Genomic DNA, 57,671 nt, shown 5'->3' on the forward strand with positions numbered 1-57,671 from the left:
CAACAAGAAGTGACGCTTCAGCAGTGGAATCGGTAGTCGATCATGTTTGGTAAAAGAGGCAGCGACGACGGCAACCGGTTCACGCCGGAATTTCGCCAGCCAGCACCGGCGCCTGTTGCGCCGCCGGCTGCAGGTTCCGTGGACACGGCGGTTCTGACACGGCCCGCGGCGCCAAGCGCGCCTGTCGCGCCGCCGGCGCGCCGTGCGGTCGAGGCACCGCCATTGGCGCCTGAGCCGAAGCGGGCACAGCGCGAAAAAAGCGAAACCTATTACGATACCAAGAGCCAGGTCTTCTCCGCACTCATCGACACCATAGATCTGTCGCAGCTTTCCAAGCTTGATCCTGAAAGTGCGCGCGAGGAAATCCGCGATATCGTCAACGACATCATCGCGATCAAGAACTTCGCAATGACGATCGCCGAGCAGGAAGAGCTGCTCGAGGACATCTGCAACGACGTGCTCGGCTATGGGCCGCTCGAGCCGCTGCTCGCCCGCGACGACATCGCCGACATCATGGTCAACGGCTCCAGGAACGTCTACATCGAGGTCAACGGCAAGGTCGAACAGACCGGCATCCGCTTTCGTGACAACCAGCAGCTCCTCAACATCTGCCAGCGCATCGTCAGCCAGGTTGGCCGCCGCGTCGACGAATCCAGCCCGATCTGCGACGCGCGCCTCCCCGATGGCTCCCGCGTCAACGTCATCGCGCCGCCGCTCTCCATCGATGGCGCCACGCTCACCATCCGCAAATTCAAGAAGGACAAGCTGACGCTCGACCAACTGGTCAAGTTCGGCGCCATCTCGCCGCAGGGCGCCGAAGTTCTCAAGATCATCAGCCGTGTTCGCTGCAACATCGTGATCTCGGGCGGTACCGGTTCGGGCAAGACCACGCTGCTCAATTGCCTGACCAACTATATCGACCGCGAGGAGCGCGTCATCACCTGCGAAGACTCGGCCGAGCTGCAATTGCAGCAGCCGCATGTGGTGCGCCTCGAAACCCGCCCGCCCAATCTGGAGGGCGAGGGTGAGGTGACGATGCGCGACCTGGTCAAGAACTGCCTGCGCATGCGGCCCGAGCGCATCATCGTCGGCGAAGTGCGCGGACCCGAAGTGTTCGATCTTCTGCAGGCGATGAACACCGGCCATGACGGCTCGATGGGCACGATCCACTCGAACAGCCCGCGCGAATGCCTGAACCGCATCGAATCCATGATTGCCATGGGCGGTTATTCGCTGCCGCAGAAGACAGTGCGCGAAATCGTCGTCGGTTCCATCGACGTGATCATCCAGGCAGCGCGCCTGCGCGACGGATCGCGCCGCATCACCCACATCACCGAGGTGATCGGGATGGAAGGCGACGTCATCATCACGCAGGATATCGTCCTCTACAACATCAAGGGTGAGGACGCCAACGGCCGGCTGTTGGGTGAGCACGTATCGACCGGCATCGGCCGTCCGCATTTCTGGGAGCGTGCACGCTATTACGGCGAGGAGCAGCGTCTCGCCATTGCGCTCGAGGCGATGGAGAAACGCGCTGACTGACGTCTGCTGGGGTGTAAGGGTTCGGGCCAATGTTTGGAATTGACGGCACAGTACTGGCGTTTGTCGTGCTCGCCGGCTTCAGCGCCGGCGCCGTCGCTTATGCATTTCTGTTCACCCGGATCAGCAACGAGAAACAGGTCGGCAAGCGGCTCGAAACAATCAGGACCGCCGAGACGGATCGCTCCGTCGTCAAGGCCTCGCGCGACCGCGTGGCGGAAGCCGCCAAGCGGCGCAAATCGGTTCAGGATTCTCTCAACGAACTCGACGCCAAGCAGAAAACCAAGGACAGCCGCGTCAAGAAGCCGCCGCTGAAAGCCCAGCTTCGTCAGGCCGGCCTCAAGACCACCATCGAGCGTTTCTATATATATTCCGCAATATGCGGTATCGTTTTGACGATGGCCGCTTTCGTGGCCGGAGCCCCGCTGATCGCCTTGCCGGGCGTGCTGCTGGCCGGGGGGCTGGGCCTGCCGCGCTGGTTCGTCACGTTTCGCCGCGCCCGCCGGGTCAAGGCATTCCTCAACGAATTTCCAAACGCGCTCGACATCATCGTGCGCGCGGTCAAATCCGGCCTGCCGCTGAACGATGCCGTGCGCCTGATCGCCAACGAATCGCCCGAACCCGTGAAGACCGAGTTTCGCCGCATCGTCGATTCACAGCAGATGGGCCTCTCTATCCCCGACGCGACCTTGCGCATGCCCGAAACCATGCCTTGCACCGAGGCAAGCTTCTTCGGCATCGTTATCCAGATTCAATCGCAAGCCGGCGGCAATCTCTCCGAGGCGCTGGGCAATCTTTCGCGCGTGCTTCGCGATCGCAAGAAGATGAAAGCCAAGGTCGCGGCGCTGTCGATGGAAGCGAAGGCATCCGCCGCGATCATCGGGGCGCTGCCCTTCATCGTCGCCTTTCTCGTCTACCTGTCGAGCCCGGCCTACCTGATGCCGCTGTTCAACACCAGCGTCGGAAACCTGATCCTTGGTTGCTCTGCGGTCTGGATGTCGATCGGCATCCTGGTGATGCGCAAGATGATGAACTTCGAAGTCTAGGATGCTGGCATGACCGAGCAAGTCATCAAGACCCTGACGGATCCGAGCTTCCTGATCGCGATGCTGGTCGCGATAGCGGTGTTTGCGACCGTCTTCACCTTGCTGCCGGCGTTTGGCGGAAACCAGCTCAAGTCACGCATGAAATCCGTTGCGCTGGAGCGCGACGAACTGCGTGCGCAACAGCGCGCCCGGCTTGCGGTCGAGGCCGACCGCCGTCGCAAGGGCTTGCGTGAGGAACAGTCGATCGGCATGCGCAACATCGTCGACCGGCTGGATCTGAGACGCGCGCTCGCCGATGAAGGCACCTTGCAGAAACTCAAGGTGGCCGGTTTTCGTGGACAGAATCCGCTGACGCGGTTTCTTTTCTTCCGTCTCGTGCTTCCTTTTGTCGGTTTCGCGCTGGCCGCAATCTACATTTTCGTGCTCGGAGGACTGCCCGACAAGCCATTGGTCATCAGGCTGTTCGTCTGCATCCTCGTTGCTTACGGCGGCTTTTACGCGCCGGTCATCTACGTCAACAACCGCGCCACCAAGCGCAAGCAGTCGATCCAGATGGCATGGCCGGATGGGCTCGATCTGATGCTGATCTGCGTCGAATCGGGCATGTCGGTGGAAGCAGCATTGCGCAAGGTCGCCGACGAGATCGGCGCGCAATCGGTGGCGCTGGCGGAAGAGTTCATCCTCACCAATGCCGAGCTTTCCTATCTGCCGGAGCGCAAGCAGGCCTACGAGAACCTGGCAAGCCGCACCGGCCTGGATTCGGTCAAGTCGGTGTCGCAGGCGCTCGTCCAGGCCGAGCGTTACGGCACGCCGGTGGCGCATGCACTGCGCGTGCTTGCCGCCGAAAGCCGCGACATGCGCATGAATGCGGCCGAGAAGAAGGCGGCCGCCCTGCCGCCAAAACTTACCGTGCCGATGATCCTGTTTTTCCTGCCCGTGCTTTTCGCCATCATCCTGGGTCCCGCCGGCATTCAGGTCAGCCAACGCGGTATCTTCGGCGATCATGCGGCGCCGGCAACAAACGCCCAGTAGCGGCAAGGCAAATTCCTGCAGTACACTTCAAACGAAGAGGCCGCGCTGCATGCAGCGCGGCCTCTTCGTTGGGGCATCGGAATTGTGGTCTCAGTTGGTTGCGGATTTCGGCTTGTCCTGGTCCTTGAGCTGGCTCCAGGCGTTCTGTTGGGCCAGCATCTGCCTGAGATAGGCGACATTTGCCTGCGCCTGTTCGGGCGACAGTTCCTGTGAGGCGATCTTCTCGGCCTCGTCGAACCGGCCTTGCAGGCCGACGACCAGCGCCAGGTTCTGGCGGACCCGGCTGTCCGCATTCGGCTGTTGCGCGGCCGAGCGCATATAGGTTTCGGCGGTGCGCAGATCACCTTCCAGCACATACGACATGCCAAGATTGGAGAGCACGGAAGGCTCGTTCGGCTTGAGGTCGAGCGCCTTGCGGTAAAGCTGGCGCGCATCGTCCTTCTGGCCGGTCTGGTCGAGAATGGCCGCTTCCGCCGACACCAGCCTCCAGTCGGGATATTCCGGTGTCTGAGCGCGGCGCACGGCGTCGAGCGCCGCCTCGAACTGGCCATTGGCGGCCAGCGCCTTGCCGTAGGAGGCAAGCACGTCACGATCCTTGGGCAAAGCGATGGCGAGTTTGCGCATCACGGCCAGCGACTGGTCGGCGTCGCCATCCATCTGCAACGCCGCCGCATAGTTCGTCGCTATCCGCTTGTCGTTGGGGTTCTTCGCGTAGGATTGGCCAAGTGCGCCGGTGGCATTGTGCAGTTCGCCGGCCGACATGCTTTCAAGCGGTTTGCCGCTGGTGCGTGCGATAGAGCCGGTGGAGAGCTTGTCGGTTCCGCAACCGGCGACGCCCGCCGTCAGCGCCAGCACAAGAGCCATGGTGATGAGCCGTTTTCCCCTGATATTGATCCTGCGGTTGGTCGGCATGGCACCCTAAGCCTCCATTCATGCGCGGCCATTGCGTGGCCGTCTTCCCTCTCGCAGAAATATTCTGTTAACCCTAACGGACGGTTAAGAACGGCGACTCACACGGAGAACATCGCATGCCTGTCGAACTCGTCGGGAAGACATTGCCGGGCGCGTTGCCGGTCCATCTGGTCGCCAGGGACGGTCTGGACGCGGCCGGTCTTGCGCCGGCCGCCATCGCCTGGGCCAGGGCCAACGGCTTTTCCGGCGAGGCAGGCAGGACACTGGTCGTGCCCGGCGAAAACGGGGCGCTCGGCGGCGCCTTGTTCGGTATCGGCGATGGCGAAGGCGCGCTTGCCCTCGGCGCATTGTCGAAAGCCTTGCCGGAAGGCGACTGGCATTTCGCCTTGGCGCCGGCCGAGGCCGAACTCGCGGCGATCGCGCTGCTGCTCGGCGGTTATGTCTTTACTCGCTACGGCAAGAAGCCAGGCAGGGCGCTGCGCTTCGGCCTGCCGGCCGACGTCGATGCCGGGCGCGTTCGCCGCATTGTCGATGGCGTCTTCCTGACACGCGATCTGGTCAACACGCCGACCAGCGATATGGGTCCGGAAGATTTGGAGCAGGCGGTGCGGACCCTGGCCGCCAGGCACAAGGCCGAAGTCTCGGTGATCAAGGGTGACGATCTCCTCGACCGGAACTTCCCGATGATCCATGCGGTCGGCCGTGCGTCGACCAGCGCACCGCGCTTGATCGACATGCGATGGGGGCAGCAAGACGCACCGAAGGTGACGCTGGTCGGCAAGGGCGTCTGCTTCGACACAGGCGGTCTCGACATCAAGCCATCGTCCGGCATGCTGCTGATGAAGAAGGACATGGGCGGTGCCGCCAATGTGCTTGGCCTCGCCTCGATGATCATGGCTGCCGGGCTGAATGTGCGGCTGCGCGTGCTCATTCCCGCGGTCGAGAATTCGATTGCCGGCAACGCCTTCCGGCCTGGCGACGTGCTGGTGAGCCGCAAGGGCATCACTGTCGAGATCGGCAACACGGATGCCGAGGGACGGCTGGTGCTGGCCGACGCGCTGGCGCTGGCCGACGAGGAGGAGCCGCAGCTTCTGGTCGACATGGCGACGCTGACCGGGGCTGCCCGTGTGGCGCTCGGCCCCGATCTGCCACCGTTCTACACCGGCGACGAAACGCTGGCATCCGATCTGGCGGAGGCTTCCGTCGCGACGGAGGATCCGCTGTGGCGCATGCCACTGTGGCGGCCCTACGATGCAAAACTGTCGTCGAAGATCGCCGACATCAACAATGTCACCACGGACGGTTTCGCAGGCTCGATCACAGCGGCGTTGTTCCTGAAGCGCTTCGTCGAAAAAACCGCGGGCTGGGCGCATTTCGACATCTTCGCCTGGAATCCGGCTGATCGTCCGCATGGCCCCGCCGGCGGCGAGGCACAGGGCATCCGCGCGCTGGAGCGGATCATCGCGAAACGCTATGGCTGACAGTCGCAGGCGAAAGACGGCAATCGCTTTGACTGAAACGGAACCGAAACAATTTGCCGTCATGCTGGCGCGATGTCGATTGCGATGCGCCCGAGCCAGGCCTTGCGACTGTGGCAGCAGGTGATGCTGTCGCAGGTGCGCGACGACGCGCCCGATCTGACCATGCGCCAGACGGCAATCCTGTTCACCATCTATCTCGATCCGCCGCCGCACACCGTGCGCGGGCTCGCCGCCCGGCTCAATGTCACCAAGCCGGTGATCACCCGCGCCCTTGACACGATGGGCGCTTTGAAACTCGTCTCGCGCCATCGCGACGAGCTCGACAAGCGCAATGTTCTGATCAGGCGCACGGTCGAGGGCGCGCTCTTTGTCGAGCGCTTCGGCGATGGTATCATCGCCAAGGCGCTCGAACTGCCGATGTGAGCGACCTTTTCAACAGAGTGCTCGATTTGACTGCCAGGGATGCCCGCCTTCACGCTTTTCGCTCCGACCTTGCCGATGCACGGCTGAAGGGTGAGGTCGCCGCTGACCGCTTCGTCGCCGGCCGGCCGGCGCGGGTCATCGCGTCAGTGGCCGATATGCGCAAGGCGCCGCGGGCGGATGCCGGCGTCAACACGCAAGCCCTGTTCGGCGACGATGTCCTGGTCTTCGATGTCGCCGAAGGCTGGGCCTGGGTCCAGGCCGAACGCGACGGCTATGTCGGCTATGTCGCCGACACGATGCTGGGCAAACGGGACCATACGCCGACGCACATCGTCTGCGTGCCGCGCACCTTCCTCTATCCCGCGCCGGATCTGCGCTTTCCGATCGCCGGACAATTGTCGATGGGATCGACGGTGACGGTGACGGAGGCGGCCGAGACGCGCGGTACGCACTATGCGGTCCTGCCGTCCGGCGAGGCGCTGATCGCAGGTCACCTGCGGCCGCTCAGTGAAGCTGCCTCCGACTATGTCGCGGTTGCCGAGGCGTTTCTAGGAACACCCTATCTCTGGGGTGGCACTTCCGGTTTCGGCATCGACTGTTCGGGGCTGGTGCAACTGGCGATGCGCATGGCCGGCAGAGACGTGCTGCGCGATTCCGACATGCAGGCTGCGGCCCTTGGCGAGCCGCTGGAACCGGGACCTGATTTCTCCGGCTTGCGACGCGGCGATCTGGTGTTCTGGAAGGGCCATGTCGCCGTGATGACCGATGCCGACACGATGATCCACGCCAACGGCCACACCATGCTGGTGTCGCGCGAAGGCCTGAAGGATGCGGTTGATCGCATCGGTTATCTCTATGGTGGCCCGACAGGGTTCAGGAGGCCGTAGCCTTTCTTCCTTCGCCCCGTTCACGGGGAGAAGGTGCCCGAAGGGCGGATGAGGGACAGCGCCAGCATTGAGAGGTTCGCGCCGCCCCCCACCTGCCTGCCGGCATCCTCTCCCCGTACTGGGGCGAGGAAAGCTCACCTCGATCACCTTTTGTTCCGATTTTCCTTGGCGTTCGCGCGCCGTCGCGCTACCTCTGGCGGGTGACAGTTGAGCCGCGCCTTGCCGAACAGAATGCCGCCGTGGCCCTGCCCGAACCATTCCTCAGATGGTTTGGCGAGAAAGGCTGGTCGCCGCGCGCCCATCAGATCGAACTTCTGGCGAAGGCCCAGGCCGGTCAGTCGGTACTGCTGATCGCGCCGACCGGCGCCGGCAAGACGCTGGCCGGCTTCCTGCCTTCGCTGACCGAACTGGCCAACCGGCCAAAGAGAAAGCCGGGCCAGGCGCAGCGCGGTATCCACACGCTCTACATCTCGCCGTTGAAGGCGCTTGCCGTCGATATCGAGCGTAATCTCGGCAAGCCGGTGGAAGAGATCGGGCTGCCCGTCACCATCGAGACGCGCACCGGCGACACGCCGGCGCACAAGCGCCAGCGCCAGAAACTGGTGCCGCCCGATATCCTGCTGACCACACCCGAACAACTGGCGCTGCTGATTGCGGCCGGCGATGCCAGACGCTTCTTCGAAGATCTGCGCTACGTCGTGCTCGACGAGCTGCATTCGCTGGTGACATCGAAACGCGGGCATCTGCTGGCGCTCGGCCTGGCACGGTTGCGCAGCTTTGTCCCTGGTCTGCAAACCATCGGGCTATCGGCGACGGTGGCCGAACCGGACGAGTTGCGGCGCTGGCTGGTCAGCCAGAATCCACCCAAGGGTTCGACAGGCCATGACATGGCCGAACTGATCGTCGTCACCGGGGGTGCGAAACCGGAGATTTCCATCCTCGACTCCGAAGAGCGCGTGCCATGGGCGGGACATTCGGCGCGCTACGCCACGCCGGAAATCTATCGCGAGATCAAACGCCACAAGACGACACTGCTGTTCGTCAACACCCGCAGCCAGGCGGAGCTGCTTTTCCAGGAATTGTGGCGGGTCAACGAGGACACCCTGCCGATCGCGCTGCATCACGGCTCGCTCGACGTCGCCCAGCGCCGGCGGGTCGAGAAGGCGATGGGCGAAAACGCGCTGCGCGCCATCGTCGCCACCTCGACGCTCGATCTCGGCATCGACTGGGGCGATGTCGATCTGGTCGTGCATGTCGGCGCGCCAAAGGGGGCGAGCCGGCTGGCACAGCGCATCGGCCGTGCCAATCACCGCATGGACGAGCCGTCCAAGGCGATCCTCATCCCCGCCAACCGCTTTGAGGTGCTGGAATGCCGGGCCGCCCTCGACGCCAACTATTTAGGCGCGCAGGACACGCCTCCGTTGATCAATGGCGGGCTCGATGTGCTGGCCCAGCATGTGCTCGGCTGCGCCTGCGGCGCGCCGTTCCGTGCCGATGACCTGTACGAGGAGGTGCGAACGGCAGCACCCTATGTCAGCCTCGACCGGCCGACATTCGACCGCGTCATCGATTTCGTTGCCACCGGCGGCTATGCGCTCAAGAATTACGAACGCTACGCCCGCATCCGTTTGAACAAGGACGGGTTGTGGCGGGTGTCCAATCCGCGCGTCGCCCAGCAATACAGGCTGAATGTCGGCACCATCATCGAGGTGCCGGCGCTGAATGTTCGATATGTGCAGGCCGGCAGCAAAGGCGCGGCTTCGCGTGGCGGCCGGGTCCTCGGCAAGATCGAGGAGGCCTTCCTCGAAACGTTGACGCATGGCGACACGTTCATGTTCGCCGGCAAGGTGCTGCGCTTCGAGGGCATCCGCGAGAATGAATGCTTCGTGTCGAACGCGCCGGGCAGCGATGCCAAGGTGCCCTATTATGGAGGCGGCAAGTTTCCGCTTTCGACCTATCTCGCCGAACAGGTCCGCATCATGCTCGATGACCCGCAGCGATGGAAAAAGCTGCCCGAGCAGGTCGCCGACTGGCTGCGCTTCCAGGCCGACAAATCGGTGCTGCCCAAGCGCGACGACCTGCTGATCGAGACCTTTCCACGAGGCAACCGCCACTATCTGGTGGCTTACCCGTTCGAGGGCAGGCTGGCGCACCAGACGCTCGGCATGCTGCTCACCCGCCGCCTCGACAGGGCAGGAGCCAGGCCGCTCGGCTTCGTCGCCACCGATTATGCGCTGGCTATATGGTCACTGGGCGACATGGGCGCGATGTTCAAAGCCAGGAAGCCTTCGCTGAGCGCACTTTTCGACCAGGACATGCTGGGCGACGACCTCGAAGCCTGGCTTGCCGACAGCTGGCTTCTCAAGCGCACCTTCCGCAACTGCGCTCTGATTTCCGGATTGATCGAGAAACGCCACCCTGGCCAGGAGAAGAGCGGCCGCCAGGTCACGGTCTCGACCGACCTGATCTATGACGTGCTGCGCAGCCATGAACCGGACCACATCCTGCTGCAGGCGACGCGTGCCGATGCGGCGGCCGGCCTGCTCGATGTCAGCAGACTTGCCGACATGCTCTCGCGCATCCAGGGTCGAATCGTGCATAAGGCACTCGAACAGATATCGCCGCTCGCCGTGCCGATCATGCTCGAGATCGGCAAGATGCCGGTGAACGGCGAAGCCGATGAGACATTGCTGATGGATGCGGCGTCGCTGGTCGCAGAGGCCATGGGGCCGGAGATGGTCGAGGAATGAATTTTTCGCTGGCGCGCACATCGCTGATCGCCGAGGCCGATCTTGTCGGCATATCAGGCGAACGCGCCGTCTGCGACCCGCGCGGCGTGCTTTATTTTCCGGATCTGCGGCTTCTGGCCGTGTCCGACCTGCATCTGGAAAAGGGCTCGTCGCTGGCACGCCGCGGCACGCTGATTCCGCCCTATGACACCGGCGCGACCTTGCTGCGATTGCAGGCCGTCATCGCTGACTACCAGCCGTCGATCGTCATCAGCCTGGGCGACAGCTTTCACGATGGCGGCGGCGCCCAACGCATGCATGCAAGTTTCCGAGAGCGGCTGGAAGGGCTGATATCAGGCCGGCAATGGTTCTGGGTCGCCGGCAATCATGACCCGGAAGCGCCAGCCGACCTGCCTGGCGAGACGGTGCGTGAACTTGCTATAGGCTCGCTGCTGTTCCGGCATGAGCCATCGAAGCAGCGTGTCGAAGGCGAAATAGCGGGCCATCTGCATCCCTGCGCCCGCATCGTCCAGCAGGGCCGCTCGGTGCGGCGCCGCTGCTTTGCCGGCGACGGCGGCCGCATGATCATGCCGGCCTTCGGTGCCTATACAGGCTCGCTCAACGTGCTCGATCGCGCCTATGCCGGGCTGTTCCGGCTGGATACGCTGATGGCCTATATGCTGGGCGCCCAACGCATCTTTGCCATTTCCGGCTCGATGCTGCGGCCGGGCTAAACAGCCCTACCTGCCGTAGTAGAGCGTAACCGTGTGCTTCGCCTCTGCAAAGAACAGCCAGCGCTCGACCAGCATGCCGGCGAACTGGATTGCAGCAGCGAGTACCGACAGCAACGCTGCCGGCGGCCAGGGCAGGGCGAACACAATGGCGAGCAGCCCCAAGGGCAACGCGAAGGCCAGAAGCTGCGTGATCTGGCGCAGCCGCGCGCCATGCTTGCGCGCGATGCGGAAACCCATTTCCTTGAGCAGGTAATTCTCTTCGGTATGCGGCCATTCCAGCGACCGCACCGTACCTCCCGCCAGCCCGGTCGCGGTGTTGGCGGTGGTCGGAATCTCCAGCCGGTCATTGTAGCGCCAGGTCGCGAGCTTCCAGCCCCAGCCGGTCAAGGTCAGCAGCAGGCAAGCCGCCAGCTGCACCTTCGAACCAAGCGCAAAGCCCTGCAGCAGTGCGTTCAACAGCACGCTGCCGGTCATCGCCGAAAAGATGAGATAGCCGGGCAGGGTGAAGCGGCTGTGCCACTGGGCGATCGGTTTCAGCGACGCATAGATCATGCCGGTGGTGCAGATGGTGATGATTGCGCCGATGGCGGCCAGAGATCCGGCGATGCCGACCCAGCCATCGGTCTTGCCGAAGAATATCCAACCGATGCCGAACAGTCCCGCCGGAATGAAGGTGATGACCGAGGCAACACCTTCGCGCGACAGCCATGAACTGCGCCATTGTGAGAACGCCCGCCAGGCGCGTTCGGGGCGGCCGAGATGACCCGTCGAGGACAACAGGCCGGCCACGATCAGGCCGAGCGCCAGCCCCATGCCGATAAAGCCCAGCCAGAAATCGGGTGGGATGATCTGGAAGCCTCCGAGCGTGCCCAGCAGCGCGAGCAGGCCGTAGCCCGCGCCGGTGGCAGTGGTGAAGAAGACGACGGAGAAGGCTGGATGCATGGGTCAGTTCGAAAGCATGCGGTCGACCCAGCCGAGGAAACCGCCTTCGGCCCGCACCGGTTCCAATGCCGGCGCGGCCACCGATGCGGCGCGCGCGGTGTGGGCGCGTGGCGGCAAATATTTGTTGGTCGGGCGATAGCCGAGCTCAGGCATCAGGTCGACACCACCGCGCTCCGCCACCAGTTGCGAGACAGCCGACAGGGGATCGCCGAGATCGCCGAAATGCCGGGCGCTGGTCGGGCAGGCGGCGACGCAGGCCGGCACGCGGTCTTCTTCGGCCAGATTGTCATTGTAGATGCGGTCGACACACAGTGTGCATTTCTTCATCACCCCGACATCGGTGTCGAATTCGCGTGCTCCATAAGGACAGGCCCAACTGCACAATTTGCAGCCGATGCACTTGTCCTCGTCGATCAGCACGATGCCGTCCGAAGCCCGCTTGTAGGAGGCGCCGGTCGGGCAGACGGTGACGCAGGCCGGCGTCTCGCAATGCAGGCAGGAGCGCGGGAAGTTCACCGTCCGTCCGCCCATCTCGGTGGTGTGCTCATAAGCGTGCACGCGGTTGAACCAGACGCCGTCGACATGGCCGCCATAGGGATCGATGTCGGTCAGCGGCGCCATGTGGCCGCCGGTGTTCCATTCCTTGCAGGCGGTGACACAGGCCTGGCAGCCGACGCAGGTATCGAGGTCGATCACGAGGCCGAGTTTCTTGTCGCTTTGACTTGGCAGACAGGTCATTTGGTCGCCTCTCTCGCCCTGCGGAATTCGGCGCCGAAAATCAGTCTGTCGGGCGAGGGTTCGAAATGCGGCGGCTGCAGGAAACGCTGGAACTGCGGCTCGGTGAACCCGGCTTCTTCGGCTGCGCATTTGACGATGCGCACGCGCAGGTCGAACCACGCAGCCTGGCCCGTCACCGGATCGGAATTCGAATAGCGTTTGCCCTGAGCGTCGGCCGAGGTCTGGTCGCCGATGATATGGTTGAGCAGGAAGCCGCGGTTGCTCTCGGCCGCGTCGTCCTTCAGCCCCCAACTGCCGCGCCTTTTGCCGATGGCGTTCCAGGTCCAGACCGTGCTTTCGTTCACCCCGTCGATCAGCTTGATCTGCCCCTTCACTCTGCCGTTGATGCTTTCGATCCACACCCAGTCGTCATCGACAAGGCCGAGACCGGCTGCCGTCCGGTGATGCACGAACAGCCGGTTCTGGCTGGTGATCTGCCGCAGCCACGCATTCTGCGAACCCCAGGAATGGTACATGTGCATCGGCCGCTGCGTCAGCGCATGCAGCGGATATTTTTCGAGGTCGACGACCGCTTCCTCGAAGGGCATGTGCCAGAACGGCAGCGGGTCCATGTAGGTCTCGATGCGCTGGCGATCGCCTTTCGGCGGCACCACACGGCCATGGCCACGCGCGGCAAGCCTGAAGCGCTGCATCGGCTCCGAGTAGAGCTGGAAAACGATCGGTTCGGCTTTCGGGATAAAACCCATCTGCACTGCGAAGTCGAGATAGGAGCGGTTGGCCATCTTGTAATAGCGCTGGTCGTCCGCGAAATCATGATGCCAGAAGCCGCCATTGTCGATGTAGCGCTGCAACTGGTCCGGGTTGGCCTCACCCCTGCCGGTCGAGGTCCCATCCTTGCCGCGCCAGCCGGCGAGCGGGCCGATGCCGGGCGTGCGCTCATGGTTGACGATGTAGTCGGCATAGTCGCGGTATCTGGCCGAGCCGTCCTCATCGACGAAACCAGGCAGGCCGAGCCGGGCGCCGAGTTCGATCAGCACCGACTGGAACGGCCGGACGTCGCGGTCGGGCTCGATGACGGGATGGCGGATGGCGTCGCCCGGTCCGTCGGCATGACTGATCGGCCGGTCGAGCAGGCTGATGCAGTCGTGGCGCTCGAGATAGGTCGTGTCCGGCAGCACCAGATCGGCGAACGGCACGGTCTCGGAATAATAGGCGTCGGAATAGATGATGAAAGGGATCTTGTAGTTGCCCGCTTCGTCGCTGTCGGTCAGCATCGCCATGGTCTCGACGGTGTTCATCGAGGAATTCCACGCCATGTTCGACATGTACATCATCAGCGTGTCGATCTTGTAGGGATCGCCTGCCCAGGCGTTGCGGATGACGGTGTGCATCAGGCCGTGCGCGGCCAGCGGCGCGTCCCACGAATAGGCCTTGTCGATGCGAAGCGGCGTGCCGGCCTCGTCGACCAGCAAATCGTCCGGCCCGCAGACGAAGCCGAGCGGCATGCCGTCGAGCGGCGTCATCGGCTTGACGGTCTTGCCCGCCGGCTTCGGTCCGGGCGGCGCGGATCGAGGGTAGGGCGGCTTGAAGCGGAAGCCGCCGGGGACATCCACCGTGCCCAACAGCACCTGAAGGAGATGGATGGCGCGGCAGGTGTGAAAACCGTTCGAATGGGCCGAGATGCCGCGCATGGCGTGCATCGAGACAGGCCGCCCCTTGATCGTCTCGTGGCGGCGCCCGGCCCAGTCGGTCCAGGCGATCGGCAATTCGATCGTCTGTTCGAAGGCGACATGGGCGAGTTCGGCGGCGATCCTGCGGATCGTGTCGGCGGCAATGCCGCAGCGCTCGGCGACCGAGTCCGGTGCGTAACTCTCATCGAGGTAGCGGTCGGCGATCAGCTGGAACACCGGGACGCAGCGGCGCCCGCCGATCGTGAAGCTGCCGGTCAGCGCCGGTTTCGCACCGGCATCGGCGGCGCTGACCGGTGTCTTCGCCATCCTGTCCCAAGCCAGCGGATTGCCGTCGGCATCGCGCACGAACAGCCCGTCATCGGCAGCACCCGGCTCCTGGATGACGAGCGAATGGGCATTGGTGTAGCGCAGCAGATACTCGAGATCGACGCGGCCCGCCTTGAGCAATTCGTGGATTAGGGCGAACACGAACAGGCCGTCTGTTCCGGGCCGGATGCCGATCCAGTCATCGGCAATGGCATTGTAGCCGGTGCGGCACGGATTGATCGAGACGACCTTGGCGCCGCGCGCCTTGAGCTTGCCGAGACCGATCTTGATCGGGTTGGAATCGTGATCCTCGGCGACACCGAACAGCATGAAATACCGGGTGTTGTCCCAGTCGGGCTCGCCGAACTCCCAGAACGAACCGCCGACCGTATAGAGGCCGCCGGCCGCCATGTTGACCGAACAGAAGCCGCCATGGGCGGCGAAGTTCGGCGTACCGAACTGGCTCGCCCACCAGCCGGTCAGCGACTGCGACTGGTCGCGGCCGGTGAAGAAGGCGAGTTTCCTGGGGTCGGTCCGGCGGATGTTCGACAGCCGTTCCGTAGCGATCGAGAGCGCCTCTTCCCACTCGATCTCGCGGAACTCGCCGGAGCCGCGCGGGCCGGCGCGCAGCAATGGCTTCTTCAGCCTTGCCGGGCTGTAATGCTGCATGATGCCGGAGCTGCCCTTGCCGCAGATCACGCCGCGATTGACCGGGTGGTCCTTGTTGCCGTTGATGTAGCGGACCTTGCCATCCTTGATGTGTACATCGATTCCGCAGCGGCAGGCGCACATGTAGCAGGTCGTCTTGGCGATGCTGTCGGAAACGGCAGGCGAGGTGTCGACGCCGTCGCCTTCATCGGGCGCTCGCGTGTCGGCAAGCGGGCGTTGCGATGGTGCCGAATTCGCGCCGCGCGGCGGTCCCTGCATCATGATCCGGTGGCGCCTGTACGGCGCATGGATTTGGCCCGCGTCTTCGGTCCGGGGCCGCGCACGTAATGCTCTTCCGGGTGGTAACGATCACCGGCAAGCCGCCGTCTTATGCCGCGGATCCAATGCGCAAGCAGGGATCTGAAACGCCCGATCATTCTGCTCTCTGCGATCTTTCGGCGAATTTTTTCTAACTTCGCTGGAAAACTTAGAATAAAGCTATCGATCTGTCTAATCAGTTGTTCTTGTAAATTCGATCGATATTGGTTCTTAATACGGACATGACCCTGGATCAGTTGCGGATTTTCGTCGCCGTCGCCGAGCGCGGCCATATGACCAAGGCGGCGGAACTGCTGGGCATTTCGCAGTCGGCGGCATCGGCGGCCATCCGGGCGCTTGAAGAACAGCACGGCGTCCACCTGTTCAACCGCGTCGGCCGCAACATCGAGCTTGCCCAGACCGGCCATCGGTTCCTGCCCGAGGCCAAGGCCGTGCTCGAACGGGCCGCCGCTGCCCGCAATGTGCTGGAGCATGTCTCGCAGACCGTCACCGGCAGCCTCTCGATCGCCGCCAGCCAGACCATCGCCAGCTACTGGCTGCCGCGCCGGCTGGCTTCCTTCCACGAAGCCTATCCGGCCGTCAGGCTGAGCGTCTCCATCGGCAACACCAGGCAGGTCGAGGCCAATGTCCTCGATGGCGCGGCGGATCTGGGCCTGGTCGAAGGCCGCACCGAGTCCGATATCCTGCGCCGCACCAAGGTCGACGTCGACAAGCTGATGCTGGTGGTTGCCAGCGCGCATCCGGAGATCCCCGAAGTCGCGCCCGGCCGCCCTGACATCAAGTGCCTGCGCTGGATCATCCGCGAGGGTGGTTCGGGTACGCGCGAGGTGCTGGAGGATCTGGCGCGCCACGAAGGGATTTCGCTCGCCGACCTCCAGATATTCCTGGTGCTGCCGAGCAATGAAGCTATTCGCCAGGCGGTCGAGGCGGGGGCCGGCGCCACCATCATCTCCGAGCTTGTCGCGGCTCGCGCCGTGGCCGAAGGCAGTCTGAGATCGGTGCCGCTCGAACTGCCGAAACGCGACTTCGCCATGATCACCCATCGCGATCGCCAGGCAAGCCTGGCCCAGATGGCGCTTAAGGCGCATCTCGACGGCAAGGCGGATGCCCCGTCGGCGGGCTAGAGTATCAGAGTTTGCGGGTTTGCCGTTGGCTCGGAGGTCTTGGTACTTTGTATCGAGTGGCTGATTGAAACGCCTCACCACGACCTTCCTCCCCAGATGGGCTCGCTAGCGCTGTCCGCCTCGACGCTCAGCCGTCACTCTGGCAATCCGGCGTCCCGCAGCGCGCTTCCCAGAGTCTCCGCGAGCGCTGGCGCACAGCGCACGCCAGCAAATTGGCGCCTGTAGCGGAAGCCCGGCTGAAGCTCGCGCACGCGCGCGGCGGCGGCCCTCGCTTCGTCCAGCCGGCCGAGTTTGGCGAGCGCAGCGGTCAGTTGCACGTAGGTGATGCTGTGTGCCGGATTGGCTTGAACGGACTTGTAGGCTGCGCGACAAGCTTCTTCGTAACGCCCGCGCAGCAAATGGCTCATTGCTTGGGCGTCAAACGCGGCCCAAGCCCACGAATCGAACGGGCTTAGCCGGATACCCTTCTCGCTCCATTCTATCGCGCGCTCTGCTTCGCCGGCCCATCCGAGAACGACGCTGCCAAGAATGTAAGTCAGCGCCGATGACGGGCTAATGGCGAGGGCTGCGTCTAATGCCGTGAATGCAGCGGCGCGATCATGCGCGTCCATGCCGATCGAAAACCCTGCCCATGTCAGAGCGAGTGCATCGTCTTGTCCATGGACAATGGCCAATCGGGCGTGCCGGATCGAAGCCGCACGGTTGAATTCCTGCAGCCCGGCACGAAGGAACAAACAATGATGACACATTGCTGCATTGCCATGCGCAAGGGCATAGGCAGGCTCGAGTGCGATGGCACGCTCAAGAAGCGCCAGTGCTCTCGTAACTTGTTCCGGCATACCTGTATCGACATCAGGCTGGGCTTGAAGCACGAGATCGTATGCGTCGAGACTCTCTGGGCGCTTCCGCCTGACACGTTCAATTTCCGCTTTTCGCAAGCTTGGAGCAATCGCGCCCACCGCTGATAGCGCGATTTCGTCCTGAAGCGCGAAAATGTCCTCCGAACTGCGGTCGTAGCGCTCGGCCCACACGTGCGCGCCGGTCGATGCATCGATCATCTGAGCGGTTACGCGCACACTACCGCCAGCTTTGCGCACGCTGCCTTCGAGGACATATCGTACGCCAAGCTCGCTGCCGACCTGCTTCACGTCCACGGCGCGGCCTTTGTAAGCGAAGGTCGAGTTTCGCGCGATAACGAAAAGCCATTTTATGCGTGCCAGGCCGGTGATGATGTCATCGACCATTCCATCGGCGAAGTACTCCTGTTGCGGATCTCCGCTCAAGTTCGAGAACGGCAGGACCGCCACGGAAGGCTTCTCAGGCAAGGTCGGCGCCGACGCGGTGCGGGCGGCTGCAAAACGATCAGGGACACTCGTCGCAACAGCCGGTCCTACATAGCGATAGCCTCGGCGCGGCAGTGTTTCGATCCAGCTCTCAGCATCCGCTGCGTCGGCCAATACCCGGCGCAAGGCCGCGATCTGGACCGTCAGGTTGTTGTCGGCAACCGCCAATTTGCCCCAGCCGGCTTCGACCAGCGCGTCTTTGGATACCGGTACGCCCGCGTTTTGGAGCAGCAAACGCAGAAGCGAAACGGCGCGTTGCCCAAGCATGGTCGGCTCGGTGCCGTGATACAAAATGCCCGCCACCTGATCGAGACGGAACGGGCCAAACTGATAAAGGTCGCCTCCGATTGTCATCCAACGCTTTTAGCAAATTTTTGGGAACGAATTCACGACTTTCCCGGCATCGACGGCCAATGTCGCACAGGTGCTTGCCGGAAGTAAGCACCCAGTCAAAGGAGGATCCTATGAGCGCCAATGCCATTATTCGCATGCCCGACGAGAAGAAGGGGATCATGCTGCGTGGTCAACCTATGGTCTTCCTCGTCACCGGCGAAAACACCAAGCACACGAGCATGTTTGACTGGACGATCCCAGCGGGATTCGCCACCGGACGGCATGTTCACCGTGTGCAGGAAGAGACGTTCTACCTGCTCGAAGGCGAGTGTGCGTGGCATGTCGGCGACAAGACGGTTCGCGCAACGCCCGGAACCTATCTGTTCATTCCACCGGGAGTGCCGCACGACATCACGAATGTCAGTGAGAGACCCGCCCGCGTGCTGATGACCGTCTCTCCGCCTGGCCACGAACGCTACTTCGAAGAACTTGCCAAACTCGCGGCGCAGGGTGCGCCGGACCCAAAAGCCCTCGCTGAGCTGCGGAACCGCTACGATACTGACCAGCTCTCGACTTTGACGACACGCGGGTAGGCATCTGTCACGGCGGCCCCACGACAGCTTCTGGCCCATTGCGACATATCGCGCTGGCGCACGAGCTTGGTCGCTATCGGCGCAAAGCGGACGTGATCTTCATCGCATCACGCCGAAGGTTATGGGTACACGACCTGGCCTAAAGCGGATCAGTAATCTCTGAAAAGCTGGACCGCTCGAAGAAAGCCTCAGCCGAACTTGCGTTGCGCATCCAGCGCCAGGCCAAGTCCGACCGAGCCGAACATGTCGCCTTCGATGACGGATGCCTGCGGCACCATCGACAGGATCTCTCGTTTGGCCAGCGGGATCGCGGTCGATCCGCCGGTCAGGAACACCGCGGTGATGTCGGACGGCTTCACCTCAGCGTCCCTGATAGTCTGCCCGACCGTTGCGGTGACCCGCTCGATGTCCCTGGCAATCGTCGCGTCGAGCCCGCTGCGCGTGATTTCGGCGGTGAACTCCGCACCCGGCAGCTTCACAGCGACCTCTGCGGATGACCTGTCGGTCAGCTCTATCTTGGCCTTCTCAACACGTGCGGCCAGCGCGTGTCCGTAGCGGTGTTCGACGACGTGGATGAAACGGTCGACCAGGTCGGCGCGCTCGGCCTCGTAGCGGATCTGGCGCAGATGCGTCATCGCCTTGGCGGTGTAGACCAGGTTGATGCGCTGCCATGTGGCGAGGTCTATGAAATAGCTTGCCGGCAGGTTGCGCTTGCCGTCCTTGGTCGGCGTCAAATAGCCGAGCTGCGGCATGACATGGGCGATGCTCAGCAGCCGGTCGAAATCCGTACCGCCGATATGGACGCCCCGGCTGGCCAGGATGTCGTCCTTGCGGTCGAGCAAACGGGAGCGCTGCGGCGAGACCCGCACGATCGAGAAGTCCGACGTGCCGCCGCCCATATCGATGATCAGCGCCAGTTCCTCGCGTGTCACCTTCTGCTCGTAGTCGAGCGCCGCCGCGATCGGCTCGAACTGGAAAGCGATGTGCTTGAAGCCCTGGGCACGTGCGGCGTTCTCGAGTTCGCTTTGCGCCTTCGCGTCGGCCTCGGCATCGTCATCGACGAATTGCACCGGCCGGCCAAGAACGACGGTCTCGACCGTATCGCCGGCATCGGCTTCCAGCCTCTTCTTGAGGTGGCCAAGGAACATGCCGACGATCTCCATGAAGCCGATCGACCGCGATTTGATGCGGGTCTTTTCATGGGCCAGCGAACTGCCGAGCACGCTCTTCAGCGAACGCATCAGCCGGCCTTCGATGCTGTCGGTGTAATTGGCGATGGCCTGGCGGCCAAAGCAGGTGCGGTTGTCCTCGAAGTTGAAGAACACGGCACTGGGCAGCGTGACCTGGCCGTTCTCCAGCGCGACGAGGCGCGGCTGCCCGTTGCGGACCACGCCCACGGTGGAGTTCGAAGTGCCGAAGTCGATGCCGCCGAAGGCTGGTCGCATGACAAGTTCCTGCATCTGTCGTCGGCGAGCCGACAGGCGCCATGAGAAATCGCGCGCTGTCCGGGGACGGGCTGCTCTGCCGAACCGAATTGTTTGTGTCTGCCATTTGGCTGGGGAGCGCGGTCTACCGCATGCCTCGGCAAAGGGAAACCACTTTTCGGGGAAAATCCTAATCTCGCCGGAAGATCAGCCTTCCGAGCCAGCCGGTCAGCATGGCCAGCGATATCGCGAAGACGCCGTAGAGGAAGGAATAATTGTGCGCGACACGGAAGATCGACTGCTCGAAACCGGATTTGCGGATTTCGAGCTGGGCCGAGCTTTCCTTGATGAACAGACCGCTCTTGAACAGGAACGCGCGGGCTTTGTGGGTTCCAACCGGCACATTCGGCGCCAGCCTCACTGTGGCGCGGAAAAGGTTCTGCGACAGGAATTGCACGCCGCCGACATTCTCGCTGTAGAGCCCGGTCGCCGACTTGCGCTCCCGCAGTGCCGCCGTGAACTCCTCGATCGTCGCCGGGCTGTCGCCGGCATCGGCGGGCTGCATGTAGAGGTTGGAGGCGCCGAGCGACAGCTGCTTGTAGCTGTTGGGTTCGGTGATGTCCTGCAGCGGCCGCGTCGTCGCCACCGAATAGGAGACGGGCACGTTTTCGAAGGTCTCAGAGTCCAGATTGACCCAGACGCCGAGCACCCTGTCCTTGCGGCGCACCACCACCGGTTTGGGCGGACCTTCGAGCACGACGATGACGTCGTAGCGGCCCTGGCGCGCGACGAGTGGATCCGGGTTCTCCAGCGAACCGAAGATGGTCAGATCGGCCCCGGAAAAACCGGCGGTGATCGAGACGTTGTCGGTGGAGAGACCGATCTGGATGCCTTCGGTCAGCGGGACCTGTGCCTTCGCCGGCACGGCGGCCGCAAGCAGCGACAGGACAATGGCGGTTGCGAATGTGCTGCGAGCCTTCATCAGTTGAGGCCCGCGGCGGACAGCGAATAGAGGTTGGGCGGGGTGACGAAAAGATCGATCGCCAATCGTATCGCCACCGCCAGCACCAGCAGTGCCAGCAAGGCCCTGAGCTGCTCGCCGCGCAGCCTCTGGCCGGCCTTCGCGCCGTACTGCGCGCCGGCGACGCCGCCCGCCATCAGCAGGAAGGCCAGCACGACATCGACTGTCTGGTTGGTGGTGGCGTGGACCAGCGTCGTATAGGCGGAGGTGAAGATGATCTGGAACAGCGAGGTGCCGATGACGACATTGGTCGGCACTTTCAGCAGATAGATCAGTGCCGGCACCATGATGAAGCCGCCGCCGACGCCCATGATCGACGACAGGAAGCCGATGCCGGCGCCAAGCCCAAGGACGGGGATGACGCTGACGAACAGTTTTGACGCCCTGAAGCGCATCTTCAGCGGCAAGCGGTGGATCCAGTTGTGCTGGCCGGATTTCTTCAGCACCGGCGCCGCACCGCTGCGCGTCGCGCGCAGCGCATTGACGCTTTCGACCAGCATCAGCCCGCCGACGGTGCCGAGCAGCACGACGTAGAGCAGCGAGATGAACAGGTCGAGCTGGCCGAGCCTGCGCAGGAAGGCGAAGACGTAGATGCCGCCGGTGGAACCGACAATGCCGCCGGCCAGCAACACCCCGCCGAGCTTGAGGTCGAGCGTACCGCGCTTCATGTGCGAAAGGACGCCGGAGACGGAGGAGGCGATGACCTGGTTGGCGCCAGTGGCGACAGCGATCGCCGGAGGGATGTTGTAGAAGATCAAGAGCGGCGTGATGAGGAAGCCGCCGCCGACGCCGAACATGCCCGACAGGAAACCCACCGCCGCGCCCATGGCCAGCAGGACGAAGATATTGACGGAAATTTCCGCGATCGGGAGATAGATGCCCACCCGTCAGTCTCGATCAGTTCTGCCTGTCGGCGAATGCAACCGTTGCGGGCATCTTGGACCGACAAGCCAATTCGTTCTTGCGCCGGAGGTGCTGCGAAGTCAAACCGCGCTACGCCGCCGAAACAAAAAACATCTCAATCAGTTAACAGGCGAATGTGTGGCAAGGGCGTCGTGGAAGCGACGCCTCTGCCGTTATTTGCGCGCCAGCAGTGCCTTCACCAGGTTTTCGTCGACTTCGCCGGTCGCCGCCATCTTGTTGTCGGTCTGGAAAGCCATGATCGCGGTCTTCGTTTTCTGGCCCATCTTGCCGTCGGCGCCGCCGGCGTCGTAGCCGTTCTTGTTGAGAATGCGCTGGATGTTCTGGACGGCCTTCTTCATGTCGATGCTGGCGGTCGTCTGCGGCGCGCCGTCCTGCCAGGACTCGGGAATGTCGGCCGAGTTGGCTGCCGCATCCAGCGGCTTGGCCTTCCACAGCTCGGTCGCGGCGCGGGCGCGCTCGAGCTGCTCGGGCCGCAGCGCATTGGCGATCTCGTCACGCTTGGCCGCCGCATCCTTGTCGCCTGTCTTGGCGACGAGCGCGAACCATTTGTAGGACTCCTCGAGGTTCTGCTTCATGCCGACGCCCTTGGCGGCGAGGATGCCGAGATTGAACTGGCTGTCCTTGACGCCGACGTCGGCCGCCGCCTGGAACCAGTGCGCGGCCGATTCATTGTCGGTCACGCCGTCAGCCGCCATGGCAAACAGCACGGCCAGATTGTGCATGCCGCTGGCGTTGCCCTGTGCCGCGGAAAGCTGGTACCAGGTCTTCGCCTTCTTGATGTCGCGCGCGACGCCGATGCCCTTTTCGTAGAAATTTCCGATACGGTATTCGGCCGGCGCGAAGCCGAGTTCCGCCGATTTCTCGTACCATTTGGCCGCTGCCGCCATGTCTTCCTTGACGCCGCGCGACTCGGCATAGCGCGAGCCGATTTCGAACAGCGCCTTGGCGTCGCCGCTGGCAGCGGCATCACGCAAGGCGGCCGGGCCGGCGTCAGCGGGAATGTCGAATTTTGCCGTCGTCGCCGGCGAAGCGTCCACCGGCGGAACCGCGCCCGTGGTGTCCTTGGCGGTGGTCGGCTCTGTCGCCATAGGCTGGATGCCGGTGGCGGTATCGGTATCGGCAGGTTCGGCGGCGACCGGAACGGTCGAGGCCGGCGCAGCCGAAGCTATCGTCGTCTCGGACGCCGCTGGGTTTGCATCGGCCGATGTAGCCAAGGCGACGGGGGCGGGAACCGGTTCTGCGATCGGCGCGGCACCCATCGACGGCTCGGCGCCTGGCGGCGTGGCAATCATGCTTTGCGCGGCCATGTCGTCCTTGGTTGCCGGTGCGGATGGCTCGGCCTGTCTGACGGCATGGTCCGGCGCGCTTTCCACTGCCGCGGGCTGCGCGTCCGTCTTTGGCTGGCTCGCGGCATCGAGCGAGGCGGTTTGCATCGGCTGCGAGGCGACGATCGGCACGACATCGTTGCTCGCCACCTGGGCCGGATCGGCGAAGAAGGCCTTGCCCAGTTGCAGGGCGCCCAGCGCCAGCAGGATCGCGGTTGTCCCCATCAGGATCGGCTTGCGCCGTGCCTTGAGCAGGTCGCCGATCCGCAGTGCCTTCACCGGTCCGGTCACCGTCGACTGGCGCTTCAGCGCATCGGCCTCGGCGGCCGCGGCCTGCGCCGCGCGCCGGGCAGCGGCGATGAAATCCGATTTCGCGGCATCGGTGTCGCTGGGCTTGGCCGGCTGGCCGCGCTCGTCACGCACGCGCTTCATGATGGCATTGAGGTCAGGTGCGCCGGAGCCGGGCTCCAGCGGCCGGTTGGCCATTTTCGGATCGAGCGGCTCGTCGAGATCGACGCTCGGTATTGGGGCACTCGGCGCTGAGCCGGCCAGTGGCGGGATATCCGCCTCCTTCTTGCCCTTGAAGGCGCGGGCCAGCCCGCCGAACAACGATTTGCGGCCGCCGGCCTGTCCGCCTTTCTCGGCGATCGTGTCCGAACCGAGCGCGGCCATGGCCGCCGCCGCGGCAGCCTCGGCCGGCGTGCGCGTGCCAATACCAATACCGAGGTCGCTACGCATACCCAGGTCGCCGCGTGCACCCGGCTCATTGCGCAGGATGGCGGCGGCACGGCCATCGAGATCTGCCATGTCCCCAGTCAATGGCAGGGGCTGATCGATATCCATCGACGGCGCGTCGACGGCCATTTTGGGTCGGCGCACGCCGCGCCAGTTGCTCGGCTCGGCCGGTGCCGCATCCAGCAATTCGCTCATCGCCTCGACCGGCTCGCCGGGTTCGAGCGAACCCAGCCGGTCGACGATCTTGAGCAACGTATCGTGGATGGCCTCGAACGTTCTCGAATTGCGTTCGTCGGAGCGCCGCGTCAGCGTTTCAAGCGTCTTCAAATCCTGGGCGAGGCCGGAAACCGCGGTCGTATTGGCGCTCGAACCGGCCAGCGATTGCACTGCGTTCTCGGCCGCTTCGCGCGCCGCGCCAAGGATGGAATCGCGGGTTCCTGCGAGCGACTTTTCAATTTCGTTGAGACGCGGGCTGATGTCCTCGAATTCCGGCAGCGGGGTGCTGGGCTTGGAAAGATGAGCCGACAGGCCGGCAACCTGTGCTTCCAGGCTGCGGATCAGCGCCGGATCGATGCCGGCGACCTGTGCGGCCGACGCGTCCAGCCGGCTTGAAATGTCTTCGAGCCGGCTCTCCAGTCCGCGGATCGCCGCTTCGCCCGCGGGATCGGGCACACGCGTTTCAAGGCGCCTGGCGAGCGCCGTAAAGCGGGCATCGATGGCTTCCATGATGCCGACGCTGTCGACCTGCGGCATGCGCTGGTCGAGCCTGTCAGCAACCTCGTCCAGCCTGCGCTCGAGATCGCGGAACAGCATGTTGCCCTGCTCGATGGCGTCACCCTGGCGGCGTTCCATCATGCTCGACAGGACGTCGAAGCGTTGCTCCAGCCCATGGAAGATGTAGTCGGCGTCAGGCATGGCGGGTGCCTGGTCGATCTTGTCGGCGATGAATGCGATCTGCTTGGCCAGGCGCTCCATCGCCTGCTCCGGCAGATTGGCGCGGCCGGCGAGTTCGTCGACCCGGCCCGACAGCGTGCTCAACCGGTCCATGACAGCGTTGCCGGGACGATCCTGCGCCACTTCCTGGATCTGGCCGGCAAGCGAGTCGATCCGTCTCTCTATGCGCTCGAAAGCCTCGTGGTCGAATGAATTGGCTTGCGCGGCGACCGTCGATGCCACGATGGCGCGGGAAATCTCGTCCAGCCGCTCGTCGATCATGCCAAGCGTGTCGCTGCCGCGATTGTCTTGCTGGCTGGCGAAATGGTCGACAGCGCCGGCAAGCGTGCGCACCTTCTCCTCCAGCGAGCGCAGCGACAACGATTCCGGCAAATTGTTGACGGCATTGCTGATCTGCTCGAGCCGGGCGGTGAGAGCAGACAGGCCCGGGTCGTCCGAGCGCTTGCGCTGGTCGGCGTCGACGCGGTCTTCGAACGCCGTCCAGCGGCGATCGAAATCGTCCCAGCGGCGGTCGACCTTCTGCACGCTCTCTTCGCGTGCCAGCGTTTCGAGTGCGGCTTTGACCTGTTCGAGCTCGAGCCGCAGCATGTTGACGCTTCTGTCGTCGCTCTTCTCGGCCAGGGTCTGGATGGCGCCCGAAAGACGCTCGAACTCAAGGCCGAGTTCAGCACTGCCCTTGGCCGAAGCACCGGGCCTTGCGCCTGACTGGAAGGCCCGCTCGATGTCCTTGCGCAGCGCTTCGAATTCCCGCTGCAGGCCTGCGGTCATCTGGTGGCGCAATTCCTCGCGCATGCCGCGCAATTCGCCGGCGATCTTGCCGACCATGGCAACGCCATCCTCCTGGCCGCGCACGCGATCGATATCGCGGGCAATGGCCTGGTAATTCTGCTCGAAAGCGGCGGCTCCCTGCATCGGGCTCTTCGGACGCGACGCGGGCTGCGGGTCCTCATACCAGCGCTGCTGGCCAGAGGGCCGGGCGGCGGGGTAGCGCGCATCGGCACCATATTGGCGGGGATCGGGTTGGCGGAGTTCGGGACGTGCCATCGGATCCTCGCGCGTCCGCTCCAGCCGCTGCTCCAGTGTCTCCAGCGACTGGTTCAACTGATCGAGCGTGGTCTGCGGCCTGCGCTGCCTGCCGGCATTGAGTGTATCGAGATAGGACCGCTTGCTGTTCATCGGTGCGTCCGTCTTTCAGAATGGCTGGCTCGCGGCCAGTTCCCCCAGGTCCCTATCGGAACGAAGGCGACCGGCGGCGATGCCGCGGCGGAAGACGAGCTTCCCGGGCTCTCGCCCGCGCTCCGAAAAACCGTGAAAAATTCGATACAGGATAAACACGGGTAGCCGACGCGCCCACATTTCCCCCAACGTGGTAAACAACGCGTTAACCAAACTTAAGAAATCGAAAGGATGTTGGCTGCCGGCCTGACGGTGCGGCATAAAGGGCGGGGCGCAGAACGCCCTTGCGTCATCCTGCGGCAATCGGTATAGAATTGACGTAAACGTAAAAGGCGCATTGAGCGCATGTTTGCGATTTGTTTGTTGAAACCACGACTGGAAGCAGGCCCCCGCTTCCAGTCAGGCGACGCACGGTCCAGGACCGCGACGCCACCAGACGGGGAAAGCCAGTGACCATGAAGCTTATCTCGGCCGGCGAGACCGCGGCCAATACCAATATGTCTGCCGAAGCCGGCGAGGACCTCGTCCGCATCGGCGAGATGGCGAAGAAATATGGAGTGACGCTGCGCACGCTGCGTTTCTACGAAGACAAGGGCCTGCTCAACCCGCAGCGCGACGGTTCGACCCGTCTCTACACGCGCCGCGACAAGGCCCGCCTCAAGCTGATCCTGCTTGGCCGCAAGGTCGGATTCTCGCTGCGCGACGTCAAGCAGATGATGGATCTCTACGATCCCACCGGTTCAAACACCAAGCAGCTCAAGCTTGCGCTGGACAAGTCGGAAAAGCAGCTTGCCCGCCTGCAGAAGCAACGGGCGCTGATCGACGACGCCATCAACGAGCTCAGCGGCTCGATGTCGGCGGTGCGCCAGATGCTGAGCGAGCGTTCGGCGCCGCAGGCGAGCGCCGCCAGCTGAAGCAATTCCGTCAGGAATTGCGCCAGACACCAAGTCGTCTGCTGATTGTCCGAGTTCTGTCTAGCCGCGTGGCCTGCCACGCGGCTTTTCGTTGTCCTGGCCCACTCTTATGGCCTTTCGGCGCTGGCTTGCGCAACGTCGCGCCGCTACGCTCATTGCTCCAGGGGGCGGGGAATCTTGTCGCATCGAGAAAATTGACGTTTACGCAAACGTCAATTTTTGCTATCCCGCTCCCAATATGGGTCCGCATGCCGCCCTGGCTTGTCTTCGGGGCATTCGGACCGGGTTTGCAGGGTGGAGAAAAAGCATGCCGACATACAGGGCTCCGGTCCAGGATACGCTGTTCGTGCTCAACGAGGTTCTGGGTTATCAGCGTTATTCGAACCTTCCCGGATTTGCCGACGCCACGCCCGATGTGCTCGAGGCGATCCTCGCCGAAGGCGCCAAGCTCGCCGAAAACGTCATGCATCCGCTGAACCGTGTCGGCGACATGGAAGGCTGTGTGCGTCACGACGATGGCTCGGTGACCACGCCGAAAGGCTTCAGGGAGGCCTTCGACCAGTACCGCGAGGGCGGCTGGATGGGATTGGCCGCACCCGTCGAGTTCGGCGGCCAGGGCCTGCCCTATGCCGTGCACACCGCCGTCGCCGAATATATGGTCTCGGCCAATATGTCCTTGATGATGTATCCTGGCCTGACGCAGGGCGCGATCGCGGCAATCATCACCCACGGCACCGACGAGCAGAAGGCGACATGGTTGCCGAGGATGATCGAGGGTGCCTGGACCGGCACCATGAACCTGACCGAGCCGCATTGCGGCACGGATCTCGGCCTGTTGCGGACCAAAGCGGTGCCGAACGGCGATGGCACCTATAAGATTTCAGGCCAGAAGATCTTCATCTCGGCCGGCGAACACGACATGTCGGACAACATCGTCCATCTGGTGCTGGCCCGCATCGAGGGTGCGCCGGAAGGCGTCAAGGGCATCTCGCTGTTCATCGTGCCGAAGCTCAAGCTCGACCCGTCGGGCAATCCGGGCAACAGGAACACCGTCTCCTGCGGCTCGATCGAGGAGAAGATGGGCATCCACGGCAATTCGACCTGCGTCATGAACTATGACGAGGCTGAGGGCACGCTGCTCGGCGAGCCCAATGGCGGCCTGAAGGCGATGTTCACGATGATGAACGAGGCGCGCCTCGGTGTCGGCCTGCAGGGGTTGTCGCTGTCGGAGATCGCCTATCAGAACGCTGTCGGCTACGCCAAGGACCGTTTGCAGGGCCGCTCATTGTCTGGGCCGAAGGCGCCGGACAAGAAGGCCGATCCAATCATCGTCCATCCCGACATCCGCCGCAGCCTGATGACCATGAAAGCCTTCAACGAGGCCGGCCGCGCGCTGGCGCTGTGGACGGCGATCAAGTCCGACATCGCCCACCGCTCCGGCGATGACAAGGATCGCCAGGCCGCCGACGACTACACCGGCCTGATGACGCCGGTGGTCAAGGGCGTGCTCACCGACAAAGGGTTCGACCACGCCGTCATGGCGCAGCAGGTGTTCGGCGGTCACGGTTATATCGAAGAGCACGGCATGAGCCAGTTCGTGCGCGATGCCCGCATCGCCATGATCTATGAAGGCGCCAATGGCATCCAGGCGCTCGACCTCGTCGGCCGCAAGCTTGGTTTGCATGGCGGCCGCGCCGTGCAGGCCTTCTTCAAGGAGGTCGGCGAATTCTGCGAGGAGAACCGCGCTAACGAGAAGATGGCGCCGTTCACTAAGGCGTTGAAGAAAGGTCTCAACGATTTGCAGGCGGCGACCATGTGGCTGGTGCAGAACGGCATGGCCAAGCCCGACAATGCGGGTGCCGCCTCGACCGACTACATGCATCTCTTCGGCCTGGTCGCTCTGGGCTATATGTGGGCGCAGATGGCCAAGGTGGCACTTGGTAAGACGGACGCCAATGGCGCGCAATCTTTCTACGGCAACAAGGTCGTGACGGGGCGCTTCTTCATGGAGCGGATCATGCCGGAGACATCGGCTCATCTCGCCCGCATTTCGAGCGGCGCCGACACATTGATGGCACTGCTGGCGGAAGCGTTCTAAGCTCGACCTCACTGGCCTTTCTGTCTGTCGATACGCGGAGGAAATCGTGGCGACAAATCCCGCCGAAGTGCTCTCTTTGCCGAAGCCCGCCTGGGCGGCGGACGAGGTCGGCATGCTCTACGACATGGCGCATCGCTTCATGTCGGAGGAGATCGCGCCGCGCTACGACGAGTTCGAGAAGAACGAGATGGTCGATCGCGAAAGCTGGCTGAAGGCAGGTTCCGCCGGCCTGCTCTGCGCTTCTATGCCGGAGGAATATGGCGGCTCCGGCGGCACCTTCGCGCATGAGAGCGCCATCATCGAGGCCATTGGCCATGTCGGCGTCGACGGGTTCGGCATCGGCCTGCACAATTCGATCGTCGCCCCTTATATCCTCCACTACGGCTCCGAGGAGCAGAAAAAGAAATGGCTGCCGAAGCTGGCGACCGGCGAGCTGATCGGCGCCATCGCCATGACCGAGCCCGGCGCCGGCTCCGATCTGCAGGGCGTCAAGACGCGGGCGCAGAAGGATGGCAACCACTACAAGATCAATGGTTCCAAGACCTTCATCACCAACGGCCAGCTTGCGAACTTCATCATCGTCGTCACCAAGACCGATCCGGAGAAGGGCGCCAAGGGCACCTCGCTGATCGTCGTCGAGACCGACGAGGTCGAAGGTTTCCAGCGCGGCCGTAACCTCGACAAGATCGGGCTCAAGGCCAACGACACGTCGGAGCTGTTCTTCAACGACATGCGCGTGCCGACCTCCAATTTGCTCGGCCACGAGGAAGGTCAGGGCTTCGTCCAGTTGATGCAGCAACTGCCGCAGGAGCGGCTGCAGATCGGCACAGGCGCCATCGCCATGATCGAGCGGGCGCTGGCGTTGACCATCGACTACGTCAAGGAGCGCAAGGCGTTCGGCAAGGCGATCATCGATTTCCAGAACACCCAGTTCAAGCTGGCCGAACTCAAGACCGAGGCCACCATCGGCCGCGTCTTCTACAATGATTGCGTCGCCCGCCACATCGCGGGCGGCCTCGATCCCGTGACAGCGTCGATGGCCAAGTACTGGCTCAGCGACCTGCAGGGAAAAGTCGTCGACGAATGCCTTCAACTGCATGGCGGCTATGGCTACATGAATGAATACCCGATCGCCCGCATGTTCCGCGACGCCCGCGTCCAGCGCATCTACGGCGGCACCAACGAGATCATGAAATTGCTGATCGGACGCTCTCTCTGAAGGCGACATCAGGCAAACCCAAGGAGCAAGCAAATGGCTGAAGCTTATGTCTATGACGCCGTGCGCACACCGCGCGGCAAGGGCAAGAAAGACGGATCGCTGCACGAGGTGCCGGCGGTGCGGCTTGCCGCCAAGACGCTCGAAGCGCTGCGCGACCGCAATGGGCTGGACACTGCAAACGTCGACGACATCATCTTCGGCTGCGTCGATCCGGTCGGCGAGGCGGGTTCGGTCATTCCGCGCGCCGCCGCCTTCGAGGCCGGCTACGACACCAAGGCGCCCGGCATGCAGATCTCACGCTTCTGCGCTTCCGGGCTCGACGCCATCAATTTCGGTGCCGCCAAGATCGCGCAGGGAGCGGACGAGATCGTCATTGCCGGCGGTGTCGAATCGATGTCGCGCGTCGGCATGGGCGCCTCGGGCGGTGCCTGGTTCATGGATCCTTCGGTCGGCCTGCCCGGCTGGTTCGTGCCGCAAGGCATCTCGGCCGACCTGATCGCCACCAAATACGGCTTCAGCAGAGACGACGTCGACGCCTATGCGGTCGAGAGCCAGAAGCGCGCCGCCAAATCCTGGGCGGATGGCCGCTTCAAGAAATCCGTCATCCCGATCAAGGACCAGAACGGCCTGACCATCCTCGACCATGACGAGCATATGCGCCCGTCGACCGACATGCAGTCGCTGGCCTCGCTCAACCCGTCCTTCGTCATGCCCGGCGAAATGGGCGGCTTCGATGCGGTCGCGGTGCAGAAGCATCCCGAAGTGGAAGAGGTCAACCACGTCCATCATGCCGGCAATTCGTCCGGCATCGTCGATGGTGCGGCGGCCGTGCTGCTCGGTTCGAAGAAGGCCGGCAAGGCGATGGGGCTGAAGCCCCGCGCGCGTATCCGCACCTTCGCCAACATCGGCTCCGAGCCTGTGCTGATGCTGACCGGTCCGGTCGACGTCACCGAGAAGCTGTTGAAGCGCGCCAAGATGAAGCTCTCGGACATCGACCTGTTCGAGCTCAACGAAGCCTTCGCTTCGGTGGTGCTGCGCTACATGCAGGCTTTCGACATTCCGCATGACAAGATCAACGTCAATGGCGGTGCCATCGCCATGGGTCATCCGCTCGGCGCCACCGGCGCGATGATCTTCGGCACGGTGCTGGACGAACTCGAGCGGCGCGATCTCAACACCGCTCTGGTGACGCTGTGCATCGGCGCCGGCATGGGCACCGCAACCATCATCGAACGCGTCTGACGGGGAGAGAAACGATGAGCTACACCAATTTCGCCCTCGACACCGACGCCGACGGCATTGCGCTGGTCACCTGGGACATGCCCGGCCGTTCGATGAACGTCTTCACCGAAGAGGCGATGCGGGAATTGAACGCCATTGTCGACAAGGTGGCTGGTGACGCCGCCATCAAGGGCGCCGTGATCACCTCCGGCAAGGATACCTTCTCCGGCGGTGCAGATATCTCTTTGCTGCAGAAGATGCTGACGACCTTCGCCGCGGAAAAGGGCAAGGACGCCGAAAAGGCGACCAAGGCGCTGTTCGACAATGCCGGCATGATGACCGGCCTGTTCCGCAAGCTGGAAACTTGCGGAAAGCCGTGGGTGTCGGCGATCAACGGCACCTGCATGGGCGGCGCCTTCGAATTGTCGCTCGCCTGCCACGGCCGTGTCGCCGCCGATAGCGACAAGGTGAAGATGGCGCTTCCCGAGGTGAAGATCGGCATCTTCCCGGGCGCCGGCGGCACCCAGCGCGTGCCGCGGCTGACCGATCAGCAGCAGGCGTTGCAGATGCTGACCTCCGGCCAGACGCTGTCGCCGCAGAAGGCCAAGTCGATGGGCCTGATCCATGAGATCGCCGAGCCGGCCAGGTTGGTCGAGACCGCCAAGGCGATGATCAGGAATGGGCTGAAGCCGGTGGCGCCATGGGACGAGAAAGGTTTCAAGCTGCCAGGCGGCCAGATCTATTCGCCGGCCGGTTTCAATCTGTGGCCGCCGGCGATCGCCATCCTGCGCCGCGAGACTTATGGTAACTATCCGGCCGCCGCCGCGATCCTCAAATGCGTCTATGAAGGCCTGCTGGTGCCGTTCGACACCGCCTTGCGCATCGAGCAGCGCTATTTCACCGAGATCATGCAGACCAGGGAAGCGGCGGCGATGATCCGCTCGCTGTTTGTGTCGCTGCAGGAACTGAACAAGGGCGCCCGCCGCCCGGCCGGCGTGCCCGAAACCAAGTTCAAGAAGATCGGCATTCTCGGCGCCGGCTTCATGGGCGCCGGCATCGCCTATGTCACCGCCAAGGCCGGCATCCCGGTGGTGCTGCTCGACCGTGATCTGGAGTCGGCCGCCAAGGGCAAGGCGCATTCCGACAGCCTGGTCTCGGATCAGGTCAAGAAGGGCCGCGCCAAGCCGGAGGACAAGGACAAACTGCTGTCGCTGATCACGCCGACGGCGGACTACGCCGACCTTGCCGGCTGCGATCTGGTGGTCGAGGCGGTGTTCGAGGATTCGGGCGTCAAGAAGAGCGCCACCGAACAGGCGGAAGCCGTGTTGAAGCCATCGGCGATCTTCGCGTCGAACACCTCCACCATCCCGATCTCGTCGCTGGCCAAGAATTCGGCGCGGCCGAAGAATTTCATCGGCATCCATTTCTTCTCGCCGGTCGACAAGATGATGCTGGTCGAGATCATTTTGGGCAAGAAGACCGGCGACAAGGCGCTGGCCACCGCGATCGACTTCGTTCGCGCCATCAAGAAGACGCCGATCGTCGTCAACGACACGCGCGGCTTCTACGTCAACCGCTGCGTGCTGCGCTACATGTCGGAAGCCTACAAGATGCTGATCGAAGGTGTGCCCGCGCCGATGATCGAGAACGCGGCGAAGGCAGCCGGCATGCCGGTCGGCCCCCTGGCACTGACCGACGAAACGGCCATCGACCTTGCCCAGAAGATCATGAAGCAGACCATCAGGGATTTGGGCGACAAGGCGGTCGATCCCAAGCAGATGGCGCTGATCAACACCATGGTCGACGATCACGGCCGCTTCGGCCGCAAGAATGGCAAGGGTTTTTACGATTATCCGGCAAAGCCCGCCAAGAAGAAGCTGTGGCCGGGCCTCAAGGCGCTCTATCCGCAGCTTGCGCCCGAGAAGGTCGATTATGAGGAGCTGCAGCAGCGGCTTCTGGTCACCATCGCGCTGGAAGCGGCACGGGTGATGGAAGAAGGCATCGTCACCGACCCGCGCGAGGCCGATGTCGGCTCGATCCTCGCCTTCGGCTTCGCGCCCTATACCGGCGGTGCGCTGTCCTACATCGACGGCATCGGCGCCAAGGCGTTCGTCAAGATCGCCAGAAACCTGCAGAAGAAATACGGCGCCGAGTTCAAGGCGCCCAAGCTGCTGCTCGACATGGCCGAGAAGGGTGAGAGATTCTATCAGCGCTTCGATCCCTATGCGAAAGGCGAGACCAGGAAAGCGGCGTGAGTAAGCCTTGCACTGTGGACAAGATGGCGGTCCGGGGTTAGAACAGGGAAGGTATTTTTTCCTGTTCAAAGGAGAGCGACACATGCTCTCGCATGACCGTGTCTGGGCTGCCATTGATGCTCTTGCCGAGCGCTATTCGCTTTCGGCCTCGGGGCTGGCCAAGCGTGCGGGGCTCGATTCCACCGCCTTCAACAAGTCGAAGCGCCTGTCGTCGGATGGCCGGCCGCGCTGGCCCTCGACCGAATCACTGGCAAAGATCATGGAGGCAACGGGCGCCTCCCTCGACGAATTCACCGGTTTGATTGAAGGTCGGGCCGGGGCCAGCCATGCGGCTTCGGTCGCCCGCCGAAGCTCCGTGCCGCTGCTCGGCTTTGCCCAGGCCGGCGCCGGCGGCTTCTTCGACGATGCCGGCTTTCCAGCCGGGCAGGGCTGGGATCTGATCGAACTGCCGACGCAATCGACCGAGAGTTCCTATGCTTTGCAGGTGCAGGGCGATTCCATGCTGCCGCTCTACCGCAATGGCGACGTCCTCATCGTCGAACCGGGCGCCGTTACCCGCAAGGGCGATCGCGTCGTCGTCAAGACCACATCAGGCGAAGTGATGGCCAAGGTGCTCGAGCGCCAGACCGTCAGGTCGATTGCGCTGGTCTCGCTCAATCCCGATCATCCCGACCGCGATATTCCCATGCGCGATGTCGAATGGGTGGCGCGGATTGTCTGGGCAAGCCAATAGGTTAAGCTGGTGCGGCTTCTCCATCACGCGCTGGCGGTTCTGATGGTCCCTGTGATGGCAGCCATCGTCGTCACTGGCGGTCGCACTCTGAAAGGTAGTGAAAGCGTCATCACCGTGGACCAGCTTGATCCGGGCGCCGATGCGATGGCGCAGCAGGCTGCCGGGACGCTGCCCGAGGAGCCGGCTACATCGGCCATTGCAGCTCCGCAGCCGCCGAAGCCGGCGACGCATTCGAGGGCGATCGATCCCGAAATCGTCGCGCCGCCGGAACTGCCCGCCGACGGGCTTGAACGGATCGAGCCGCGCGAGCCGCTGAGCAAACTCGCGCTGGCCGTGCCGCCCAAGCCGAAAATGCCTGACGACTGGAACGGCACAAAGCTGTTCCAGCCGGTTGCGCCGGCCGCCGGCTTGATCGAGGCGAAGGGCTACTCGGTCGCGGTTTCCGGCATCGACATCGTCAGGCAGGACGAGATTTGCAGCGAGGACGGCAAGTCCTGGCCGTGCGGTGTCCGGGCGAGGACAGCGTTCCGCGCCTTCCTGCGCGGCCGCGCGGTGGTCTGCACGGTGCCGCCGCAGGGCGGCCGCGACCTGATCGCAGCCGAGTGCCGGATCGGCAAGCAGGATGTCGGTCAGTGGCTGGTCGAAAATGGCTGGGCGCGCGCCGCCAAGGGCGGCCCCTATGTCGAGGCCGGCGACAAGGCGCGCACGGGCAGGAAGGGCATTTTCGGATCGGCGCCTGATCTGTCCGGCATGCCGGCGATGCCGGCCGCGCCAGGCCCGGCACCTCAGGCGCCGGGTTCGATCCTGGAAGAGGTCGACGGCGTGCTCAAGCCAGCTGACCAGCCAGCGCCCGCTCAATGAGCGCACGCGTCTCGGCAACGCCGTAGAGTGCTGCGAACGAGCCGAAGCGCGGGCCGCGCTCCTGGCCGATCAGCACCTGGTAGATCATCTGGAAGAAGGCGCCCGATACGCCGGGGCCGCCTTCCGGGCTCTGCTTGGAATGATCCTGATAGCGCTCGATCCTGCGTGCGACGTTGAGCGAGGCGTTCTGGATCGCTTCGCCGCTGGCGTCCGCCGGCAGCGCGCCAAGTGCTTCGTCGAGCGCTGCCAGCGCTTCGCGCTCGACCTCGTCGGCGGGCCGGAAGGTTTTCGTCGGCTTCACGAAATCGTCGAAATAGCGGATCGCATGGCCGACCAGCCGGTCGAGCTCTGGATGCGTCGCCGGCGTCACGCCTTGCGTATGACGTGAAATGAATCCCCACAGCACATCCTTGTTCTGCGCGTTGGAAGCGCTGACCAGATTGAGCAGCAGAGAGAACGGCACCGGCATGTCGATCGCGGGCGGGTTGCCGTCATGCATATGCCAGACCGGGTTGCCCAGCCGCTCCTTCCAGTCCTGGCGGGGATAGGCGGCGAGGAACGTGTAGTATTCATCCACGGCCCGCGGGATGACGTCGAAATACAGCTTCTTGGCCTGCCGCGGCCGTTGGTACATGTAGAGCCCGAGGCTTTCGGTCGGCGCATAGGTCAGCCACTCGTCGATGGTCAGCCCGTTGCCCTTCGACTTCGAGATCTTCTGGCCATTCTCGTCGAGGAACAGTTCGTAGACGAAATGCTCCGGCGCCCGTCCGCCCAGAATGTTGCAGATACGGTCGTAGACCACCGCATTGGTCTGGTGGTCCTTGCCGAACATTTCGAAATCGACGCCAAGCGCTGCCCAGCGCATGCCGAAATCCGGCTTCCACTGCAGCTTCACGCGGCCGCCGGTGATCGAAAGCGTGGTCTCGGTGCCCTCGTCGTCGAAGGTGATGGTGCCGGCTTTGGCGTCGACATGCTTCATGGGCACGTAAAGCACGCGGCCGCTCTTCGGCGAGATCGGCAGGAACGGGCTGTAGGTCGCCTGCCGCTCGGGCCCGAGCGGCGGCAGCATCACCGCCATGATCTGCTCATAGCGCTCGGCAGCGCGCTTGAGCATCGCGTCGAAACGGCCGGCCTTGTAGTATTGCGTCGCGCTGGCGAACTCGTAGTCGAAGCCGAACGTGTCGAGGAAGCGGCAGAGCATCGCATTGTTGTGGTCGGCGAAGCTCGCATAGTCGCCGCCGAAGGGGTTGGGGACCGACGATAGCGGCTTGTGCAGATGCGGCTCGAGTGCGGCGCGGTCCGGCACGCTGTCGGGTATCTTGCGCATGCCGTCCATATCGTCGGAAAAGCACAGCAGCTTGGTCGCGACCTTGTCCTGCGTCAGGACACGGAAGGCATGGCGCACCATCGAGGTGCGCGCCACCTCGCCGAACGTGCCGATATGCGGCAGGCCGGACGGCCCGTAGCCGGTCTCGAACAGGACTGTTTGCGGAAAGTCGGCGCCTTTGTAGCGCTCGATGATCTTTTTGGCTTCCTCGAACGGCCACGCCTTGCTTTCGGTCGCGGCCGCCAGCAGCTCGGGGTTGAGATCGATGATGTTTGATCCCGCCATGTCACAGTTTTCCAAATCATCTGCCGGCCCGAAGGCGGGCCGCAGCAAGGGTTTTTCAACCGGTCTCTAGGCGTGCAGCGCCGGAGCGTCAACGCGTGCGGCGCTTTTTCCTTGCGGTGCAGAACGGGCGTTCCTAACTTCGAGGCCCGGTTCAAGGAGAAAAAATTGCCGACACCTCATGAAGCCCTGATCTATCTGATGGTCATCACCTCGGCCTCCGACCGCGACATGACCGATGTTGAACTGGCGCGGATCGGCGAGGTCGTCCGCTCCTGGCCGGTGTTCGAGGACTTCAACCACGACAGGCTGGTCGGCGTCGCCCAGGACTGCCAGAAGCGCCTGCACGAAAAGGATGGGCTGGAGGGCGTGCTGGCCGAAGTCGCCGAGGTCTTGCCCGAGCGGCTGCGCGACACCGCCTATGCCGCCGCCTTCGAGGTTGCCGCCGTCGACCTCGAAATGCGCATGGAAGAGGTGCGGGTGCTGCAGCTGATCCGGCGTCAGCTCGATCTCGACACGCTGACGGTTGCTGCCATCGGCCGCGCGGCCAAGGCGCGGCTGCGTACCCTGACCTGAAAGTCCTTGGCTTTAGAAAAAACTGACGGGGAAATAGCGCAGATAAAATTCGGCGAACGTGCCTTTCATTGAAATTTCCTGCAGCGCGTAGTCGATCGCTGCGGCCAGCGCCGGATTGTCCGCCTTGGTGGCGATGGCCATGCCAGTGCCCAGATATTCGGGCGCCAGATAGGGCCCGCCGGCAAAGCGGCAGCAGCCCGCCGCGTCCGAGCCGCCCAGCCAGAAAGCCAGGCGCATGCCGTCGCCGAAGGCGGCGTCGACCTTGCCGGCCTTGAGATCGGCATACAGTTCTTCCGGCCTGTCGAAAGGGACGACCTGGACCGTGTTGAAATAGTCGCGCAGCATGCGCTCATGCGCCGAGCCTGATATCACGCCGACACGCTTGCCGTGCAGTTTGTCAAAGACGGGCTCGGTCAGCGCCTTGCCCTTCGGCATGATGAAGCGCGCCGGAAACTGCAGATAGGAGCGTGAGAAGGCGTAGGTCGCGCGCGATTCCGGTGTGGCGGCGATGCCGGCGATGATCGCCTCGCCTTCGCCTTTCCGCAGTGCGCCTTCCAGCTCGGCCCAGGGCAGGGCCTGGATCTGGCATTTTTCGACAATGCCAAGCTCGGCGCAGATCGCGCGTGCCAGATCGATGTGGAAGCCGGACAGCTTTCCCGCACCGTCGAGGAAGTTGAAAGGCGGGAAGTCCGTGGTGGTGAGGAATCTCAGCCGGGGCAGCTTCGAAAGGTCTGGCTTGGGCAGCCGCTCCTTGGCATCCCACAGCACCGGAACCTGAGGCGCCGCGGCGCGCGCACCGTCGGCGAACGACAGCAACCCGATCAGCATCGCAAAGGCGAAGGACCTCCACCGGAACGCCAAGATAAAACTCCGCCACAGTCGTGCTCGCACCGGTTTTGGTACGAAAATGGTACAGGCACAATGGTTTTTGATTTCAACACGCCGATTTCAGGATATGATTTAGCCGGTTTGCAAATCAGCTTCGGTCGCCTCGATGAGAGGGAGCCACAAAATAAGTATGCGATTTGCAATCCGTGGTCGGTGGCGAAGTGTAGATCAGGCACGCATCATTGGCCGCAATGCACAAGGCAACATGGGGTTGATGTTGCGATGGGTCAGTTCGATCGCACGCTGGAATACATAGACCAACTGCAGCACGCCGCAACGGCGGCGGCGGTCTGCGAAAGGCTGCTGGGCATAACATCGGATTTCGGTCTCACCGCACTGATGGCGGGAACCGTCCCGCAGCCAGGCACGCCGGCCGGCCAGCAAAAGCAGCATGTGCTTCTCTGCGATTGGCCTGGCGAGTGGCTGGAGCGCTATGTCGCGCGCAACTATGTCGATCATGACCCGGTCGTCAGCCATATGAAACAGTTGCAGGCGCCCTTCCAGTGGCACGAAGCGTCCCAAGGCATCCGCATAGACAAGAGCAGCGGCGAGGTGATGGGCGATGCCGGCGCCTTCAAACTGCGCGATGGGTTGGCCTTTCCGCTGATCACGCTCGACGGCCAGATCGTCATGGTGTCGCTGGGCGGCGAGGCCGTGGAATTGTCCGCCGCCGAATTCGGCCAGGTGTCGCTGGTCTCGACCTACGCGGTTGGCCGCGCCATGCAACTCCACACCATGGCGAACAAGACCATCGATCATATCGTGCTGACGCCGCGCGAGCGCGAATGCCTGCAATGGGCCGCCGTCGGCAAGTCCGAATGGGAGATTTCGCAAATCCTCGGCATTTCCGAACACACCTCGGAGAAACATCTTCTTAACGCCAAAAGCAAACTAGGTGCCGTCAACAGGGTGCAGGCCGTCGCGGAAGCGATACGGCGCGGCTACATTAGTTAGGTCGGCCGTGCCGACCTGAAATCCTTGCCTACGCGATCACGCAATTTTCTCATCAAAGCACGGCCGTATCTTCCTCTGAACGCAGGAGACGGCGGAATGCTTTTTTCCCTTACAACCCAGGAATTGATGGAACGTCCCGACCTTTGGGAGGCCGTCCATCGTTTGCGCTACAAGATATTCGTCGAGGAGATGGGGTGGGATGACCTCAGGCGCCCCGATGGGCTCGAACTCGACCAGTTCGATCACGACGAGGCGGTCCATCAGATCGTCATCAGGGGCGGTGAAGTGGCGGGTTATCAGAGGATGTTGCCGACGACGCGGCCACATCTGCTGACCGAGGTCTTGACCGATCTTTCCGAAGGAACGCCGCCGTCGGGTCCAAACATCTGGGAATTGACCCGCTATGCGGTGGCTCCCGGTTTTCGCGATGGTCGTCGCGGCGTTTCGACCGTCGGCACCGAACTGATTGCCGGTTTCGTCGAGTGGGGGCTGAAGCGCGGCGTCGACAAGGTGATCATCGAGTTCGAGCCGATGTGGGTGCTGCGCGCCTTGCAACTGCATTTCCTGGCGACCCCGCTTGGCTATCAGCGCACCTATGGCAACCAGCAGGTGGTCGCCACCTTGCTGACCTTCAACGAGCACACACTCGATGTGGTGCGGTCGCGCCGCAATCATTTTGCTCCCGTGCTGGCCAGGGGATATCCCGACATGCTCGGGCAAAGGCGTGCGTCATGAGATCGGAGACAGTCATGAGCACACATCCGCAACCTGAACTTCGCAACCACACGCTGGTGGTCACCGTGTCGTCGAGTGACGGCCGGCCGGTGCTGGACAGGAGGGCCTATGAAAGCCTGGCAAGGACCTTCCATGAAGCAGCCGACAATGAGGAGGTTCGCGTCGTCGTCTTGCGCGGCCTGGCAGGCTGTTTCTGTCTGGGCGGCGACTTCTCCGAATTCCTCGACGCCACCAAGCACCAGAAACTGATCGCCGCCGTCACCGACCTGTTCCGCACGCTGGCGACGTTTCCAAAGCCCATCCTTGCCTGCGTCGATGGCGATGCCGTCGGTGTCGGCTGCACCATCCTGTTCCATTGCGACATGGTGATCGCGTCCGATGAGAGCACGTTCAGGGTGCCGTTCGTCGATTTCGGCCTGGTGCCGGATGCGGCGACCAGCATCCTGGCGCCGCAGAAGCTCGGCTACGCCGGTGCCTTCCGCTTCTTCTGCCTCGGCGACACGCTTCGCGCCGAAGATGCCAGGGCGCTCGGCCTGGTCGCGGAGATCGTGCCGGGAGGCACCGTCGAGGAGGCGGCCCTTGGTCGGGCAAGACAGCTCGTCAAGAAGCCGGTCGCCGCCCTGCTGCAGACGCGCGGCCTGCTGAAGGGGAACACCGAGGCCCTCTGCGACCGCATCGATCAGGAGATCTCGCTTTTCCAGCAGGCGCTGCAGGATGATACGACGCTGCGGCGATTGCAGCGTATCGCCAGGCTGGCGGCTTAAGCATCATGATTGCGTCGCGCGGTTCCTTGCCGCGCGACGCAAAAAAGCGTCAATCCTGTTTTCCCAGGAATGACGGCCCTTCGCCGATGATCTTCTTGTCTTCCTTGCCGATGATTTCGAGATCGCGCCCCTCATAGGGCAGAGACGACAGGATGCGCCGCATGACCGCCAGCCGCGCGCGCCGTTTGTCATTGGCCCGTACGATGATCCACGGCGCGAATTCCTTGTGGGTGCGCTCGAACATTGTGTCGCGCACCTTGGTGTAGTCGTCCCACTTGGTGATGCCTGCAACGTCGATGGGCGAAAACTTCCAGCTCTTCAGCGGGCTGTAGCGGCGGTCGTGGAAGCGCTCGAGCTGCGTTTCCCGGCCGATGTTCAGCCAGAATTTGAAGAAGTGAATCCCCTCGTTGGAGATCATCCGCTCGAAATGCGGCGTCTCGTCGAGAAACTGCTCGTGCTGCTGCGGCGTGCAGAAACCCATCACCGGCTCGACGCCGGCGCGATTGTACCAGGAGCGGTCGAAGGTGACGAATTCGCCTGAAGTCGGGAAATGGTCGACATAGCGCTGGTAGTACCATTGCCCCAGTTCGGTCGGGGTCGGTTTGGTCAGCGCCACGTTGCGTGCGGTGCGCGGATTGAGGTACTGGCGCACCACGAAGATCGTGCCGCCCTTGCCGGCGGCGTCGCGGCCCTCGAACAGCGCCATCACCCGTTTGCCGGTCGACTGCAGCCAGGCCTGCGCCTTGACCAACTCGATCTGCAGCTTCTCGAGCGTTTCGTCATACTCATCGCTTTTCATCTTCTTGTCGTAGGGATAGCCGCCGGCAGTCAGCTTGTTGTCCTCGACCCAGTCGGGAAGCACGGGGTTTTCGATATCGAACTCCCGCTCCTTGCCGCCGATCCTGATCTTCAGCGGCCCCGAAGTTGGCGCGGCGGGACTTTCCTTGGCTTTTTTCATCGAGACGAACCCTTTCCAGCTTCGGGACTCATGCTATGGGGAGCCTCCGGAACGGTCTAGTGGAAGTTTTTCCGCCACCGTGGACCGGGTGCGAAGGCATGGGGTGCGGGCCCGCGGGCAGATGGCTGACCTGGACACAGAGCAGAGAGGCATCGCGCAAACCATGGCCGCACGGCTGTGGAACAGCCGCTGGCTGCTTGCGGCCGGCGTCGTCGCGGTCGTCGCCGTTTATGCCTTGGCCGGGATTTCAGCCTATATCGTCCTCGCGGCGCTGCTGTTGCTATTTGCAGCGGCAATACTGCCGGCCGGCGGCGCGCGCCAATCCACCGGCAGCGGCGCTGCCATCGAGGCCATCGGCCTGCAGCGGCTCTCGGGTGAATATCTGGCCGCCGCCGTCGCCGATCCGCTCATCATCTTCGACCGGGCTGCCACCATCGTCCATGCCAACGCCGCCGCCTTCGCCGCTTTCGGCGGCATCGCGCCAGGCATGTCGCTGTCGCTGAAATTCCGGGCGCCGGAAATGCAGGCTCTGCTGGATGGCGTGCTATCGGGCGATGTCGCCTCCGATGTCGTCGACTACATGGAGAAGCTGCCGGTCGAACGGGCTTACCGGGTGAGCGTGTCCTCGGTCGGTCATGCCACCGATCTCTATGTGCTGGTGTTCAAGGACCAGAGCGAAACGCGCAGGATCGACCGCATGCGCGCCGACTTCATCGCCAATGCCAGCCACGAACTGCGCACCCCGCTTGCTTCCATCGCCGGCTTTATCGAAACGCTGCGCGGACCAGCCCGCAACGACGCGGCGGCGCGCGACCAGTTTCTGCAGATCATGCAGAGCCAGACCGGCCGCATGGCGCGTCTGATCGACGATTTGTTGTCGCTGTCGCGGCTCGAGATGAAACCCTATCTGAAGCCGGGAACCGAGGTGGACCTGCGTCAGACCGTCGACAGCGTCATCGACTCGCTCGGACCGCTGGCCAGCGAAAACGCCGTTGCCATCGAGCGGCGCTACGCCGATGGACCGCTTCATGTGCCTGGCGATCGCGATGAGCTTTTCCAGGTTTTCGAGAACCTCTTGGAAAACGCCTGCAAATATGGGCAGTCGGGTGGGCGCGTGGTTGTATCCATAGCGCATAGCGAGGCCGGATCAGAGCCGGGCATCGACGTCACGATCAGGGACTTTGGCCCTGGCATTCCCGAGGAGCACATTCCGCGCATTACCGAGCGCTTCTACCGCGTCGATGTCGAGACCAGCCGGACCCAGAAAGGCACCGGCCTCGGCCTGTCGATCGTCAAGCATATCCTGACGCGCCACAACGCCCGGCTTTCGATCAAGTCCGAAGTCGGCAACGGCGCGGCATTCTCGGTTCATTTGCCGGCGCACTGATATCGCCCTAATTCAAGGGCACTGTTTCTTTTTTCTGTCATCCGGCTAGCGTATCAGCGGGGATTCGAGGAAACGACTCAAAATCAAAACACCCCGTGGGAAGGCATTTGCCATGCAGTCCGTGCACATCGTCAGCGCTTATGACGAGGAGTTGAAATATCTGTCGAAGCGCATCGCCGCGATGGGTGGCCATGCCGAGCGCATGGTCGAACAGGCGGTCACCGCTCTCGTCAATGCCGACCCGGGCCTTGCCCAGAAGGTCATCCGCGACGATACCGTACTGGACGAGGGCCAGCGCGAAATCGACGACAAGGCGATCATCATCATTGCCAAGCGTCAGCCGATGGCGGCGGATTTGCGCGAGATCGTCGGGACCATCCGCATCTCCGCCGACCTCGAACGGGTTGGCGATCTCGCCAAGAACGTTGCCAAGCGGGTGGTCGCCGTCACCGACGGACGCCAGCCGACCAGCCTGTTCCGCGGCCTCGAGGCTCTGTCCAACCTGGCATTGACCCAGCTCAAGGAAGTGCTCGACGTCTACGCGTCCCGTTCGGTGGAGAAAATCGGCTTCGTGCGCGATCGTGACGACCAGATCGACGCCATGTACACATCGCTGTTTCGCGAATTGCTGACCTACATGATGGAAGATCCGCGCAACATCACGCCCTGCACGCATCTGCTGTTTTGCGCCAAGAACATCGAGCGTATCGGTGATCACGCCACCAACATAGCCGAGACCATCTACTACATCGTCACCGGTGATCAGTTGCCGGCTGAGCGGCCCAAGGGCGACAAGACCGACAAAATCAGCCTTTCCGAGACGCAGCCGGTGAAGTGAACGCCGCCTCTCGAACCGTCACCCGATTTACGATAAGCTTTCCGGGCTTTGCCTCTATCCTCGTCCGTGGATTTGCTCCGGGAGGTCGTGATGGAAAATGTTCGGAACCTGACCCCGGCGCCTGCGCCGATATCCGGCATTATCGCTTGCGGCGTTTACACCGCGGGGCGCCGCATCGCCGACATTCCCATCGAGGAAGCCGGCGAATGGGCAAAAAAATCCGGTCACGTCGTCTGGATCGGCCTGTTGGAGCCCGACCGTAACCTGTTGCTGCGCGTCCAGGCGCAGTTTCACCTGCATGAGCTGGCGATCGAGGATGCCGAGCACCCGCACCAGCGGCCGAAGATCGAGCAATATGGCGACGCCTTGTTCATCGTCGCCCGCACCGCGCAGCTGATCGAGGGCCGGGTCACCTTCGGCGAGACCCATTTGTTCGTCGGCTCAGGCTACATAGTCAGCGTCAGGCACGGTCCCTCGACGTCCTATGCCGCCGTTCGTCAGCACTGGGAAAGCTGCCCGCACTCGCTGGCCAAGGGCGAGGATTTCGTCCTCTATGCCATCCTCGATTTCATCGTCGACAATTACATGCCGGTGCTCGAGCAGATCGAGGACGAGGTCGAGGCGATCGAGGACAAGGTTCTGCTGAAGCCGATGACCGCTCCCGACATAGAGCGGCTCTATATGCTGCGCCGCGATCTCCTGCGCCTGCGCAATGCCGCGCTTCCGCTGGTCGAAGTCTGCCGAAGGCTGACCAGCGCCGAGCTGCCGCAGATCCACACCGCCATGTATCCGCTGTTCCGCGACGTCACCGATCACATCCGCACCGTTCAGGAGAAGATCGACAGCCTGCGCGAGGTGCTGGCATTTGCTTTCGAGGCGAGCTTGCTGGTCGGCCAGAGTCAGGAAACGGCCAACACCAAGAAGCTCGCCTCCTGGGCCGCAATCCTGGCGGTGCCGACGGCGCTCGCCGGCATTTACGGCATGAACTTCAGCGACATGCCGGAACTGAAGATGGAATACGGCTATCCGGTGGTTCTGGCCACGATCGCGCTGATCTGCGCGTTTCTGTATTGGCGGTTCAGGAAGAATGGCTGGTTGTGAAGTAGGGCAGTAGGGCAGTAGGGCAGTAGGGCAGTAGGGCAGTAGGGCAGTAGGGCAGTAGGGCAGTAGGGCAGTAGGGCAGTAGGGCAGTAGGGTGGCATTTCGTGAGCGCGACTTTCCGCGCACATACTGCCCTACTGCCTTACTCCCCTATTCCCTTATCTACCTGCTCCGCCGCCGCTCCGATGCCGGCTGGAATGCCACGCGGGCGTGGTACTTGCAGTAGGGACCGGTTTCGGCGGCATCGTTGCCGCAGAAATGGAAGTCCTCTGAAAGCGGATCGCCGTTCGGCCATTTGCAGGTCCGCTCGGTCAGCTCGACCAGCTGCAGATGCCGCGAGATCGGCAGCACGACATTTTCGACCGGGCGGATGTAATGGCGTGCCACGGGTTCGGCGTCGAACTGCGTCTGCAAAGCAGTGGCGCCGACCGATGTCGTGACATGGCGTGCCGTGGTTACGGCGCGTGATACCGATTTCTGGACGGTCGATCCTTGCGCTGCCTTCTTCTGGCGTGCCGGCGTGGCGGTCGAGCGACCGCGGCCCGACAGTTTCAGCCGATGCACCTTCCCGATGACCGCATTGCGGCTGACCCCTCCAAGCTGCGCAGCAATCTGGCTTGCGCTCAGACCCTCCGACCACAGTTTTCTCAAGAGTTCTACCCGCTCGTCAGTCCAGTTCATGAGACCGCGCTCCTCTAAGCGTGCGGCAATCGGAATCCTTCTCCCGACCCGGCAACATTTGCCAGGGCAGACACCACATATATCTGGTGATTAGGTCCGCCGCACGAAATCTAGTTATTTCTCGACTACAACTACTCTATGCGCTGACTCGGTGACAAGAGTCCCAAGTGCAACACGAATCGGTTTTTTCGGTTTTCCCCAACTTGCCCGGTCGCTTATGAGCCGGCGTCCCGTCGGGGGGCTTGCCGCGCGCCACTACGCGACGTTTTCGTTGACTTCATGGCCGAAAAACAGGATAAGCCGCACAGGCCGCCGCTTTGGCGGCTTTTTTGATTTTCCGGTACCGGAGACGCATATAATGAGCGGTTCGGCGCTTTACGAGACCTTTGCTCGCGCACCCCTGGCCTTCGACCACGGGGAAGGCACATGGCTGATTACCGACAAGGGCGAGCGATATCTCGATTTCGCCGGCGGCATCGCCGTCAATTCGCTGGGCCACAGCCACCCGCACCTGGTCGCCGCACTCACCGAGCAGGCAGCCAAGCTGTGGCATGTCTCCAACCTCTACGAGATCCCCGGGCAGAGCCGGCTTGGCGAACGGCTGGCCGACGCCACCTTCGCCGACAAGGTGTTCTTCACCAATTCCGGCGCCGAGGCGCTGGAATGCGCGATCAAGACGGCGCGGCGCTACCATTTCGTCAAAGGCCATCCCGAGCGCTTCCGCATCATCACCTTCGAAGGCGCCTTCCATGGCCGCACGCTGGCGACCATCGCGGCTGGCGGCCAGTACAAGTATCTCGAGGGCTTCGGCCCCAAGGTCGAAGGTTTCGACCAGGTCGGCTTCGACGACATTGACGCCGCCGAAAAGGCGATCACGCCGGAGACGGCCGCGATCCTGATCGAGCCGGTGCAGGGCGAGGGCGGTATCCGCCCGGTGCCGACGCAGTCGCTGAAGCGGCTCAGGCAATTGTGCGAGCAGCACGGCCTGCTGTTGATCTACGACGAGGTCCAGTGCGGCATCGGCCGCACCGGCAAGCTGTTCGCACATGAATGGTCGGGTGTAACGCCCGACATCATGGCGATTGCCAAGGGTATCGGCGGCGGCTTCCCGATGGGCGCCTGCCTTGCCACGGATGAAGCGGCGGTCGGCATGACCGCCGGCGTGCATGGCACCACGTTCGGCGGCAACCCGCTTGCCATGGCGGTCGGCAACGCCGTGCTCGATGTCGTGCTGGAAGACGGCTTCCTCGAAGATGTCCAGCGCAAGGCGCTGCTGATGAAGCAGGGTCTGGCGTCGGTCGCCGACGAGTTTCCCGAAATCATCGAGGACATCAGGGGTGCCGGGCTGATGCTCGGCCTCAAATGCGCCATGCCCAACACCAAGGTGAACATGGCCTTGCGCGACCAGCACCTGTTGACGGTTCCGGCCGGCGACAACGTCATTCGCCTGTTGCCGCCGCTCACCGTCACCGACGCCGAGATCCATGACGCGCTCAACCGCATCCGCGCCGGCGCCAAGGGCCTGGCGGAGGCGATCGCTTCCGCCGCGGCGAAGTAATCCCGGAATCATTGCTGATGTCAGTTCGCCATTTCACCGATCTTTCCACCGTTTCCGAAGGCGACCTGCGCTTGATGCTGGACGACGCGGTGGTGCGAAAGGCGCGGCTCAAGGCCGGCGAGCGCACCAAACCGCTCGAAGGCAAGGTGCTGGCGATGATCTTCGACAAGCCGTCGACGCGCACGCGCGTCTCCTTCGACGTCGGCATGCGGCAGCTCGGCGGCGAGACCATCATGCTGACCGGCACCGAGATGCAGCTCGGCCGTTCCGAGACCATCGCCGACACCGCCAAGGTGCTGTCGCGCTATGTCGATGCGATCATGATCCGCACCACCTCGCATGAGCGGCTGCTGGAATTGACCGAGAACGCCACCGTGCCGGTGATCAACGGACTGACCGACGATACCCATCCCTGCCAGCTGATGGCCGATATCATGACCTTCGAGGAACATCGCGGTCCGGTAGCCGGCAAGACCATCGCCTGGACCGGCGACGGCAACAATGTGCTGCATTCCCTGCTCGAGGCCTCGGCCCGGTTCCGCTTCAACCTCAACGTCGCCGTTCCCGAAGGCAGCGAGCCGGCGCAGAAGCATATCGATTGGTCGCAGGCGCATGGCGGCAAGCTGCACTTCACCCGCTCGCCCGAGGAAGCCGTCGACCAGGCCGACTGCATCGTCACCGATTGCTGGGTGTCGATGGGCCAGGAGCATCGCGCCCGCGGCCACAATGTGTTCTCGCCCTACCAGGTCAATGCCAAGCTGATGGCGAGAGCCAAGCCGGACGCGCTGTTCATGCATTGCCTGCCGGCGCATCGCGGCGAGGAAGTGACAGACGAGGTTATCGACGGACCGCATTCGGTGGTCTTCGACGAAGCCGAGAACCGGCTCCATGCCCAGAAGGCCGTGCTTGCCTGGTGTCTAGGCGCTTGAGGTGTCTGGGCGCTTGATCCCTGGGAGCTTGATCTGCGGGCGTGTGATGCCTATTTGCGCCGCATCACGCAAATCAAGCGCGTTTCGACGCATGCGCCCCGGAGGGCGGCATGGCCGCGCCCTGGAGCTTTGTCATGTTGGAAACCTATCAAGTGACTGAACATCACCCCAAACTCGGTGAATTCGGCTATGCCGGCGACGATCACGTCGTGCCGTTCGAGGTCGGCCCTCTCGACGTGCGCGGCCGCACGGTCCAACTCGGGCCAATGCTGGACGCCATCCTCAGCCGCCACGATTATCCCGAGCCGGTCGCCCGCCTGCTGGCGGAGGCCTGTGTGCTGACCGTGCTGCTCGGCACTTCGCTGAAGTTCGAGGGCAAGTTCATCCTGCAGACCCGCACCGACGGGCCCGTCGACATGCTGGTTGCGGATTTTTCCACGCCCTCGGCGCTGCGCGCCTATGCGCGTTTCGATGCCGACCGGCTGGAAGCGCTGGTCGCGGCGGGCGAAACCTCCCAGCAGACGCTGCTCGGCAGTGGCGTGCTGGCGCTGACCATCGACCAGGGCGCCCATACGCAGCGCTATCAGGGTATCGTCCAGCTCGATGGCGAGACCCTGGAAGACGCGGCACGCACCTATTTCCGTCAGTCGGAGCAGATCCCGACGGATATCAGGCTGTCGGTGGCCAAGCTTTTGACGCCCGGTCCCGGCGGCGCCCGCGAGCAATGGCGCGCCGGCGGTATCCTGGCGCAGTTCCTGCCGCAGTCGCCCGAGCGCATGCGCGTCCCGGACCTGCCGGGCGGCGATGGCGATCCGCGTGAGGAGATCCACGATCCGGTCGACAATTCCTGGCAGGAGTTGCTGGCTCTGCTCGGCACCATCGAGCCGACCGAACTGATCGACCCGACGATCGGCGCCGAGCGGCTGCTCTACAGGCTGTTCCACGAGCATGGCGTGCGCGTCTTCGGCGGTGTTCCGGTCGCCGACCAGTGCTCGTGCTCCAGGGACAAGATCCGCGGCATCCTCGAGGGTTTTTCCGCCCAGGAGATCAAGGACAGCACCGAAGACGGCGGCATCCACGTCGCCTGCGAATTCTGTTCGAAGCAATATGATTTCGACCCGGCGGAATTCGCGGCCCAGTAGAGTAGAAACCACGCCTCACCGGTCGCTCCGCGGCCGGTGAGGCGAAATCAATTCACCGTCCGCCGCGTCCCCGGCAAGTCCAGCGAAAACGCCGGAATGGCGATGTCGAACGTCTCGCCCCGCTTGTTGCGCATCGTGTAATGCCCGACCATGATGCCGGACGGTGTCGAGAGCGGGCAACCGGATGTGTACTGGTAGCTGTCGCCGGGATTGAGTTCGGGCTGGTCGCCGACCACGCCGGGGCCGCGCACTTCCTCGACCCGGCCGGTGCCGTCGGTGATGTGCCAATATCGCGACAGAAGCTGCACGAAATCGTCCGACTGATTGTCGATCGTTATCTGATAGCCCCAGACATAGCGGTTCTCCGAGGGATCCGAACGGTCCTCCAGATAGAACGGCCTGACCTGCACTTCGATGTTGCGCGTGACGGCGCTATACATAAGCGGCTCCAAAAAACGGTTCCAGCGGAACTTTCGGCGCTCCGTGCGGTTAGGTCAACCGATCGAAGCCTCCTCTGGCCGGCCTCGCGGGCAGGTGCCGACAAAGAATGTCATTTAAGTGACATATGACAATGATGGTGTGCGCGGACTGGTGACGCGCGACTCGGGCGCTCTGCTGAACTGTTGAAACCGGCCATCTTGCGGACCGGTTTTCCTGGAGTGACCGGACCTCGATGCAACTCACTCTCATAGCCGCCACGCTTTCAACCGTCCTCATCCTCTCGAATCTCGCCAGCATCGTGCTCGCCGCGTCGCGTCTGAGACGGCGTCGCACCATTGCGCCGCCGGCCGGCAAGCCGCGGCCAGTGTCGATCGTCGTGCCGTCGCGCGGCGTCGAGCCGTTCACGCAGGAGACGCTGGAACGCGCCTTCTCGCTCGACTGGCCGCGCTATGAGCTGATTTTCTGCGTCGCCCATGCCGACGATCCGGTGGTCAAATTGATAAACAGGACGATCGTCCGGTTTCCGAAAGTGCCGGCCCGGCTGCTTGTCGGCGACGACCGCATCAGCGCCAATCCGAAACTCAACAATTGCGTCAAGGGCTGGGAAGCGGCGCGGCACGACTGGGTCGTCCTGGCCGATTCCAACGTGCTGATGCCGAGGGACTACATCCAGCACCTGATGGCTGCCTGGCGGCCCGGCACCGGCCTTGTCTGCTCGACGCCGATCGGCTCGCGGCCGGCCGGCTTCTGGGCCGAGGTCGAATGCGCTTTCCTCAACACGCTGCAGGCGCGCTGGCAATATGCCGGTGAGGCGCTCGGCCTCGGCTTTGCCCAGGGCAAGAGCATGCTCTGGAACAAGCCGATGCTCGACGCCAAGGGCGGCATCCGCGCGCTGGCCGCCGAGATCGCCGAGGATGCCGCTGCGACCAAGCTGGTGAACAGTCTCGGCCTGCGCGTCAATCTCGTCGCCGCCCCCTTCGAGCAGCCGCTTGGCCGGCGCTCGTTTGACGAGATCTGGTCGCGTCAGGCCCGTTGGGCGCGCCTGCGCCGCGTCACTTTCCCGCTGTTCTTCGCACCCGAAATCCTGACCGGCGCCGTGGTGCCGCTGGTGCTTGCGCTGATTGCAGCGGCAAGCGCCGGCTTCAGCCTCTGGGCAACCGCCCTTGCCGTGCTGGCGGCCTTCTATCTTCCGGAGTGCGCCCTGGCCTGGTCCAAGGGCTGGTACCTGTCGCCACGCATGGTCGCCGCGATCATGGCGCGCGACCTGATCCTGCCGGCGATGTGGGCGCGCGGTTGGCTCGGCGGCGCCATCGACTGGCGCGGCAATGCGATGACCATCGGTACCAAGACGGCCGAGCTGGAAGAGACGCCGTCCGGCGCCTGAAGGCCTCCTACCTGGCCTTCAGCGCCTGCGCGATGTCCTCGAGCAGATCGTCGGCATCCTCCAGGCCAACCGACAGCCTGAGCGTGCCCGGCCCGATGCCGAGCTCGGCGCGCGCCTCGTCGCTGAGATTCTTGTGCGTCGTCGTCGCCGGGTGGGTGATCAGGCTCTTGGCGTCACCGAGATTGTTGGAGATCAGGACGATGTCGAGCGCGTTCTGCAAGGCGAAGGCCGCCTGCTTGCCGCCCTTGACGTCCAGGCAGATCAGCGTCGAGCCGCCCGACATCTGCTTCTTGACGATGTCGGCCTGCGGATGGTCGGCGCGGCCGGGATAGATGACGCGCGCGATTTCCGGCCGTTCGGCCAGAAAATCGGCGATCCGGCCGGCACTTTCCGTCTGCTGGCGTACGCGCAGCGGCAGCGTTTCCAGGCCCTTCAGCAGCGTCCAGGCGTTGAAAGGCGAAAGGCTTGGGCCGGTATGGCGGAAATAATCGTGCAGGTTCTCGTCGATCCACTTCTTGTCCGACAGGATGACGCCGCCGAGACAGCGCCCTTGGCCGTCTATGTGCTTGGTCGCCGAATAGACGACGATATGGGCGCCGAGCTGCAAGGGCTTCTGCTGCAGGGGCGTGGCGAAGACATTGTCGACGATCAGCCTGGCGCCGATCGAATTGGCAAGCGAAGCGACAGCGGCGATATCGACCACTTCCAGCGTCGGATTGGTCGGGCTTTCCAGGAAGAACAGCTTGGTGTTCGGCTTGACCGCCTTTTCCCAGTTGGCGATGTCGGTGCCGTCGACCAGCGTCGCCTCGATGCCGTATCTCGGCGCCAGCGTCTCGACCACCCAGCGGCAGGAGCCGAACAGCGCACGCGCCGCCACGATATGGTCGCCGGCCTTGGCGCTGCACAGAAGGGCGGCCGTCACCGCGGCCATGCCCGACGCGGTGGCGCGCGCGTCTTCGGCACCTTCCAGCGCGCACATGCGCTTCTCGAACATGTCGACGGTCGGATTGGCGTAGCGCGAATAGATGAAACCCGGCTCTTCGCCCTTGAAACGGGCTTCGGCGGCTTGCGCCGTTTCGTAGACATAGCCTTGGGTGAGATAGATCGCTTCTGACGTTTCGCCGAAACCGGAACGCAGCGTTCCGCTGTGCACGAGTGCCGTCTGAGGCTTCCAGTTGCGCTTCTTGGTGCTCATCGCTTTTCTTCCAGACACAAAAAAACCGGCCGCGAAAGTCGCAACCGGTCCATACGGCCTTGCGGCCCGACGGTCCTTTAGCGACTTGTTTAACGTGGCTGCAAGCCGACCGGCCAAATCACCACGGGATAACGACCCTTTAGACCCGCACCGCGCTTGCGTCAATTGCCGGCTTCATTAAGAGGTTTGTACCAAGCAGGAGTGGAGCCTTGCGGCAGACAGGCATTCTTCCCGACCAGGACATATCGGCGCTGTTCCAGTCCGGCGCGCTGAAGTCGGCGCGTGCGCTCGACACCGACCAGATCCAGCCGGCCAGCCTCGATCTCAGGCTCGGCGACAAGGCCTGGCGGGTGCGCGCCTCCTTCCTGCCCGGCCCCAATCACAAGGTCTCGGAAAAGCTCGACCGGCTGCAGCTGCACGAGATCAATCTGGCCGAGGGCGCGGTGCTGGAGACCGGCTGCGTCTACATCGTGCCCCTGCTTGAAAGCCTGGCGCTGCCGGCGGACATTTCAGCCTCGGCCAATCCGAAGAGTTCGACCGGGCGGCTCGACATCTTCACCCGCGTCATGACCGATCGCGGCCACGAGTTCGACAAGATCGCCGCCGGCTATCATGGCCCGCTCTTTCTGGAAGTCAGCCCGCGCACCTTCCCGATCGTCGTCCGCACCGGGTCGCGCCTGTCGCAGATCCGTTTCCGCATCGGCAATGCGCTGCTCTCGGAAGCCGAGTTGCACGACCTGCATCGCACGCAGATGCTGGTCGCCACCGAGCCGCCGAACATTTCCGGCGGCGGCATCGCGCTGTCGATCGACCTCAACGGCGATCAAAGCGGCTTGGTCGGCTATCGCGGCAAGCATCACACCGGCCTCGTCGATGTCGACAAGCGCGCGGCCCAGGAAGTCGTCGACTTCTGGGAACCGATCCACAAGAGCGGCGCCGGCGAACTGGTGCTCGACCCCGATGAATTCTACATCCTCGTCAGCCAGGAGGCGGTGCATGTGCCGCCGCTCTACGCCGCCGAGATGACGCCCTTCGATCCGCTGGTCGGCGAATTCCGCGTCCATTATGCCGGCTTCTTCGATCCGGGCTTCGGCCATTCCGGATCCGGCGGCACCGGCAGCCGGGCGGTGCTGGAAGTGCGCAGCCATGAAGTGCCGTTCATCCTCGACCACGGCCAGATCGTCGGCCGGCTGGTCTACGAGCATATGCTGAAGCGGCCGCAGGCGCTCTACGGCACCGATCTCGGCTCCAACTACCAGGCGCAGGGCCTGAAGCTGTCCAAGCATTTCCGCGCCGCGCGCTGACCCTCATTGCCCCAAGGCAAAATACTTGCCTGTACCGGCTCGCCATGCTTGGCTGCCTTGCCGCCCGTCAAGCTGGCGGCGTTCAAGGGGAACCAAGAAAATGCGATTTTCGAAATGGGTCATATCGGCGGCGGGCGCTGCCATGCTGGCAACACTGGCCGGCTCTCTGTCGGTGCAGGCGGCGGAGAAAATCAAGATCGGCACCGAGGGCGCCTATCCGCCGTTCAACACCATTACCGCCGACGGCAAGGTCGAAGGCTTCGACATCGACATCGCCAATGCGCTGTGCGCGCAGATGAAGGTCGAATGCGAGATCGTTACCCAGGACTGGGACGGCATCATTCCCGCTTTGCAGGCCAAGAAATTCGACGCCATCATCGCCTCGATGAGCATCACCGAGGAGCGCAAGAAGCAGGTCGCCTTCACCAACAAATATTATACGACACCGCTGGCTCTGGTGGCGCCGAAGGACACCGATCTCACCTCGACCGAACCGGCGGCCCTTGCCGGCAAGACGGTCGGTGCCCAGGCTTCGACCACGCAGGCCGACTATGCCCAGAATGAATATGGCAAGGCGGGCGCGGAGGCCAAACTCTATCCCACCCAGGAAGAGGCGATCACCGACCTGACCAACGGTCGTCTTGACGCCGTGATCTCGGACAAGTTCGTGCTGATGGATTGGCTGAAGAAGGCAAGCGACGGCTGCTGCAAGCTGGTCGGCGACGTCAAGGGCACCGAGACCCAGGCCGGCATCGCCGTGCGCCTGGACGACACGGCCCTGCGCGACAAGCTCAACGCGGCCATCGACGCGATCGTTGCCGACGGCACCTACAAGAAGATCCAGGCCAAGTATTTCGACTTCGATATTTATTGAGGCAGAGGCGCCTTTTTCCTTCTCCCCTTATGGGAGAAGGTGTCGCCGGAGGCGACGGATGAGGGGTGTTCCAGGGAACGCCAACGTTTCACTCCGCTGGAACACCCCTCATCCGTCTCGGCGCCAACGCGCCGATCCACCTCCCACTTGGGGAGAAGGAAAAGGCGCGCTCTCAAAGCGCCTTCACAGCCACCTTCACCGGCTGCTCGATCTCGAGCGGGTTGCGCAGCGGCAGGCCGAAATCCCCGGCCTCGATCTCGAAGACATCGCCGGCCTCGGTCGTGATGCCGTCGGCGAAGGACAGCGTCGCCGTGCCGAACATGTGCACATGCACGTCACCCGGCTGGCGAAAAGCCGCGTATTTGAAATGATGATGTTCGAGATTGGCGATGGTGTGCGACATGTTCGCTTCGCCGGACAGGAACGGCTTTTCCCACAGCACCTCGCTGTCGCGCACGATGCGCGAGGTGCCGCGGATGTCGGACGGCAGGTCGCCGATCAGGATCTCCGGCCCGAACGAGGCGTTGCGCAGCTTGGAATGCGCGAGGAACAGATAGTTCACGCGCTCGGTGACGTGGTCGGAAAACTCGTTCGACAGCGTGAAGCCGACGCGGAAAGGTGCGCCGTCGTCGCCGATGACATAGATGCCGGCGACTTCGGGCTCTTCGCCGGCGTCCTTGGCAAAGGCCGGTGACAGGAGTGCGGCGCCTGGTGCCACCGCCATCGTGCCGTTGCCTTTGTAGAACCATTCCGGCTGCACGCCGATCTGGCCTTTCGCCGGCTTGCCGCCCTCCAGCCCCATGCGGAACATCTTCATGGAATCGGTGAGCTGCTCCTCGCCGTCGGCGCTCAGCTTCTTGTGCATGGAATCGCGCGTCGCGGCGGAGCCGAGATGCGTCAGCCCGGTGCCGGTCAGGTGCAGATGCGCCGGATCGGGGTGATTGATCGGCGACAGCAGCCGCCCCTTCTTGTAAGCGGCCTCGAGATCGACCGTCTCGCCAAGCCCCTTGCGTTCGATCAGCGCGACGAGGCCGACGCCGGTGCGGGCGGCCTCCATCGCCAGCGAATAGACGCTGCGGGCGCCATTGATGATCCGGGTCTTGCCGCCATTGCGGGCGACGACGCGGATGGTCTCGGCGTCGTCAAGGATCTGGGAGATCAGCATGATGAATCCTCTCTCATTTGCCTTGGCAGGGCTGCCAAAACGGCAAACCTTGCTCAGCGCGGCCGGGACCTCGTCCATGCCACGGTTTAAATTCTCAGTTCGGATTGCGCTCGCGGGCCTGGTCCCTCAGGGACTTCTGTTACCGGCGGGTTGCCGGCAGCGTCGCGATCGTATGCCTCCTGCTTTCCTCGACCAGAGCAGTTCACCGTTTCACGGAAACGGCGAACCGCTCTAACTCATTGTCTTGGCGCAATTCCGGGCGGAAAACCGTTTCACACTTTTCCTGGAATTGCTCTTAAGTCCGTTCAAGCCTTGTTCTTGTTGTAGACGTCGAAGATCACGGCGCCGAGCAGCACCAGGCCTTTGACCACCTGCTGCCAGTCGACATTGACGCCCATGATCGACATGCCGTTGTTCATCACGCCCATGATGAAGCCGCCGACCACCGCGCCGATGACCTGACCGACGCCGCCCATCGCCGAGGCGCCGCCGATGAAGACGGCGGCGATGACGTCGAGCTCGCTGCCGAGGCCCGCGGCCGGCACCGCCTGTCCCAGTCGCGCCGCGATGATCAGGCCGCCGAGCGCCGACAGCACGCCCATATTGATGAACACCATCAGCGTCAGCCGCTCGGTGTTGATGCCTGACAGCTGCGCGGCCTTGGCATTGCCGCCCATGGCGTAGATACGGCGGCCGATGGTCATGCGCTTGGTGACGAAGACGAACAGCGAGATCAGCACGCCCATGACGAGCAGCACGACCGGCAGGCCTCTGTAGCTGGCGAACTCATAGACCAGGAACAGCGCCAGGGCGCTGGCGACCAGCGTCTTGACGACGAACAGGGCAAAGGGCTCGGCCTCATAGCCATGGCGTTCGCGCTTGCGACGCGTCCTCACCCCGAAATAGGCATAGGCCAGCACGGCGATCAGGCCCAGCACGATCGTCGTCATGTGCAGCGTCAGGCCGCTGCCCATGATGGTCTTGCCGGCCGCGTTCACCGTCGGCGGGATCAGCGTCAGCGGGCCGATGACATCCGGGATGAAGCCCGAGCTGAGCATTTTGAAGTCGTCGGGAAGCGGACCGACCGAGGATCCGCCGCCGAGCAGCGCCTGGCAGATGCCGCGGAAGATCAGCATGCCGGCCAGTGTCACGATGAAGCTCGGTATTCTGTGATAGGCGATCCAGTAGCCTTGCGCCGCCCCGATCAGGCCGCCCACGACGAGGCAGATGATCGAAACCACCAGCGGATTGCTGAGCGGTCCAAGTTGCCAGATGACCATCATGTTTGCCGCCAGCGCGCCGATGAAACCGGCGACCGATCCGACGCTGAGGTCGATATAGCCGGAAACGATCACCAGCAGCATGCCCAGCGCCATCACGATGATGAACGAGTTCTGCTGCACCAGGTTGCTCAGGTTCACCGGCTTGAACAGCGTTCCCGACGTGGTGAACTGGAAGAACAGCATGATGACGATCAGCGCGATGATC

At 63.3% G+C, this 57,671-nt stretch carries 48 protein-coding genes and 1 riboswitch (1 of these 49 running past the window's edge); of the genes, 30 read left to right on the forward strand and 18 right to left on the reverse strand.

Going from position 1 to position 57,671, the window contains the following annotated elements:
• Positions 1-42: 42 nt before the first annotated feature.
• Genes EN990_RS06935 through EN990_RS06945 form a run of 3 tightly spaced genes read left to right on the forward strand, consistent with a single transcriptional unit; the run spans position 43 to position 3,617 of the window.
• A complete protein-coding gene (locus EN990_RS06935; protein ID WP_013533680.1) occupies positions 43-1,542 on the forward strand; it encodes a CpaF family protein in 1,500 nt (499 codons plus the stop codon).
• Positions 1,543-1,571: 29 nt separating this feature from the next.
• Positions 1,572-2,585, forward strand: coding sequence for a type II secretion system F family protein (locus tag EN990_RS06940; RefSeq protein ID WP_013533679.1), 1,014 nt, complete (start codon positions 1,572-1,574; stop codon positions 2,583-2,585).
• Positions 2,586-2,594: 9 nt separating this feature from the next.
• Positions 2,595-3,617, forward strand: a complete 1,023-nt coding sequence (locus EN990_RS06945) for a type II secretion system F family protein (RefSeq protein WP_013533678.1) — start codon at positions 2,595-2,597, stop codon at positions 3,615-3,617.
• Positions 3,618-3,707: 90 nt separating this feature from the next.
• Here the strand turns inward: EN990_RS06945 and EN990_RS06950 are convergent, their stop codons facing one another.
• Positions 3,708-4,529 (reverse strand): tetratricopeptide repeat protein, encoded by an 822-nt coding sequence (locus EN990_RS06950; RefSeq protein ID WP_013533677.1) that lies wholly within the window; start codon positions 4,527-4,529, stop codon positions 3,708-3,710.
• Positions 4,530-4,645: 116 nt separating this feature from the next.
• Here EN990_RS06950 and EN990_RS06955 point away from each other — a divergent pair, with 116 nt between their 5' ends.
• The 5 genes from EN990_RS06955 (at position 4,646) to pdeM (ending at position 10,783) form a co-directional block, all read left to right on the forward strand.
• Positions 4,646-6,010, forward strand: a complete 1,365-nt coding sequence (locus tag EN990_RS06955) for a M17 family metallopeptidase (RefSeq protein WP_027161743.1) — start codon at positions 4,646-4,648, stop codon at positions 6,008-6,010.
• 72 nt (positions 6,011-6,082) lie between these two features.
• Positions 6,083-6,433, forward strand: a complete 351-nt coding sequence (locus EN990_RS06960; protein ID WP_013533675.1) for a MarR family winged helix-turn-helix transcriptional regulator — start codon at positions 6,083-6,085, stop codon at positions 6,431-6,433.
• Positions 6,434-6,459: 26 nt separating this feature from the next.
• The gene (locus tag EN990_RS06965; RefSeq protein WP_164753715.1) at positions 6,460-7,320 is read left to right on the forward strand and encodes an NlpC/P60 family protein; all 861 of its coding nucleotides are present in this window, start codon (positions 6,460-6,462) and stop codon (positions 7,318-7,320) included.
• A gap of 200 nt (positions 7,321-7,520) precedes the next feature.
• Positions 7,521-10,070 carry a ligase-associated DNA damage response DEXH box helicase gene (locus tag EN990_RS06970; RefSeq protein ID WP_127385074.1) on the forward strand — a complete coding sequence of 850 codons (2,550 nt, stop codon included), beginning with the start codon at positions 7,521-7,523 and terminating at the stop codon, positions 10,068-10,070.
• Positions 10,067-10,783 (forward strand): ligase-associated DNA damage response endonuclease PdeM, encoded by a 717-nt coding sequence (gene pdeM / locus EN990_RS06975; protein WP_127369385.1) that lies wholly within the window; start codon positions 10,067-10,069, stop codon positions 10,781-10,783. Before EN990_RS06970 ends, pdeM begins: the two co-directional genes overlap by 4 nt.
• A 6-nt stretch (positions 10,784-10,789) precedes the next feature.
• On the opposite strand, the gene EN990_RS06980 is transcribed toward pdeM, so the two are convergent.
• The 4 genes from EN990_RS06980 to EN990_RS35750 are packed head-to-tail and all read right to left on the reverse strand — an operon-like array spanning position 10,790 to position 15,719.
• Positions 10,790-11,725, reverse strand: coding sequence for a DmsC/YnfH family molybdoenzyme membrane anchor subunit (locus tag EN990_RS06980; protein ID WP_127366794.1), 936 nt, complete (start codon positions 11,723-11,725; stop codon positions 10,790-10,792).
• A 3-nt stretch (positions 11,726-11,728) separates the two neighbouring features.
• Positions 11,729-12,463, reverse strand: a complete 735-nt coding sequence (locus EN990_RS06985) for a 4Fe-4S dicluster domain-containing protein (RefSeq protein WP_127267783.1) — start codon at positions 12,461-12,463, stop codon at positions 11,729-11,731.
• Positions 12,460-15,390, reverse strand: coding sequence for a molybdopterin oxidoreductase family protein (locus EN990_RS06990; RefSeq protein WP_164753711.1), 2,931 nt, complete (start codon positions 15,388-15,390; stop codon positions 12,460-12,462). The genes EN990_RS06985 and EN990_RS06990 overlap by 4 nt, the downstream gene beginning before the upstream one ends.
• Positions 15,387-15,719 carry a hypothetical protein gene (locus EN990_RS35750; protein ID WP_127366833.1) on the reverse strand — a complete coding sequence of 111 codons (333 nt, stop codon included), beginning with the start codon at positions 15,717-15,719 and terminating at the stop codon, positions 15,387-15,389. The genes EN990_RS06990 and EN990_RS35750 overlap by 4 nt, the downstream gene beginning before the upstream one ends.
• On the opposite strand from EN990_RS35750, the gene EN990_RS06995 reads away from it, so the two are divergent.
• Positions 15,669-16,571 carry a LysR substrate-binding domain-containing protein gene (locus EN990_RS06995; RefSeq protein ID WP_127369292.1) on the forward strand — a complete coding sequence of 301 codons (903 nt, stop codon included), beginning with the start codon at positions 15,669-15,671 and terminating at the stop codon, positions 16,569-16,571. The two genes, EN990_RS35750 and EN990_RS06995, sit on opposite strands and share 51 nt — an antisense overlap.
• 134 nt (positions 16,572-16,705) lie before the next feature.
• On the opposite strand, the gene EN990_RS07000 is transcribed toward EN990_RS06995, so the two are convergent.
• A complete protein-coding gene (locus tag EN990_RS07000) occupies positions 16,706-18,268 on the reverse strand; it encodes a winged helix-turn-helix domain-containing tetratricopeptide repeat protein (RefSeq protein ID WP_127369291.1) in 1,563 nt (520 codons plus the stop codon).
• A 110-nt stretch (positions 18,269-18,378) separates the two neighbouring features.
• Between EN990_RS07000 and EN990_RS07005 the strand changes: the two genes are divergently transcribed.
• Positions 18,379-18,840 carry a cupin domain-containing protein gene (locus tag EN990_RS07005; RefSeq protein ID WP_013533666.1) on the forward strand — a complete coding sequence of 154 codons (462 nt, stop codon included), beginning with the start codon at positions 18,379-18,381 and terminating at the stop codon, positions 18,838-18,840.
• A gap of 188 nt (positions 18,841-19,028) precedes the next feature.
• Here the strand turns inward: EN990_RS07005 and EN990_RS07010 are convergent, their stop codons facing one another.
• The 4 genes from EN990_RS07010 to EN990_RS07025 form a co-directional block, all read right to left on the reverse strand.
• A complete protein-coding gene (locus EN990_RS07010) occupies positions 19,029-20,285 on the reverse strand; it encodes an Hsp70 family protein (RefSeq protein WP_127369290.1) in 1,257 nt (418 codons plus the stop codon).
• Between the two features lie 169 nt (positions 20,286-20,454).
• A complete protein-coding gene (locus EN990_RS07015) occupies positions 20,455-21,246 on the reverse strand; it encodes a TIGR02186 family protein (protein ID WP_013533664.1) in 792 nt (263 codons plus the stop codon).
• Entirely contained in the window at positions 21,246-22,169 is a 924-nt protein-coding gene (locus EN990_RS07020) for a sulfite exporter TauE/SafE family protein (protein ID WP_013533663.1), read from the reverse strand. The genes EN990_RS07015 and EN990_RS07020 overlap by 1 nt, the downstream gene beginning before the upstream one ends.
• 192 nt (positions 22,170-22,361) lie before the next feature.
• The gene (locus tag EN990_RS07025; protein WP_127388262.1) at positions 22,362-26,399 is read right to left on the reverse strand and encodes a peptidoglycan-binding protein; all 4,038 of its coding nucleotides are present in this window, start codon (positions 26,397-26,399) and stop codon (positions 22,362-22,364) included.
• A 455-nt stretch (positions 26,400-26,854) separates the two neighbouring features.
• Between EN990_RS07025 and EN990_RS07030 the strand changes: the two genes are divergently transcribed.
• From EN990_RS07030 to EN990_RS07060, 7 genes are all read left to right on the forward strand, one after another.
• Positions 26,855-27,313, forward strand: coding sequence for a MerR family DNA-binding transcriptional regulator (locus EN990_RS07030; protein WP_013533661.1), 459 nt, complete (start codon positions 26,855-26,857; stop codon positions 27,311-27,313).
• Positions 27,314-27,620: 307 nt separating this feature from the next.
• Positions 27,621-29,411 (forward strand): acyl-CoA dehydrogenase, encoded by a 1,791-nt coding sequence (locus EN990_RS07035; protein ID WP_127368993.1) that lies wholly within the window; start codon positions 27,621-27,623, stop codon positions 29,409-29,411.
• Between the two features lie 46 nt (positions 29,412-29,457).
• Complete coding sequence (locus tag EN990_RS07040; protein ID WP_082826644.1) at positions 29,458-30,630, forward strand: acyl-CoA dehydrogenase family protein; 1,173 nt, start codon at positions 29,458-29,460, stop codon at positions 30,628-30,630.
• A 33-nt stretch (positions 30,631-30,663) separates the two neighbouring features.
• A complete protein-coding gene (locus EN990_RS07045) occupies positions 30,664-31,872 on the forward strand; it encodes an acetyl-CoA C-acetyltransferase (RefSeq protein WP_027161729.1) in 1,209 nt (402 codons plus the stop codon).
• Between the two features lie 14 nt (positions 31,873-31,886).
• The gene (locus EN990_RS07050) at positions 31,887-34,106 is read left to right on the forward strand and encodes a 3-hydroxyacyl-CoA dehydrogenase NAD-binding domain-containing protein (RefSeq protein ID WP_127388263.1); all 2,220 of its coding nucleotides are present in this window, start codon (positions 31,887-31,889) and stop codon (positions 34,104-34,106) included.
• A gap of 82 nt (positions 34,107-34,188) precedes the next feature.
• Positions 34,189-34,839, forward strand: coding sequence for a helix-turn-helix transcriptional regulator (locus tag EN990_RS07055; protein WP_013533656.1), 651 nt, complete (start codon positions 34,189-34,191; stop codon positions 34,837-34,839).
• Positions 34,840-34,848: 9 nt separating this feature from the next.
• On the forward strand, positions 34,849-35,700 hold the full coding sequence (locus EN990_RS07060) for a thermonuclease family protein (RefSeq protein ID WP_348629878.1): 852 nt from the start codon (positions 34,849-34,851) through the stop codon (positions 35,698-35,700).
• Here EN990_RS07060 and EN990_RS07065 read toward each other — a convergent pair.
• Positions 35,666-37,312 carry a lysine--tRNA ligase gene (locus EN990_RS07065; protein ID WP_127388264.1) on the reverse strand — a complete coding sequence of 549 codons (1,647 nt, stop codon included), beginning with the start codon at positions 37,310-37,312 and terminating at the stop codon, positions 35,666-35,668. The two genes, EN990_RS07060 and EN990_RS07065, sit on opposite strands and share 35 nt — an antisense overlap.
• 165 nt (positions 37,313-37,477) lie before the next feature.
• Between EN990_RS07065 and EN990_RS07070 the strand changes: the two genes are divergently transcribed.
• Complete coding sequence (locus EN990_RS07070; RefSeq protein WP_013533653.1) at positions 37,478-37,885, forward strand: tellurite resistance TerB family protein; 408 nt, start codon at positions 37,478-37,480, stop codon at positions 37,883-37,885.
• A 12-nt stretch (positions 37,886-37,897) separates the two neighbouring features.
• Here the strand turns inward: EN990_RS07070 and EN990_RS07075 are convergent, their stop codons facing one another.
• The gene (locus EN990_RS07075) at positions 37,898-38,746 is read right to left on the reverse strand and encodes a transporter substrate-binding domain-containing protein (protein ID WP_063170010.1); all 849 of its coding nucleotides are present in this window, start codon (positions 38,744-38,746) and stop codon (positions 37,898-37,900) included.
• A gap of 249 nt (positions 38,747-38,995) precedes the next feature.
• Here EN990_RS07075 and EN990_RS07080 point away from each other — a divergent pair, with 249 nt between their 5' ends.
• The 3 genes from EN990_RS07080 to EN990_RS07090 all read left to right on the forward strand — a co-directional run bounded on the left by EN990_RS07080 (position 38,996) and on the right by EN990_RS07090 (position 41,226).
• Positions 38,996-39,727: a LuxR family transcriptional regulator gene (locus tag EN990_RS07080; protein ID WP_024503165.1), complete on the forward strand. Its 732-nt coding sequence runs from the start codon at positions 38,996-38,998 to the stop codon at positions 39,725-39,727.
• 96 nt (positions 39,728-39,823) lie between these two features.
• Positions 39,824-40,462, forward strand: a complete 639-nt coding sequence (locus tag EN990_RS07085; protein WP_013533650.1) for an acyl-homoserine-lactone synthase — start codon at positions 39,824-39,826, stop codon at positions 40,460-40,462.
• Between the two features lie 14 nt (positions 40,463-40,476).
• Complete coding sequence (locus EN990_RS07090) at positions 40,477-41,226, forward strand: enoyl-CoA hydratase-related protein (RefSeq protein WP_013533649.1); 750 nt, start codon at positions 40,477-40,479, stop codon at positions 41,224-41,226.
• Between the two features lie 49 nt (positions 41,227-41,275).
• Here the strand turns inward: EN990_RS07090 and ppk2 are convergent, their stop codons facing one another.
• Positions 41,276-42,184: a polyphosphate kinase 2 gene (gene ppk2, locus EN990_RS07095; protein ID WP_013533648.1), complete on the reverse strand. Its 909-nt coding sequence runs from the start codon at positions 42,182-42,184 to the stop codon at positions 41,276-41,278.
• A 121-nt stretch (positions 42,185-42,305) separates the two neighbouring features.
• On the opposite strand from ppk2, the gene EN990_RS07100 reads away from it, so the two are divergent.
• From EN990_RS07100 to EN990_RS07110, 3 genes are all read left to right on the forward strand, one after another.
• Positions 42,306-43,571, forward strand: a complete 1,266-nt coding sequence (locus tag EN990_RS07100; RefSeq protein WP_164753417.1) for an ATP-binding protein — start codon at positions 42,306-42,308, stop codon at positions 43,569-43,571.
• Positions 43,572-43,683: 112 nt separating this feature from the next.
• Positions 43,684-44,409 (forward strand): phosphate signaling complex protein PhoU, encoded by a 726-nt coding sequence (gene phoU / locus EN990_RS07105; protein ID WP_013533646.1) that lies wholly within the window; start codon positions 43,684-43,686, stop codon positions 44,407-44,409.
• Between the two features lie 90 nt (positions 44,410-44,499).
• Positions 44,500-45,510 (forward strand): magnesium and cobalt transport protein CorA, encoded by a 1,011-nt coding sequence (locus EN990_RS07110; RefSeq protein WP_127370148.1) that lies wholly within the window; start codon positions 44,500-44,502, stop codon positions 45,508-45,510.
• Positions 45,511-45,672: 162 nt separating this feature from the next.
• On the opposite strand, the gene EN990_RS07115 is transcribed toward EN990_RS07110, so the two are convergent.
• Entirely contained in the window at positions 45,673-46,191 is a 519-nt protein-coding gene (locus tag EN990_RS07115; RefSeq protein ID WP_127365491.1) for a GcrA family cell cycle regulator, read from the reverse strand.
• A 358-nt stretch (positions 46,192-46,549) separates the two neighbouring features.
• Between EN990_RS07115 and EN990_RS07120 the strand changes: the two genes are divergently transcribed.
• The 3 genes from EN990_RS07120 to EN990_RS07130 all read left to right on the forward strand — a co-directional run bounded on the left by EN990_RS07120 (position 46,550) and on the right by EN990_RS07130 (position 49,820).
• Positions 46,550-47,749, forward strand: a complete 1,200-nt coding sequence (locus EN990_RS07120) for an aspartate aminotransferase family protein (protein ID WP_063170013.1) — start codon at positions 46,550-46,552, stop codon at positions 47,747-47,749.
• Between the two features lie 17 nt (positions 47,750-47,766).
• Positions 47,767-48,678, forward strand: a complete 912-nt coding sequence (gene argF / locus EN990_RS07125) for an ornithine carbamoyltransferase (protein ID WP_013533642.1) — start codon at positions 47,767-47,769, stop codon at positions 48,676-48,678.
• A gap of 110 nt (positions 48,679-48,788) precedes the next feature.
• Positions 48,789-49,820 carry an Hsp33 family molecular chaperone gene (locus EN990_RS07130; RefSeq protein WP_013533641.1) on the forward strand — a complete coding sequence of 344 codons (1,032 nt, stop codon included), beginning with the start codon at positions 48,789-48,791 and terminating at the stop codon, positions 49,818-49,820.
• A 47-nt stretch (positions 49,821-49,867) separates the two neighbouring features.
• On the opposite strand, the gene apaG is transcribed toward EN990_RS07130, so the two are convergent.
• On the reverse strand, positions 49,868-50,260 hold the full coding sequence (gene apaG / locus EN990_RS07135; protein ID WP_013533640.1) for a Co2+/Mg2+ efflux protein ApaG: 393 nt from the start codon (positions 50,258-50,260) through the stop codon (positions 49,868-49,870).
• 233 nt (positions 50,261-50,493) lie between these two features.
• Between apaG and EN990_RS07140 the strand changes: the two genes are divergently transcribed.
• Positions 50,494-51,645: a ceramide glucosyltransferase gene (locus tag EN990_RS07140; RefSeq protein WP_127384518.1), complete on the forward strand. Its 1,152-nt coding sequence runs from the start codon at positions 50,494-50,496 to the stop codon at positions 51,643-51,645.
• Between the two features lie 7 nt (positions 51,646-51,652).
• Here the strand turns inward: EN990_RS07140 and EN990_RS07145 are convergent, their stop codons facing one another.
• Positions 51,653-52,840, reverse strand: a complete 1,188-nt coding sequence (locus EN990_RS07145) for an O-succinylhomoserine sulfhydrylase (RefSeq protein WP_127384517.1) — start codon at positions 52,838-52,840, stop codon at positions 51,653-51,655.
• A gap of 57 nt (positions 52,841-52,897) precedes the next feature.
• A riboswitch (SAM riboswitch) is annotated at positions 52,898-52,975 on the reverse strand.
• Positions 52,976-53,049: 74 nt separating this feature from the next.
• On the opposite strand from EN990_RS07145, the gene EN990_RS07150 reads away from it, so the two are divergent.
• Both EN990_RS07150 and EN990_RS07155 read left to right on the forward strand, forming a co-directional pair.
• Complete coding sequence (locus EN990_RS07150) at positions 53,050-54,144, forward strand: 2'-deoxycytidine 5'-triphosphate deaminase (protein ID WP_127369693.1); 1,095 nt, start codon at positions 53,050-53,052, stop codon at positions 54,142-54,144.
• Positions 54,145-54,244: 100 nt separating this feature from the next.
• Complete coding sequence (locus tag EN990_RS07155) at positions 54,245-55,018, forward strand: ABC transporter substrate-binding protein (RefSeq protein WP_024503157.1); 774 nt, start codon at positions 54,245-54,247, stop codon at positions 55,016-55,018.
• 172 nt (positions 55,019-55,190) lie between these two features.
• Here EN990_RS07155 and araD1 read toward each other — a convergent pair whose 3' ends face one another.
• Positions 55,191-56,183, reverse strand: a complete 993-nt coding sequence (gene araD1, locus EN990_RS07160; RefSeq protein ID WP_013533635.1) for an AraD1 family protein — start codon at positions 56,181-56,183, stop codon at positions 55,191-55,193.
• Positions 56,184-56,488: 305 nt separating this feature from the next.
• Positions 56,489-57,671 carry the 3' portion of a multiple monosaccharide ABC transporter permease gene (mmsB, locus tag EN990_RS07170; protein ID WP_013533634.1) on the reverse strand. The gene runs 104 nt beyond the window's last position, so the window shows 1,183 of its 1,287 coding nt (coding positions 105-1,287); its start codon lies off the right edge, out of view; it ends in the stop codon at positions 56,489-56,491.

This window comes from Mesorhizobium sp. M7A.F.Ca.US.005.03.1.1 (assembly GCF_003997975.1).
Lineage (GTDB): Bacteria > Pseudomonadota > Alphaproteobacteria > Rhizobiales > Rhizobiaceae > Mesorhizobium > Mesorhizobium ciceri.

Excerpts from the sequence above, each read along its gene's own strand:
- EN990_RS06935 (WP_013533680.1), top strand. The coding sequence starts at position 43 with ATGTTTGGTAAAAGAGGCAGCGACGACGGCAACCGGTTCACGCCGGAA.
- EN990_RS06940 (WP_013533679.1), top strand. The coding sequence starts at position 1,572 with ATGTTTGGAATTGACGGCACAGTACTGGCGTTTGTCGTGCTCGCCGGC.
- EN990_RS06945 (WP_013533678.1), top strand. The coding sequence starts at position 2,595 with ATGACCGAGCAAGTCATCAAGACCCTGACGGATCCGAGCTTCCTGATC.
- EN990_RS06950 (WP_013533677.1), bottom strand. The coding sequence starts at position 4,529 with ATGCCGACCAACCGCAGGATCAATATCAGGGGAAAACGGCTCATCACC.
- EN990_RS06955 (WP_027161743.1), top strand. The coding sequence starts at position 4,646 with ATGCCTGTCGAACTCGTCGGGAAGACATTGCCGGGCGCGTTGCCGGTC.
- EN990_RS06960 (WP_013533675.1), top strand. The coding sequence starts at position 6,083 with ATGTCGATTGCGATGCGCCCGAGCCAGGCCTTGCGACTGTGGCAGCAG.
- pdeM (WP_127369385.1), top strand. The coding sequence starts at position 10,067 with ATGAATTTTTCGCTGGCGCGCACATCGCTGATCGCCGAGGCCGATCTT.
- EN990_RS06980 (WP_127366794.1), bottom strand. The coding sequence starts at position 11,725 with ATGCATCCAGCCTTCTCCGTCGTCTTCTTCACCACTGCCACCGGCGCG.
- EN990_RS06985 (WP_127267783.1), bottom strand. The coding sequence starts at position 12,463 with ATGACCTGTCTGCCAAGTCAAAGCGACAAGAAACTCGGCCTCGTGATC.
- EN990_RS06990 (WP_164753711.1), bottom strand. The coding sequence starts at position 15,390 with ATGATGCAGGGACCGCCGCGCGGCGCGAATTCGGCACCATCGCAACGC.
- EN990_RS06995 (WP_127369292.1), top strand. The coding sequence starts at position 15,669 with ATGACCCTGGATCAGTTGCGGATTTTCGTCGCCGTCGCCGAGCGCGGC.
- EN990_RS35750 (WP_127366833.1), bottom strand. The coding sequence starts at position 15,719 with ATGGCCGCGCTCGGCGACGGCGACGAAAATCCGCAACTGATCCAGGGT.
- EN990_RS07000 (WP_127369291.1), bottom strand. The coding sequence starts at position 18,268 with ATGACAATCGGAGGCGACCTTTATCAGTTTGGCCCGTTCCGTCTCGAT.
- EN990_RS07005 (WP_013533666.1), top strand. The coding sequence starts at position 18,379 with ATGAGCGCCAATGCCATTATTCGCATGCCCGACGAGAAGAAGGGGATC.
- EN990_RS07010 (WP_127369290.1), bottom strand. The coding sequence starts at position 20,285 with ATGCGACCAGCCTTCGGCGGCATCGACTTCGGCACTTCGAACTCCACC.
- EN990_RS07015 (WP_013533664.1), bottom strand. The coding sequence starts at position 21,246 with ATGAAGGCTCGCAGCACATTCGCAACCGCCATTGTCCTGTCGCTGCTT.
- EN990_RS07025 (WP_127388262.1), bottom strand. The coding sequence starts at position 26,399 with ATGAACAGCAAGCGGTCCTATCTCGATACACTCAATGCCGGCAGGCAG.
- EN990_RS07030 (WP_013533661.1), top strand. The coding sequence starts at position 26,855 with ATGAAGCTTATCTCGGCCGGCGAGACCGCGGCCAATACCAATATGTCT.
- EN990_RS07035 (WP_127368993.1), top strand. The coding sequence starts at position 27,621 with ATGCCGACATACAGGGCTCCGGTCCAGGATACGCTGTTCGTGCTCAAC.
- EN990_RS07045 (WP_027161729.1), top strand. The coding sequence starts at position 30,664 with ATGGCTGAAGCTTATGTCTATGACGCCGTGCGCACACCGCGCGGCAAG.
- EN990_RS07050 (WP_127388263.1), top strand. The coding sequence starts at position 31,887 with ATGAGCTACACCAATTTCGCCCTCGACACCGACGCCGACGGCATTGCG.
- EN990_RS07055 (WP_013533656.1), top strand. The coding sequence starts at position 34,189 with ATGCTCTCGCATGACCGTGTCTGGGCTGCCATTGATGCTCTTGCCGAG.
- EN990_RS07065 (WP_127388264.1), bottom strand. The coding sequence starts at position 37,312 with ATGGCGGGATCAAACATCATCGATCTCAACCCCGAGCTGCTGGCGGCC.
- EN990_RS07080 (WP_024503165.1), top strand. The coding sequence starts at position 38,996 with ATGGGTCAGTTCGATCGCACGCTGGAATACATAGACCAACTGCAGCAC.
- EN990_RS07085 (WP_013533650.1), top strand. The coding sequence starts at position 39,824 with ATGCTTTTTTCCCTTACAACCCAGGAATTGATGGAACGTCCCGACCTT.
- EN990_RS07090 (WP_013533649.1), top strand. The coding sequence starts at position 40,477 with ATGAGCACACATCCGCAACCTGAACTTCGCAACCACACGCTGGTGGTC.
- ppk2 (WP_013533648.1), bottom strand. The coding sequence starts at position 42,184 with ATGAAAAAAGCCAAGGAAAGTCCCGCCGCGCCAACTTCGGGGCCGCTG.
- EN990_RS07100 (WP_164753417.1), top strand. The coding sequence starts at position 42,306 with ATGGCTGACCTGGACACAGAGCAGAGAGGCATCGCGCAAACCATGGCC.
- phoU (WP_013533646.1), top strand. The coding sequence starts at position 43,684 with ATGCAGTCCGTGCACATCGTCAGCGCTTATGACGAGGAGTTGAAATAT.
- EN990_RS07110 (WP_127370148.1), top strand. The coding sequence starts at position 44,500 with ATGGAAAATGTTCGGAACCTGACCCCGGCGCCTGCGCCGATATCCGGC.
- EN990_RS07115 (WP_127365491.1), bottom strand. The coding sequence starts at position 46,191 with ATGAACTGGACTGACGAGCGGGTAGAACTCTTGAGAAAACTGTGGTCG.
- EN990_RS07120 (WP_063170013.1), top strand. The coding sequence starts at position 46,550 with ATGAGCGGTTCGGCGCTTTACGAGACCTTTGCTCGCGCACCCCTGGCC.
- argF (WP_013533642.1), top strand. The coding sequence starts at position 47,767 with ATGTCAGTTCGCCATTTCACCGATCTTTCCACCGTTTCCGAAGGCGAC.
- EN990_RS07130 (WP_013533641.1), top strand. The coding sequence starts at position 48,789 with ATGGCCGCGCCCTGGAGCTTTGTCATGTTGGAAACCTATCAAGTGACT.
- apaG (WP_013533640.1), bottom strand. The coding sequence starts at position 50,260 with ATGTATAGCGCCGTCACGCGCAACATCGAAGTGCAGGTCAGGCCGTTC.
- EN990_RS07140 (WP_127384518.1), top strand. The coding sequence starts at position 50,494 with ATGCAACTCACTCTCATAGCCGCCACGCTTTCAACCGTCCTCATCCTC.
- EN990_RS07145 (WP_127384517.1), bottom strand. The coding sequence starts at position 52,840 with ATGAGCACCAAGAAGCGCAACTGGAAGCCTCAGACGGCACTCGTGCAC.
- EN990_RS07155 (WP_024503157.1), top strand. The coding sequence starts at position 54,245 with ATGCGATTTTCGAAATGGGTCATATCGGCGGCGGGCGCTGCCATGCTG.
- araD1 (WP_013533635.1), bottom strand. The coding sequence starts at position 56,183 with ATGCTGATCTCCCAGATCCTTGACGACGCCGAGACCATCCGCGTCGTC.